This is a genomic window from Tistrella mobilis KA081020-065 (assembly GCF_000264455.2).
Classification (GTDB): domain Bacteria; phylum Pseudomonadota; class Alphaproteobacteria; order Tistrellales; family Tistrellaceae; genus Tistrella; species Tistrella mobilis.
In genome coordinates this window covers 1,442,938-1,500,608 of record NC_017956.1, presented here as the reverse complement: position 1 = coordinate 1,500,608, position 57,671 = coordinate 1,442,938, and the positions used below count along the sequence as shown (strand labels likewise).

At 67.7% G+C, this 57,671-nt stretch carries 45 protein-coding genes (2 of these 45 only partly in view); 22 read left to right on the top strand and 23 right to left on the bottom strand.

The genetic code is table 11. The features are described 5' to 3' along the window. Both TMO_RS06820 and TMO_RS06815 read left to right on the top strand, forming a co-directional pair. A protein-coding gene (locus TMO_RS06820) for a glycosyl hydrolase family 17 protein (RefSeq protein WP_014744873.1) crosses the window boundary here: on the top strand, positions 1–491 show its end. 1,186 nt of this gene lie to the left of the window's left edge; the window shows 491 of its 1,677 coding nt (coding positions 1,187–1,677); its start codon lies beyond the left edge, outside the window; the stop codon is at positions 489–491. 204 nt (positions 492–695) lie between these two features. After that, the gene (locus TMO_RS06815; protein ID WP_014744872.1) at positions 696–1,604 is read left to right on the top strand and encodes a cation diffusion facilitator family transporter; all 909 of its coding nucleotides are present in this window, start codon (positions 696–698) and stop codon (positions 1,602–1,604) included. Here TMO_RS06815 and TMO_RS06810 read toward each other — a convergent pair. Further along, positions 1,594–2,598 carry an AraC family transcriptional regulator gene (locus TMO_RS06810; protein WP_014744871.1) on the bottom strand — a complete coding sequence of 335 codons (1,005 nt, stop codon included), beginning with the start codon at positions 2,596–2,598 and terminating at the stop codon, positions 1,594–1,596. The two genes, TMO_RS06815 and TMO_RS06810, sit on opposite strands and share 11 nt — an antisense overlap. A gap of 181 nt (positions 2,599–2,779) precedes the next feature. On the opposite strand from TMO_RS06810, the gene TMO_RS06805 reads away from it, so the two are divergent. The 3 genes from TMO_RS06805 to TMO_RS06795 all read left to right on the top strand — a co-directional run bounded on the left by TMO_RS06805 (position 2,780) and on the right by TMO_RS06795 (position 6,330). Continuing rightward, positions 2,780–4,084, top strand: coding sequence for a spinster family MFS transporter (locus tag TMO_RS06805; RefSeq protein WP_014744870.1), 1,305 nt, complete (start codon positions 2,780–2,782; stop codon positions 4,082–4,084). A gap of 8 nt (positions 4,085–4,092) precedes the next feature. Further along, the gene (locus TMO_RS06800) at positions 4,093–5,289 is read left to right on the top strand and encodes a M24 family metallopeptidase (protein WP_014744869.1); all 1,197 of its coding nucleotides are present in this window, start codon (positions 4,093–4,095) and stop codon (positions 5,287–5,289) included. 144 nt (positions 5,290–5,433) lie between these two features. Further along, the gene (locus tag TMO_RS06795) at positions 5,434–6,330 is read left to right on the top strand and encodes a pirin family protein (protein ID WP_014744868.1); all 897 of its coding nucleotides are present in this window, start codon (positions 5,434–5,436) and stop codon (positions 6,328–6,330) included. 4 nt (positions 6,331–6,334) lie between these two features. Here the strand turns inward: TMO_RS06795 and aguA are convergent, their stop codons facing one another. Next, the gene (aguA, locus tag TMO_RS06790; RefSeq protein ID WP_014744867.1) at positions 6,335–7,465 is read right to left on the bottom strand and encodes an agmatine deiminase; all 1,131 of its coding nucleotides are present in this window, start codon (positions 7,463–7,465) and stop codon (positions 6,335–6,337) included. A 44-nt stretch (positions 7,466–7,509) separates the two neighbouring features. After that, on the bottom strand, positions 7,510–8,604 hold the full coding sequence (locus TMO_RS06785; RefSeq protein ID WP_014744866.1) for a glucokinase: 1,095 nt from the start codon (positions 8,602–8,604) through the stop codon (positions 7,510–7,512). Between the two features lie 198 nt (positions 8,605–8,802). Between TMO_RS06785 and TMO_RS06780 the strand changes: the two genes are divergently transcribed. Further along, on the top strand, positions 8,803–10,608 hold the full coding sequence (locus tag TMO_RS06780) for a calcium-binding protein (RefSeq protein ID WP_014744865.1): 1,806 nt from the start codon (positions 8,803–8,805) through the stop codon (positions 10,606–10,608). A 4-nt stretch (positions 10,609–10,612) separates the two neighbouring features. Here TMO_RS06780 and TMO_RS29185 read toward each other — a convergent pair whose 3' ends face one another. After that, the gene (locus tag TMO_RS29185) at positions 10,613–10,987 is read right to left on the bottom strand and encodes a hypothetical protein (protein ID WP_051045319.1); all 375 of its coding nucleotides are present in this window, start codon (positions 10,985–10,987) and stop codon (positions 10,613–10,615) included. 338 nt (positions 10,988–11,325) lie between these two features. Between TMO_RS29185 and TMO_RS06765 the strand changes: the two genes are divergently transcribed. Beyond that, entirely contained in the window at positions 11,326–13,992 is a 2,667-nt protein-coding gene (locus TMO_RS06765) for a glycosyltransferase (protein WP_145978083.1), read from the top strand. A gap of 133 nt (positions 13,993–14,125) precedes the next feature. On the opposite strand, the gene TMO_RS31620 is transcribed toward TMO_RS06765, so the two are convergent. From TMO_RS31620 to TMO_RS29180, 6 genes are all read right to left on the bottom strand, one after another. Then, entirely contained in the window at positions 14,126–15,238 is a 1,113-nt protein-coding gene (locus TMO_RS31620) for an energy transducer TonB (RefSeq protein ID WP_014744862.1), read from the bottom strand. Continuing rightward, positions 15,235–15,663 (bottom strand): ExbD/TolR family protein, encoded by a 429-nt coding sequence (locus tag TMO_RS06755; RefSeq protein WP_014744861.1) that lies wholly within the window; start codon positions 15,661–15,663, stop codon positions 15,235–15,237. Before TMO_RS06755 ends, TMO_RS31620 begins: the two co-directional genes overlap by 4 nt. Continuing rightward, positions 15,660–16,073, bottom strand: coding sequence for an ExbD/TolR family protein (locus TMO_RS06750; protein WP_014744860.1), 414 nt, complete (start codon positions 16,071–16,073; stop codon positions 15,660–15,662). The genes TMO_RS06755 and TMO_RS06750 overlap by 4 nt, the downstream gene beginning before the upstream one ends. Before the next feature lie 25 nt (positions 16,074–16,098). After that, positions 16,099–16,974 carry a MotA/TolQ/ExbB proton channel family protein gene (locus TMO_RS30300; RefSeq protein WP_014744859.1) on the bottom strand — a complete coding sequence of 292 codons (876 nt, stop codon included), beginning with the start codon at positions 16,972–16,974 and terminating at the stop codon, positions 16,099–16,101. A 531-nt stretch (positions 16,975–17,505) separates the two neighbouring features. Further along, complete coding sequence (locus tag TMO_RS06740) at positions 17,506–18,033, bottom strand: CC0125/CC1285 family lipoprotein (protein ID WP_014744858.1); 528 nt, start codon at positions 18,031–18,033, stop codon at positions 17,506–17,508. A 265-nt stretch (positions 18,034–18,298) separates the two neighbouring features. Further along, the gene (locus TMO_RS29180; protein ID WP_014744857.1) at positions 18,299–19,009 is read right to left on the bottom strand and encodes an outer membrane protein; all 711 of its coding nucleotides are present in this window, start codon (positions 19,007–19,009) and stop codon (positions 18,299–18,301) included. 557 nt (positions 19,010–19,566) lie between these two features. On the opposite strand from TMO_RS29180, the gene TMO_RS06730 reads away from it, so the two are divergent. Next, positions 19,567–21,102 (top strand): hypothetical protein, encoded by a 1,536-nt coding sequence (locus TMO_RS06730; protein WP_014744856.1) that lies wholly within the window; start codon positions 19,567–19,569, stop codon positions 21,100–21,102. Positions 21,103–21,124: 22 nt separating this feature from the next. Here TMO_RS06730 and mscL read toward each other — a convergent pair whose 3' ends face one another. Further along, positions 21,125–21,565 carry a large conductance mechanosensitive channel protein MscL gene (gene mscL, locus TMO_RS06725; RefSeq protein ID WP_014744855.1) on the bottom strand — a complete coding sequence of 147 codons (441 nt, stop codon included), beginning with the start codon at positions 21,563–21,565 and terminating at the stop codon, positions 21,125–21,127. A 255-nt stretch (positions 21,566–21,820) separates the two neighbouring features. On the opposite strand from mscL, the gene TMO_RS06720 reads away from it, so the two are divergent. Continuing rightward, positions 21,821–23,077 (top strand): cytochrome P450, encoded by a 1,257-nt coding sequence (locus TMO_RS06720; RefSeq protein ID WP_014744854.1) that lies wholly within the window; start codon positions 21,821–21,823, stop codon positions 23,075–23,077. A 13-nt stretch (positions 23,078–23,090) separates the two neighbouring features. Here TMO_RS06720 and TMO_RS06715 read toward each other — a convergent pair whose 3' ends face one another. Genes TMO_RS06715 through TMO_RS06690 form a run of 6 tightly spaced genes read right to left on the bottom strand, consistent with a single transcriptional unit; the run spans position 23,091 to position 29,332 of the window. Next, positions 23,091–23,879, bottom strand: a complete 789-nt coding sequence (locus TMO_RS06715) for an ATP-binding cassette domain-containing protein (protein WP_014744853.1) — start codon at positions 23,877–23,879, stop codon at positions 23,091–23,093. Positions 23,880–23,896: 17 nt separating this feature from the next. Further along, entirely contained in the window at positions 23,897–25,045 is a 1,149-nt protein-coding gene (locus TMO_RS06710) for a FecCD family ABC transporter permease (protein ID WP_014744852.1), read from the bottom strand. A 4-nt stretch (positions 25,046–25,049) separates the two neighbouring features. Continuing rightward, the gene (locus TMO_RS06705; protein WP_014744851.1) at positions 25,050–25,946 is read right to left on the bottom strand and encodes a heme/hemin ABC transporter substrate-binding protein; all 897 of its coding nucleotides are present in this window, start codon (positions 25,944–25,946) and stop codon (positions 25,050–25,052) included. After that, entirely contained in the window at positions 25,946–27,007 is a 1,062-nt protein-coding gene (locus tag TMO_RS06700; RefSeq protein WP_014744850.1) for a hemin-degrading factor, read from the bottom strand. The genes TMO_RS06705 and TMO_RS06700 overlap by 1 nt, the downstream gene beginning before the upstream one ends. A 10-nt stretch (positions 27,008–27,017) precedes the next feature. Next, complete coding sequence (gene hemP / locus TMO_RS06695) at positions 27,018–27,215, bottom strand: hemin uptake protein HemP (protein WP_014744849.1); 198 nt, start codon at positions 27,213–27,215, stop codon at positions 27,018–27,020. Positions 27,216–27,262: 47 nt separating this feature from the next. Further along, positions 27,263–29,332 carry a TonB-dependent hemoglobin/transferrin/lactoferrin family receptor gene (locus TMO_RS06690; protein ID WP_014744848.1) on the bottom strand — a complete coding sequence of 690 codons (2,070 nt, stop codon included), beginning with the start codon at positions 29,330–29,332 and terminating at the stop codon, positions 27,263–27,265. Positions 29,333–29,719: 387 nt separating this feature from the next. Here TMO_RS06690 and TMO_RS06685 point away from each other — a divergent pair, with 387 nt between their 5' ends. Then, positions 29,720–30,211: an Lrp/AsnC family transcriptional regulator gene (locus TMO_RS06685; RefSeq protein WP_014744847.1), complete on the top strand. Its 492-nt coding sequence runs from the start codon at positions 29,720–29,722 to the stop codon at positions 30,209–30,211. Next, entirely contained in the window at positions 30,208–30,849 is a 642-nt protein-coding gene (locus TMO_RS06680) for a LysE family translocator (RefSeq protein ID WP_014744846.1), read from the top strand. Before TMO_RS06685 ends, TMO_RS06680 begins: the two co-directional genes overlap by 4 nt. A gap of 61 nt (positions 30,850–30,910) precedes the next feature. On the opposite strand, the gene TMO_RS31615 is transcribed toward TMO_RS06680, so the two are convergent. Beyond that, positions 30,911–31,048: a hypothetical protein gene (locus TMO_RS31615; protein WP_014744845.1), complete on the bottom strand. Its 138-nt coding sequence runs from the start codon at positions 31,046–31,048 to the stop codon at positions 30,911–30,913. Between the two features lie 8 nt (positions 31,049–31,056). Continuing rightward, the gene (locus TMO_RS06675; RefSeq protein WP_014744844.1) at positions 31,057–31,824 is read right to left on the bottom strand and encodes a hypothetical protein; all 768 of its coding nucleotides are present in this window, start codon (positions 31,822–31,824) and stop codon (positions 31,057–31,059) included. Positions 31,825–32,087: 263 nt separating this feature from the next. Between TMO_RS06675 and TMO_RS06670 the strand changes: the two genes are divergently transcribed. Together TMO_RS06670 and TMO_RS06665 are read left to right on the top strand one after the other, a co-directional pair. Then, positions 32,088–33,143 carry a CobW family GTP-binding protein gene (locus TMO_RS06670; RefSeq protein WP_014744843.1) on the top strand — a complete coding sequence of 352 codons (1,056 nt, stop codon included), beginning with the start codon at positions 32,088–32,090 and terminating at the stop codon, positions 33,141–33,143. Next, on the top strand, positions 33,127–34,197 hold the full coding sequence (locus TMO_RS06665; protein WP_014744842.1) for a WD40 repeat domain-containing protein: 1,071 nt from the start codon (positions 33,127–33,129) through the stop codon (positions 34,195–34,197). The genes TMO_RS06670 and TMO_RS06665 overlap by 17 nt, the downstream gene beginning before the upstream one ends. Positions 34,198–34,284: 87 nt before the next feature. Here TMO_RS06665 and TMO_RS29175 read toward each other — a convergent pair whose 3' ends face one another. Further along, positions 34,285–36,693: an autotransporter domain-containing protein gene (locus TMO_RS29175; protein WP_014744841.1), complete on the bottom strand. Its 2,409-nt coding sequence runs from the start codon at positions 36,691–36,693 to the stop codon at positions 34,285–34,287. 208 nt (positions 36,694–36,901) lie between these two features. Then, positions 36,902–37,444: a GNAT family N-acetyltransferase gene (locus TMO_RS06655; RefSeq protein WP_081598798.1), complete on the bottom strand. Its 543-nt coding sequence runs from the start codon at positions 37,442–37,444 to the stop codon at positions 36,902–36,904. Positions 37,445–37,772: 328 nt separating this feature from the next. Here TMO_RS06655 and TMO_RS06650 point away from each other — a divergent pair, with 328 nt between their 5' ends. The 9 genes from TMO_RS06650 (at position 37,773) to TMO_RS32550 (ending at position 53,357) form a co-directional block, all read left to right on the top strand. Beyond that, positions 37,773–38,540 (top strand): DeoR/GlpR family DNA-binding transcription regulator, encoded by a 768-nt coding sequence (locus tag TMO_RS06650; protein ID WP_014744839.1) that lies wholly within the window; start codon positions 37,773–37,775, stop codon positions 38,538–38,540. Next, positions 38,537–39,637, top strand: a complete 1,101-nt coding sequence (locus TMO_RS06645; protein ID WP_014744838.1) for an ABC transporter ATP-binding protein — start codon at positions 38,537–38,539, stop codon at positions 39,635–39,637. The genes TMO_RS06650 and TMO_RS06645 overlap by 4 nt, the downstream gene beginning before the upstream one ends. A 29-nt stretch (positions 39,638–39,666) precedes the next feature. Further along, positions 39,667–40,959, top strand: coding sequence for an ABC transporter substrate-binding protein (locus TMO_RS06640; RefSeq protein ID WP_014744837.1), 1,293 nt, complete (start codon positions 39,667–39,669; stop codon positions 40,957–40,959). A gap of 91 nt (positions 40,960–41,050) precedes the next feature. Then, positions 41,051–41,929, top strand: a complete 879-nt coding sequence (locus TMO_RS06635) for a carbohydrate ABC transporter permease (RefSeq protein WP_014744836.1) — start codon at positions 41,051–41,053, stop codon at positions 41,927–41,929. Then, the gene (locus TMO_RS06630) at positions 41,926–42,801 is read left to right on the top strand and encodes a carbohydrate ABC transporter permease (protein ID WP_014744835.1); all 876 of its coding nucleotides are present in this window, start codon (positions 41,926–41,928) and stop codon (positions 42,799–42,801) included. The genes TMO_RS06635 and TMO_RS06630 overlap by 4 nt, the downstream gene beginning before the upstream one ends. Before the next feature lie 230 nt (positions 42,802–43,031). Continuing rightward, positions 43,032–45,968 carry a calcium-binding protein gene (locus tag TMO_RS32760; RefSeq protein WP_014744834.1) on the top strand — a complete coding sequence of 979 codons (2,937 nt, stop codon included), beginning with the start codon at positions 43,032–43,034 and terminating at the stop codon, positions 45,966–45,968. A gap of 290 nt (positions 45,969–46,258) precedes the next feature. After that, positions 46,259–47,644, top strand: coding sequence for a calcium-binding protein (locus TMO_RS06620; protein ID WP_014744833.1), 1,386 nt, complete (start codon positions 46,259–46,261; stop codon positions 47,642–47,644). Between the two features lie 376 nt (positions 47,645–48,020). Then, a complete protein-coding gene (locus TMO_RS06615) occupies positions 48,021–51,605 on the top strand; it encodes a calcium-binding protein (RefSeq protein WP_014744832.1) in 3,585 nt (1,194 codons plus the stop codon). Between the two features lie 177 nt (positions 51,606–51,782). Further along, positions 51,783–53,357 carry a calcium-binding protein gene (locus TMO_RS32550; RefSeq protein ID WP_014744831.1) on the top strand — a complete coding sequence of 525 codons (1,575 nt, stop codon included), beginning with the start codon at positions 51,783–51,785 and terminating at the stop codon, positions 53,355–53,357. Between the two features lie 83 nt (positions 53,358–53,440). Here the strand turns inward: TMO_RS32550 and TMO_RS06605 are convergent, their stop codons facing one another. Then, complete coding sequence (locus TMO_RS06605; RefSeq protein ID WP_014744830.1) at positions 53,441–55,648, bottom strand: TonB-dependent receptor; 2,208 nt, start codon at positions 55,646–55,648, stop codon at positions 53,441–53,443. A 569-nt stretch (positions 55,649–56,217) separates the two neighbouring features. Further along, positions 56,218–57,671, bottom strand: partial view of a GDL motif peptide-associated radical SAM/SPASM maturase gene (locus TMO_RS06600; protein ID WP_014744829.1) — the 3' portion only. Its footprint extends 61 nt past the window's final position; only the last 1,454 of its 1,515 coding nucleotides appear in the window; the start codon falls outside the window, past its right edge; its stop codon occupies positions 56,218–56,220.

The following is a 57,671-nucleotide window of genomic DNA, read 5'->3' as shown; positions in this document are numbered from 1 at the left end:
TCACCGCCGTGGTGCTGGCGCGCCGCTGGGCCGGGCCGGCCGAAGCCCGGATCCAGCCGGCCCCGGTGATCGAGGTGCTGCGCGCACTGCGCCGCCCGCTCGGCATCGACTGGCTAGGCGCGGGTGACGGCCCCCGCGGGCTGCGTCTCGGCCTGCTCAAGGGTCTTGCGGCGGTGGCGGTGGCCATCGCCATGATCGGTCTCGCCCTCGACCCGCGCTATCGGGACTTCCCCATCGTCACCTTCCTGATCCCGGCGATCGGCTGGGCGGTGGACGCGCTGATGCCCGTGGCCGGCCGGGCGCGCACGCCGCGGTTGCGGCTGAAAATCGAAGAGGCACTGCTGGCGCTGATGATCGGCGGCGGCGCGCTCGCGGTCGCCATCGGCGAGGGGCCCGAGAATGGTGAGGCGCATCTCTGGGCATTGATCGGCCTGGTTTTTGCCGCGGCAGTTGCCGTGGCGCCGCGCCGCAGCCAGTCCGACAGCGTCTGAACCGCACCCGCCGGGCGGGAAACAGTCATCAACCCGTCGCACTTCGCGCTTTCGCCCACCGCGCCTTTTGACGCATCATCGGTCCGGATGGCAGGGGGGCCATCCGCCGGGGCCGGTTCGCCGGCACCGCAGGGGCCTGCCGGTGGGGATCGGCATCTCCCGGCGGCCGGAAGAACAACGACCCGTTCACCGGGAGACGTCAGTATGTCCAACATGTCGCCAGCCGAGCGGGCACGCGAACGCGCGGTTGCGATCGCAGTTCTGGCAGACCTTGCCCTTTGCGGGCCGTTCGTGGCGGTCGCAATCTGGTCGGGCTCGCTCACCATGATCGCCGACGGCGTGCGCGGCACGCTGCTGATCTGCGTGGGGTTGGTGTCCTATGCCACGCTGCGCAACATCAACCGCCGCCGCACCGGCAATTTCGAATACGGCACCGCCAAGCTGGAACAGGCGGTCTCCATCCTGATCGCGATGATGCTGGTCGTGGCGGCCTGTTTCATCATCTACAAGATCGCGACCAAGGTGCCGGCAGCATCGGAAACCGGCAGTGCCGCCTATCTCGCCACCTTCTTCGTGACCTTCAACCTGTTTCTGAACATCGGTCAGATGTTGTCGCTGCGCCGCGCAGCCCGCGACGGCGCCTCGATCATCGTGGCCTCGCAATATCGCGCCCGCATCGCCAAGACCATCGGCTCGGTGGTCGTGGTCGGCTGCGTGGCGCTGGACCAGCTGGCCGGCAATGTCATGCTGTCCTTTTGGGCCGATATCGTGGGCTCGACGGTGGTCGCCTTCATCATGCTCGCCACCACCTACGGCATGCTCAAGGAAGCCATGCCGGACCTGCTCGATCGCTCGCTGGCGGAGCCGATGCAGATGGAGATCAACAAGGTCCTGGCGCAGTTCTTCGACGAATATGACGATATCATCCGGGTCCGCAGCCGCCGGCTCGGCAATGGTGCCGAGGTCGAGATCACGCTGACCTTCGAAGGCGACCGCCCCTTCTCGCAGATCGCCGGCATCCTGGACCGGATGCGCGCCGCCCTCACCCAGGCCCTGCCGGGCGCGCAGATCGTTCTGGTGCCGCAGCCGGCCGGCCATCACGTCATGGCCTGATCGCACGCCCCCGCCTGTCCACGCCCGCTCGCCTGTCCACGCCCGGCGGATGGCCGAAAAAGGCGGTATAGGCCCGGCCGAACGCCGCCTGGCCTGAGAATCCGACCAGGGCCGCCACGTCGACCAGACCATGGCGGCCCTCGCGGATCATCCGCCGGGCCGCCTGCATGCGATGGCGCTTGCCATAGTCGTGGGGTGTGCAGCCGAAACGTGTCACGAACCCCGCCGCCAGCCGGTTGTGGCTGATGCCCACCCGTCGCGCCAGGTCGCGAAAACCCGGCGGGTCGGCCAGTTCCCGCCGCAGGATGTCCGCCGCCCGTTCGATCTGCATCTCGTGGCGGGTCCGGGCGGGCACGCCGTCGGCGGCGCGGCGTGGCCCCGCCGCGGCCGCCATCACGCCCGCCGCCTCGATCATCAGTTCCTGCAGTTTCAGGCTCTCATAGGCCCGGGCCAGCGCCTGAGGCCGGGGCGGGCCGTCGATCAGCGCGTCCATCACCGCATGCATGGCGGGCGTCATCGTCACCGACAGGCCGAAGGGCGCCTCCAGACCCCCGTTCAGCAGATCGGTGAAAGCCGGCAGCCGGCCGGTGCGGTCGGGGAACAGCACCGCCGCCGCATGGGCGGGCGGAACCCAGAAGGCGGCATAGCGGATCGGCCGCCCTGCCCGCCAGCGCCGGATCTGGCGGCTGCCGGCCGGAAACAGCCCGATATAGAGCGTGCCGCCGCCATGGCGCTCAGTGCCATGGGCGGTGATCCGGCGGCGCCCGCCGCCGGTCTGGACGAACTGGATGCTGACGGTGTCGTCCATCACATGGCGCAGGGTCAGATCCGCGGTCAGCCGTCCGTCCAGCCACCAGCCGACGATGTCGCCCGGCATGATCTCGAACCGGCTCCGCCCCTCGAAAGGCGCCGCCTCCATCAGCGGCGTGCCGGCCTCCAGCGCCGCCACCACCGCCCGCTGATCGGTCCAGGGCGTGCCCATACCCGCCGCCATCCACCTTCTCCCGATGACCATCCACCTTCTTCCGAAGAATTTTGCATCCGGTCTCGTATCAGCGCATGCGGAGGGACGAAATGCAAAATCTCCGTGCATCCCTGGAAAGACGCCGGGCCAGCCCGCGCGCCACACTTCCCTCAACCCGCCATCAAGGCGGCAGACAGGGAGCACAACGACAATGACGGCATCAGACGGAGTTGCGACCGACAGGTCCGAGGGTGGGCCGACGATTGCACAGGGGGCCGGGCTCGCGCTTGCGCTGCTCGGCCTGATCAATCTTTTCAACTACATGGACCGGGTTCTGTTCTCGGTCCTGCTGGAGCCGATCAAGGCCGAGCTGGGCTTCAGCGACGCCCGGATGGGCCTGCTCGGCGGCTTCGCCTTTGCGCTGTTCTATGCCGTGTTCGGCCTCGCCATGGGCCGGCTCGCCGACCGGACCAACCGGGTGCGGGTGATCGCGGTATCGCTCGCCCTCTGGAGCCTCGCCACCGCCGCCTGCGGCCTGGCCCGCAGCTTCATCGGCCTTTTCGCCGCCCGCATGACGGTGGGCGTGGGGGAGGCCGGCTGCGTGCCCTCGGCACATTCGCTGATCGGCGACCTGTTTCCGCCCGAACGTCGCGCCTGGGCGGTCTCCGTCTTCACCGGCATCGGTTCGCTCGGCAGCATGATCGGCCTGGTGGTCGCGGCCGCGCTGGTCGCGGAACATGGCTGGCGGATGGTCTTCTTCTATTTCGGCCTGCCGGGCCTGGCCCTCGCCCTGGTCATCCCCCTGGTCCTCAGGGAGCCCCCGCGCGGCCGCTTCGATCGGGGCGGCGCCACACGACCGCCGGCGCTGAAGCCTGCGCTCGCAGATCTGCTCGGCTCGGCCGCCGTCATACATCTGCTGATCGCCATTCCCTTCTATTACGTCACTGTCGGCCTCGCCACCTGGATCCCGGCCTTTTTCCAGCGCGTCCACGGCGTCGGCATCGCAGACTTCGGCCGCAGCGGCGGGCTTGCCCTCGGGCTTGGCGTGCTGATCGGCACCTTCGCCGGCGGCTGGCTCGCCAACCGGCTGATCCGCCGCGCCCGGTCGTGGGAGTTTCGCCTGCCGGCACTGGCGGGCCTGGTCTCGGCCCCGCTCTTCGCCGCCACTTTCCTGGTGGGCGATACCGGCCTCGCCTATGGCCTGCTCTTCCTGGCCTTCCTGGTCTCGGGCCTCGGCATGGGCCCGTCGATGTCGTGCATGCAGGTCGTGGCCGGCCCGCATGTCCGCGCCACCGCTATCGCCTTCATGGTCTTCGCCACCTCGATCATCAGCTATGGCGGCGCGCCCGCCCTGGTCGGGCTGATCAGCGATCTGGCCCTCGCCCATGGCCTGGCCGCCGATGGCGGCGCCTCGCTGCGCCTGGCGCTGATCGTCACCCTGCTGCCGCCCCTGATCAGCGGCCTGTTCTTCCAGGCCGCGCTCAACCGCCGCCGCCGCATCGATCCGGAGCTTTGAGCCCCTCAATGACCACAGAAATCCTTCCCACCGACGCCCGCCCCGCCCCCATCACCGGCGCCCCGCCGCTCTCCGAGATCACCGGCCGCGTCGACCGGCTGCGCACCGCCATGGAGCTTGCCGGCATCGACGCCCTGGTCCTCACCAACCCCGACAGCGTCTACTACCTCACCCATTTTGCGAACTTCGTCCACGAACGCCCGTTTATCCTTGTGGTGACAGGCGACGGCCCGCTGCGCTTCATCGTGCCGGCGCTCGAAATCCCCCATGTCCGCATCCGCAGCCTGGGCGCGATCGACTGCATCGCCTATCGCGAATTCCCCGCCCCTGCCGGCCAGGGCTGGGATGACCGGCTGACCGGGCTGCTCGCCCCCGGCCTCAGGCTCGCGGTCGAACCCGACTGCCCGCTCTTCGTCGCCGGGCGGCTGGCGGCCGCCGGCCATGATCCGGTACCGGCCGCCCTGGTCGAGGATCTGCGGATGGTGAAATCCCCCTGGGAGATCGGCCGGCTGCGCCATGCCGCCGATCTGGTCTCCGACGCCCATGCCGCCCTTCTCGCCATGGCGCAGCCGGGGTTGAAGGTGATCGAGATCCACGGCGCGCTATCCCGCCGGATGACCGGCGCAGCCCTTGCCGGCAATCCGCATCTGAACCTGCTCGCCTGCAATTTCGCCGCGGTGGCCCAGCCGCCCGAGGTCTCGCACGATCCGCACAACTTCACCGACCTGTTCATGGCCCTGGGCCGGGGCGGCCCGCATGTCAGCGTCATCGCCTGCCGGGCCGACGGCTATGCGGCGGAGCTGGAGCGGACCTTCTTCCTGGGGGAGATACCGGCCGCCGCCAGGCCCGCTTTCGACGCGATGGCAGAGGCCCGGGCGCTGGCCTTCGACCTGTTGAAGCCCGGTGCATCGATGGCCGCGATCGACGAGGCGGTCAATGCATCGCTGATCTGCGCCGGCCATGGCGACCACCTGCTGCATCGCACCGGCCATGCCTTCGGCGTCACCGGCCACGAGGCGCCCTTTCTGGCCGAGGGCTATGACCGGCTCGTCGAGGCCGGCCAGGTGTTCAGCATCGAGCCCGGCATCTATATCGAGGGGCTGGGTGGCTTCCGCCATTCCGACACCGTGCTGGTGACCGAAACCGGCTGCCTGTCGCTGACCAGCGCCCCGGACCGGCTGGAAGATCTGGTGGTCCCGGTGTAAGCCGCCCGTCGCATCGTTTCCATCTGCGCGACGGAGCGTTGCAATTCTACGGTCTTCGGAAACAGTCTCCGACACCCTATCTTGGATCGGGAAAACAGGGCGGCGCCGGTGCGCCGCCCGCAGCCATTCGAAAGGGTGTGCCCGATGACCGCCACCACCACCCTCACCTCCTCGCCCCGGCCCGCGGATGCCACGACCGGTCGCCACGTCACGCAGGTGGTGGTCGGCCGTGCCGTCTCCGATGGTGACGGGGTCAAGCTCAAGCGGGTGATCGGTCAGCCGTCGCTCGACATGCTCGACCCGTTCCTGATGCTGGATGAATTCGGCTCCGACGATCCCGGCGCCTATATCGGCGGTTTTCCCGCCCATCCGCATCGCGGCTTCGAGACTGTGACCTATATGCTCGCCGGCCGCATGCGCCATGCCGACAATGCCGGGCACAAGGGCGTGCTGGTGCCGGGCGGCGTGCAGTGGATGTCCGCCGGCCGCGGCATCATCCATGAAGAGATGCCCGAGCAGACCGAAGGGCTGATGCGCGGCTTTCAGCTGTGGGTGAACCTGCCCGCGGCCGAAAAGATGGCGCGCCCCGCCTATCGCGAATTCGGGCCCGAGAGCATCCCCGCCGCCGCCCTGCCCGGCGATGCCGGCACGGTCAAGGTGATCGCGGGCGAGGTGTTCGGCACCACCGGCCCGGTGGCCGGCGTCGCCAGCGACCCGCTCTATGTCGATATCGAGCTGGTGCCGGGCGGTGAGGTGGAACTGCCGGTCCCTGCCGGCCACACCGCCTTCCTCTATGTCTATGACGGCGCGCTGATCGCCGGCACGGGAGAGGCGGCGCGGCCGCTCGGCACCGCACGCCTGGCGGTTCTGGGCGGGGATGGCGGGCTCGGCCTCGCCAATGCCTCGGACCAGCCCGCCCGGGCGATCCTGGTCGCCGGCCGGCCGATCGGCGAGCCGGTCGCCCGCTACGGCCCCTTCGTCATGAACACCGAAGCAGAGATCATCCAGGCGATCGACGACTACCGTCGCGGCCGCTTCTGATCGGTTACGACTGGCGCCCCCGGCGCGCCGGCACCTGCTGGGTAATGCAATGAATATTGCCGCCGCCCAGCAGGATTTCGCGCCCGGGCACGCCCAGGATCTCCCATCCCGGACAGGCGGTGGCGATTGCATCGGCCGCCGCCTGATCGCGTGCGGGATCCAGCAGCGGCATCACGATCCGCCGCCGGCCCGATGCCGCCCCGTGGGCCATCAGAAAATTGACGTAAGACCCGGCCAGGCGGTCGCCGGCGCGGCGCGGCTGGCTGCCGGGCACGACATCCACCCCCGCCGCTTCTTCTGCGGTCAGGGCAAGGGGGCCCGGCTGATGCACCCGGTGCACGGTCAGCCGCCGGCCGCGTGCGTCGCGTGCTTCGGCCAGCAGCGCCTCAGCCTCGGCCGAGCGTTCCCATTGCGGATCGCCGCGATCATCGGTCCAGGTCAGGCACACCACGCCCGGCGCCACCACATGGATCAGGTTGTCGACGTGGCCGGTGGTTTCGTCCAGGAACACCCCACGCGGCAGCCAGATCACCTGCTCGGCGCCCAGCGCCTGCCCCAGCGCCGCCTCGACCGCCGCCCGCCCGTCGGGGCCGTTGCGGCCGGGGGAGAGCAGGCATTCGGCGGTGGTGAAGACGGTGCCCTCGCCATCGCTGTGGATGGCGCCGCCCTCCAGCACCACGGGTGCCCGCCAGCTGCCATCGGCATCGATCTCCGACACCTTGGCCGCCACCAGATCGTCCTGGTCCCAGGGGAAGTACAGCCCGTCATGAAAGCCGCCCCAGGCGTTGAACCGCCAGTCGATGCCGAGCCGGCCGCCGGCGCCGTCGGTCACGAAACTGGGGCCGACATCGCGCATCCAGGCGTCGTTGGTGCTCATCTCCACCAGCCGCGCCTGGTGCGGCAGCCGGGATCGGGCATTCGACCACTGCCGGGCCGAGACCGCCACCGTCACCGGCACGACGTCGGCAATCGCCGTTGCGACCGCGGTAAAGGCCGCCTGGGCCGGCTTGGCGCCCAGCCGCCAGTTGTCCGGCCGCTCCGGCCAGATCATCCAGCAGCCATCCTGCGGTGCGAATTCGCCGGGCATGCGAAAACCGCGCGCCGCCGGCGTCGGACTTGTCTGGTCGCCGGTCATGGCGTCCCCCTTCCGCTTCTGGTCCCCTCGGTCAGACGGCCCGGTCAGTCGAAGACCGGCCCCGCCTCCCGCGCCGCCACCGCATCGGCGATGCCGGTCAGCCCCGCAAAGGCCAGATCGTCCCCGGCCGGCGCCAGTTCCAGCGGCACATTCGCGAGATAGGCCGAAAACCTGCCCTTGGCCCTGAACCGCGCCGCCGCCCGCCGCCGGTCGAACAGCCCGCCCAGCCGATGCAGCAGATCGCCCGAAAGCACCACGCCGCCGCGCGCGCCGGTCGCGATCGCCAGATCGCCGGCCACCGCCCCCGCCCAGCCGGAGAACAGTTCGAACGCCTCCCGTGCCCCGGCATCGCCGGCAAGGGCCGCCTCTGTCACCGCCTCAGCTTCACCCTGGACAGGGGCCAGCCCGCGCACCGCGGCAACCGCCGCCGCCAGCCGCGGCAGGCCGTGGCCGGAAACGAGATCTTCGGCCGAGACGTGATCATTCACCCCGGCCGTGCCGGGCAGCGGCCGCGCCGCCTCGATCACCGCCCATTCGGCGGCAGTTTCCGCCGCCAGCGTCACATGCCCGCCTTCGGCCGGCACCACCTGCGGCAGCCCGCCACGCCCGGGCAGGATCAGCGCGGTGCCGAAGCCGGTGCCAAGCCCGATCAGCAGCCGGGGTGCCTCGTCATCGGGCGTGCCCGGCGCCACCATCTCGCGCGTGCCGCCCGCCCCCAGTGCCAGCCCCATCGCCTGGGCCGCCAGATCATTGACCATCGCAATGCCGCGCAGGCCCAGCGCCCGTGCAATGGCGGCGGAGGAGATCGCCAGCGCCGGATGATTGGTCAACCGCGCCTGCCCGGCCCCATGATCGATCGGGCCCGCCACGGCGATGGCCAGCGCCGCCGGCACCCGGCCGGCCGCCTTCAGCCAGACCCGGCGCAGCAGATCGGGCAGATCCTCGATCTCGTGGCTGGCGAAGCGGCCGAGCAGGACAGTCCGGCCGCGGCCGTCGCGCCGGGCGATGCGCAGATTGGTACCGCCCAGATCCGCGATCAGCAGATCGGGCTGCGGCCGCGGTGCCGCTGGCCGCTCCGTCTTCGAACCGCCCCGCTGCGGGCGCCCCGGCTGCGAGGGGCTGCCGTCGGGAAAGCGCATCGCATCAGATCCTTCTTGAAAGCGCCGCCACCCGGCCCTTCATACCCTGCCACCCCGGCACTGCCTAGCCCGGAAGGCCGTGGGCCGGGTGATTAACGTTTACGTAAACGTCATTGACCGCGCCGAGACCCCGCCCCTAACATAACCTTTGGTTGATAAAAAGACGCCGGACCCCCTGGTCACGGCTGAGGAGGGGAAATGCCGATCTTCACCTATAAGGGCGAGGACGCCCGCGCCGATATCGAGACCGCCTTCGGTCTTGCCCGCAATGCCCAGTTCGCCGCCTTCAATGCCCTCGCCGGCGTCATCGGCGTGGTGGCCGAAGCCGGCGGCGGTGATCCAGATCTGCCCGCCGGCTGGCGTGCGGTCACCGCCGCCGAACTCGGGCTTTCCGCCGATCGGGTCGATGCTTACGGCAATTTCATCGGTCAGACCTCCAGCAGCCCGCAGGCTTGCATCCTGGCCGAGACGGCGGCTGACGGCAGCATCACCCGGCTGGCGGTCGCCTTCGCCGGCACCAGCGATGCGGGGGATGTGGTCGACTATCTGGATCTGGTCGATGCCGCCTATGTCGATGAATTCGCCTATCTTCTGGAGGCCACGGCCGGTTTCGCAGCCGATATCGGCCTGACGGGCGCCGACGTGCTGGTTACCGGCTACAGCCTGGGTGGCGCGGCCGTGAACAATCTGGCCGAACGCCGCGGGGAACTGGCCGATGGCTTCTATGCCGATGCCGATTATTTCGGCTTCTCCTCGCCGACGATCTATGACGACCCGGATGTGGTGCTCAATTTCGGCGCCGAGAACGACGTGGTCTACCGCATCATCGGCACCTCCGACGGCTCGGTCGGCGAAGGCCTGCTCGAAGCGCTGATCAACGAGGATCAGAGCTTCGCAAGTTCGGCCGACAACATCGTGCTGTTCAACGATTTTTACGCCAACCCGCTGTCGCCCTACGGCCCCTTCGGCATCCTGAACATCGCGGGCGGCTGGAACGCCCATGTCACCGGCATCCTGTCGGAACCGGCGGTGAGCGTGATCGGCCGGTCGAGCTTCTATGATCAGATCACGACCGACAGCGTGGTGGTGATCTCGCAATTGAGCGACCTGCTCCGCGGCACCGTCTGGGTGGAGGATGCGCCGCGCGCCACCTCGGATCACCACGGCGCGCCCGCCTTCATCCTGGGCACCGATCAGGCCGATCGCCTGCGGGACGGCCGGGGTGGCGACTTCCTCGACGGCTTCGGCGGCGATGATCTGGTGGCACTGTCCACCGGCAACGACACGGTCGCGGGCGGGGCCGGGACCGACCGGGTGGAGATCGCGGGCGACGCATCGGACATCACCGCGCTGCGCCTCGGCGACGGCACCGTCTTCCTCTATGACGAAACCGGGACGCTCGGGCTCAAAGAGCTGCGCTCGGTCGAGCGGGTGGATTTCGACGGCTGGTTCCAGTCCTTCGACCTGGGCGCGGACGGGCTCGACAACCGGTCGTGGTTCGGGGCGGATATCGCCTGGGCCGGCCATAGCGAGGGCAGCGGCGCCGCCGACACCCTGGCAGGCACGGCCGGCACCGACCGGATCTTTGGCCTGGCCGGCGACGATGTCCTGGCGGGGCTCGGCGGCCGGGATCTGCTCCATGGCGGGGCCGGCGGCGACCGGCTCGACGGTGGCGCGGGCGATGACGCCCTGTTCGGTGCCGCGGGCGACGACCTGCTGATCGCAGGCACCGGCAATGACCGGCTGTCGGGCGGCACGGGCAGTGACCGTTTCGACTTTTCGGCCGGCATCGCGGGCGTGAACCGGATCACCGATTTCAACGCCCATGCCGACGATCACGATCTGATCGTGCTCGACGCCGATCTCTTCGCCTCGGCCGGGGCCGCCCGCGCGGCCTTCATGCGCCTCGGCGGTGATGCCGTCCTCGTCACTGCCGCCGGCAGCATCATCCTTGACGGCGTGCAGCCGGGCGGGCTGACCGCGGCGGACTTCCTGCTGGCATAAGGGGTTATCCCCGGCTGCGGAACAGCCGCAACAGGGCGAAGACCGCGGCCGGGGCGGCCGCGCCGGCATTGTAGAGCGCGAAGGCGAAGATCGAGAGCACCAGCCCCGCCAGCGCCAGTTTCTGCCCCAGCGGATGGGCGATGATCAGGGCTGCGATCGAAACCACAAGGGCGGCGCCGCCGATCACGCCCATGTTGAAGGCTTCCAGCAGCAGCTGCCGGGGGCCGCACCAGAGCGGGCGCGCCTCGGCGGCGCAGGCCCACGTCAATGCCTCGGGCTGGACCACTTCCACCCTCAACCACAGGGCCAGAAGGATGGTTGCGGCGATCCCAAGACCAGCGAGGGGCAGAAACAGGGCGGAGGGATGTTCGCGGGACATATCTTGACACATGGCTATGCACGTTCCGCTGTTGTGTGGCCCGGGGCGGAGCATATATAACTCGTAACCGACGCGGGGCTGCGTCGGAACTAAAAAAGAAACGAGGACAGGTCGGGCGTGGCGAAGCCCGGTTTCGTTTGAGGTAAAGCTGGAAGTGGAAGGAACGACACAAGCCGTCTGAAAAGACGCATGTCGTTCAGTCCGGTGATCGAAAGAGATCAGCGGGCGCAGCCTTCAAGTGCACTCAAAAGACAAATGGTTGGCTCGTGGCGCACTCCATTCCGGGGCGCGCCGTTTTTCCGTGGCATCACTTGGGACGCAAGATCGTGCCGAACGACATGCCTGCTGAACCGACCAAGAAGACGCGCGGCAAGACGCGCGGCTGGATCGGCGCCATTGCCGTCACGGCCGTCATCGCGCTTGGCAACGTGGCCTTCTGGGCCCTCCCCAATCAGCACGAGCGGGAATTGCCCGCTGTGACCGAGCCCCTGCTCGGCGCCGCCTATTCACCCTTTCGCCCGGAGAATGATCCGAAGGCCGGCGAGGAGCCGACCGTCGATCAGGTCCGGGAAGATCTGGCGCTGGTCGCCACCCGGTTCCGCGAGATCCGGACCTATTCGGCCCTCGGCATCCAGGGGGCCGTACCGGCCCTGGCGCGCGAGCGCGGCCTGAAGGTCACCATGGGCTCGTGGCTGGACAAGGACGAGGCCAAGAACGATCGCGAGATCGAGGCCCTGGTCCAGGGCGCCCGCCGGAACCCCAACGTCACCCGCGTGCTGGTGGGTAACGAGGCGATCCTGCGCGCCGACCAGACGCCCGAACAGATCATCGCCCGCATCCGCCAGGTGAAGAGTCAGGTCCGCCAGCCGGTGTCGACCGCGGAGCCCTGGCATGTGTGGCTTGAACATCCCGAACTCGGCCGTGCCGCCGATTTCCTCGCCGTCCATATCCTGCCCTATTGGGAAGGTCTGACGGTCGAGCAGTCGATCGACCACACGGTGGCCATGTACAACCGCCTGAAGCGGATGTATCCGGGCAAGCCGATCCTGGTTGCCGAGGCCGGCTGGCCGTCGGATGGCCGCGCTTTCAACAAGGCCGTGCCCTCGATTGCCGAAGAAGCCAAGTTCATCCGCCAGCTGGTCGCGCGCGCTAAGAAGGAAGGCATCAACTTCTACCTGATGGAAGCCTTCGACCAGCCGTGGAAGCGGTATGACGAGGGTGGCGTCGGTGCCTATTGGGGCTATTGGAATGCCGACCGTCAGCCGAAATTCGACCTGACCGGTCCGGTCGATCCGCTGCCGGCCTGGCCCGCCATCGCGCTGGCCGCGGCCCTTATCGCCCTGCCGCTGAACCTCACCTTCCTGGCGCGTCGTCGTGACATGTCGTGGACCGGCCGGCTCTCCTTCGTGGTGCTGGTGCAGGCTGCGGCGGCCCTGGTCGCCTGGGTCGGCTATCGCTTCGCCGTCCAGTACATGGACGTCTCGGGTGCAGTTGCGGGCGGCGTGCTCGCGGTGCTGATGGGCATGCTGGTCATCCTGCTGCTCTCCCAGACGCTGGAATTCGTCGAGGTTCTGTTCGCCCGCGGCCGTCGCCGGCCGAGCGAACCGGTGGAAGCCGCTCCCGAAGGCTACCGCCTGCCCAAGGTCTCGATCCACGTGCCGGCCTATAACGAGCCGCCCGAGATGATGCGCGAGACCCTGGTCGCACTCTCGCGGCTCGACTACCCGGACTTCGAGGTCCTGGTCATCGACAACAACACCAAGGACGAGGCCGTGTGGCGGCCGCTGGAGCGGATCTGCGCCGAACTCGGCCCCCGCTTCCGCTTCTTCCACGTCGCCCCGCTCGAAGGCTTCAAGGCCGGCGCTCTGAACTATGCGCTGCGCCACACGGCCGAGGATTCCGAGGTGATCGCGGTCATCGACGCGGACTACGTGGTCTCGCCCGACTGGCTGCGGAAGATGACGCCGCATTTCGCCGACGAAAAGGTGGGCTTCGTCCAGTCGCCGCAGGATCATCGCGACTGGCAGGAGCATCCCTTCAAGACCGCGACCAACTGGGAATATGCCGGCTTCTTCGACATCGGCATGGTTCAGCGCAACGATCACGATGCGATCGTCCAGCACGGCACCATGACCATGATCCGCCGCAAGGCGCTGGAGAGTGTCGGCGGCTGGTCGGAGTGGTGCATCTGCGAAGACACCGAGCTTGGCCTGCGCCTGATGGAGAACGGCTGGAGCTCGGTCTATTCGAACCACCGCTTCGGCTGGGGTGTCACGCCCGACAGCTTCATGGCCTACAAGAAGCAGCGCTTCCGCTGGGCCTATGGCGGCATGCAGATCATGCGCGGCCATCTGGGCTATATCCTGGGCCGCAAGCGCTCGGCGCTGAAGCCGATGCAGAAGTATCACTTCCTGGCCGGCTGGGCCGGCTGGGCGGCTGATGCCCTGGGTCTGATCATCGCCGTGCTGTCGGTTCTGTGGGGTGCGCTGGCCATCGCTTTCCCGGCGATCGTGGAACTGCCCTCCTCGCTGTTCGTGGTTCCGGCACTCGCCGGCTTCGCGATCCGCACCATGCACATCATCGGCCTCTATCAGGGCCGCGTGAACTGCACCATCGGCCAGCGGCTGGGCGCCTGCCTTGCCGGTCTCAGCCTCAGCTTCACCATCGGCACGGCCGTGCTCTACGGTCTGATCACCAAACACCTGCCCTTCTTCCGCACGCCCAAGGCGGAGAATCAGCCGGCGGTGATGCAGGCCTTCCAGATGGCCCGCGCCGAAACCATCCTGGCGGTGGCCCTGGTGGGCGTGGCGATCGGCATCTCGATCGTCTACGCACCCTTCGTCGAAAGCCGGTTCTGGGTGGCGCTGATGCTGCTGCAGGCCGCGAATTACGGCTCCAGTCTGGTGATGGCGCTGATTGCCGCCCTGCCCGCGCGCAAGACCCGTGCGGCCCGCAAGGCGGCCAAGGCCCAGCTCCTGGCGGCCAAGACCGGCCAGCATGCCTGACATCTGACCACCATCCCGGATCCCGTCCCCGCCGTCGCCGGCTCTCCCCGGCGGCCGGGGCCGGAGGCAGGAAACCCCCGGCAGAGCCCGTGCTGCCGGGGGTTTCGCATGTCTGATCGGATGTGACGGGCGGTCAGCGCAGCCGGAAGACGATCGGGATCACGAAGGTCTTGGTGCCGCCATCCAGCATCTCGGGCGGTGGTGCCGGCACGGGGGAGGCCGCCTCGATCATCCGCTCGGTCTCCCGGTCCAGCGATGAGATGCCAGAGCGCTGCACGATCCGCCACGACACCACCTGACCCGTGCCATCAATCGTGAATTCCAGCTGCACCGTGCCCTGCTGGTTGCGCAACTGGGCCGATCGCGGATAGCGCCGGTGCCGTTCCAGCCAGGCCATGATCCGGGCGTTGTAGAGGTCGACCTCTTTCGGATCGGCAATGCCACTGGACCCGCCCTGCCCGCCGCCAGGCAGACCCGCTGCCCCGGCGACACCGGCCGCACCTGCCAGGCGACCGGGTATGCCGGCCGCCTGCGTGCCCGCAGGGCCCGTCTTCGGTGCCTCGGCCTCGGCCCCTGCCGCCGGCTTCGGTGCCTCGGTCGGCTGGGGCGCCGGCCGTGGTGCCGGACGCGCGGGCTTCACCGGCGCCGGCGGCGGGGTCGGCTTGGCGCGCGGCATCACCGCCGCCATCTGCCGCACCTCTTGCGGGGTTGGCTTCGGTTCGGGTTCGGGCTCCGGCTCGGGTTCGGGCTCCGGCTCGGGTTCGGGCTCCGGCTCGGGCTCTGGTTCGGGTTCGGACTCCGGTTCCTGAACAGGCTCAGGCTCGGGCTCCGGAACCGGTTCCGGCTCGAGTGGCGGGGTGACCGGCATCTCTTCGACCGGCGGCATCTCTGGCTCCGGTTCGGGTTCCGGCGCCTGCACGACCTCAGGCTCGGACTCCGGTTCCTCCAGTGGCGGCTCTTCGACCACGGCTTCAGGCGCAGCAGCAGCAGCCGGCTCGTCCATGGGCGCGGCATCGGGGGCATCGGGTGTGGCCACGCCACCGCCCTCGCCGCCCTGGCCGCCATCGCCACCGGCACCGCCGAAGCCGATCACGATCGCGACCTCACCGGGGATGCCAACCGGCTCCACCGGCTGGTTCAGCAGCCAGATCGCGCCCGCGCCATGCAGGGCGAGCGCCGCCATCACCGCGGCGGTGACCGCCCGTCCGCCGGGCGCCTCTGCCGACTGCCGTTTGCGCTGCGTCATTTCGGCACCCGCTGCACCAGCAGCACCACGCCCGGGAATCCCGCCAGCCTTGCCGCTTCGGTTGCGGCGATCGCCGCCCCTGCCGGTGCCGCGGCATCGGTCTTCACCGCCAGCGGCTGCAAAGCCTGGCCACGATCGGCGGCAGCCTGCACCGCACGCGCCAGATGTTCGGCCAGCGCCTCGCGGTCGAAGGTCTCACCATCGAAGGCATAGCGGCCATCGGCGCCGACCAGCAGCACACGCCGCCCCTCGGCGGCTTCCTTGCGCGCCTCGGCCGCGATCCGCGCCGGCTCGACCCGGAAGGCATCACCCGCGGTGATGGTGCCGGCGACCATGAAGAAAACCAGCAGCAGAAACACGACGTTGATCAGCGGGATCAGCGCGTCGTCGCTGTTATAGGGAGCGCGTTGCCGGCGCAGTCTCATCGCGGCCGCACCTCCACCGAGGCCGCACCCGACTGTCCGGCCGCTTCAAGCGCCGAGACGACCGCCTGCATGGGGGCAGCCTCCACCGGCCGCACATGCACCCGAAGGGTGGGATCGGCCGCGGCACGGGCGGTCAGGCGCTGGGCAAGGCTTTCAGGGGTGACCGCCTCGTCGTCGATCGACAAGGCGCCATCGGCGGCCACGGCGACCACCACAAGATTGCGGACGGTCGACGAAGGCGGCGGCGGGGTCGCCTGAGGCCGGGCCTCGGGCATCACCACCTCCAGCACCCGCCAGTCGGCCAGCGACGAAGCGAGCATGAAGAACAGCAGCAGAATGAAGACCACGTCGATCAGCGGCGTCAGGCCGATGGCCAGGCCATGACGACGGCGGCTGCGGGTCAGGCGCATGAGATGTGCTTCCCGTGCCGGCCGATCAGGCGGAAGGGCCGGCCGCGCGGGCGGTCCGGAGATCGGGGGCCATGCCGCCGCCATGGATGGCAGCAGGCCGCCGGACGTCGCCCGCCTGGCGGATCATGTCGCGCGAGACGAACAGCCGCGTGGCGGAATCCTCGATCACATGGGCCGCACGCTCCACCCGCCGGTCCAGCCAGGCATGGGCGACGACACAGGGGATGGCGACGATCAGGCCGACCGCCGTGGTCAGCAGCGCCTCCCAGATGCCACCCGACAGCTGCGAGGGGTCGACCGCCGAACCGGCGGTCTCCAGCGTCTGGAACACGGTGATCATGCCAAGCACGGTGCCGAGCAGGCCCAGCAGCGGCGCGATGCCGCCCATCAGTTCAAGTGCGCGCAGATGGCTGCGCAGGCTTTCCACCCGCTCCAGGCCGATCCGCTCGGCCTCTTCACGCAGGGCCGGCTCGGGCACGCCATGCAGGCGGCCGTCGAGCACAGTGCGGATCACGTCGGTGCCGGGATGGGTCACCCCGTCCAGCGCCGCGCGCCCGGCCTCGGGCCCCTCGCGCACCGCGCGGTCGACCGCCCGGGCCAGCTTGCGGCCATTGCCGAGGCCGGCGCTCAAAAAATGCCAGATCTTGAGCAGGATGATCGCGGTCGCGATCACCGACAGCACCCCCAGCACGCCCACGATCGGGCCGCCGGCGATCAGCAGATCCAGCGTCGACGACCCGGTGCCGCCATCGGCTTCGGTGGTGGCGACGGTATCGCCGGGCTGGGTCATGCCCGGCAGCGCGGTGATCGCGTCGGCGGCGACCGTGCCGTCAATCGCACCCGACGCCGCACCATCCGCCGTGGTTGTACCATTGGTCCCGGCGGCATCAGCGGCCGGCATTGCAGCACCGGCAGGCGCGCCAGGGCCCGGTGCAGCCGGAGTCTGAGAGGTGGGGGCCTGAGGGGTGGAAGTCTGAGGGGTGGAAGCCTGAGACGCGGGAGCCTGAGACGCGGGAGCCTGGGCTGCCTGTGTCTGAGTGACCTGCACCGGGACCACCTGAACCGGCGCGACCGGTGGCGGCGCAGCCGGGGCTCCCGTGCCGGCATCGGTGGCCGGCGCAGAAACCGGGGCCGCCGCCGGTGCGGCATCAGGCACCGCATCGGTCGTCGCGGATCCAGGAGCAGCGCTGTGCATCGCCCCCGGCGCACCGCTTCCGGGTTCGGATCCGGCCACGGGCGCAGGCGCGGCCGTCATGGCCGCCGGCGCAGTGCCGGGTGCAGCGGTATCAGGGGTGATGGGTTCGCCGGTCATCGCACGGAGATCCTCCGGTCGTCAGGACATCGCGTGCGACGCTACACCGAGATTTAAGCGATTGCAAATCATTCGCGGAATGATCCTGCCGCAGCGCACAACCGGTCTGCCCTGCCGGCCTCAACTCCGGGCCGGGCGCCGCAATTCCGGCCCGATGGCACCCATCACCTCGCGCGCGTCATAGGCATTGGGATCGGCGGGCCGGGGGCCCGAGAAGACCAGGATCTCAAGCCAGGCGGTATAGCGGGTATCGGGCTCGGCCGTGCCGGTCGACAGGCCCACGCCGTAGCCGCTGCCACGCCCGCCCCAGCCATACCCATAGCCCCAGACCGGGGGCGCGTCATAGGTATAGCGATTGCGCGGTTCCACATCGCGGTTCACGACCAGGAAATAGTCGTTGCCGGTGGTGGTCGTGATCTCGGCGGCGCGATAAAGCAGATAGTCCTCGACCACCGAACGCGGCGTGGCCGAATTGCCGGCAAAGCTGACCCGGAAGCGGTTGGCTTCCAGCCGCTGATTGGCATAGCCCTGCCCGTGAAGCAGCGGCTGGTAGGGCGTGGGCCCGGCGCAGGCGGCCAGCGCCAGACTAAGGCCGGCGATCACGATAAGCGGCCGGACAAGGTGCCGGCGGCGGGTCTGCGGCATCATGGGATCGGTCATCCGCTGTACCTGTCGCCCCGGCATAACGGGCCGGGGCCGGACCGGGCGGGGTCGCGCCGGGTGCGGGCCGCACCCCCTCCGCCATCGCTGCATATATGGCACCCCGCCTGCCGGCTCACCAGTGGCAGAGATATGTCATGGTGCCGCAGCCGGCCCTTCAAACGACGAAACCGCCCGTGCAAGAGACACGGGCGGTTCCGAAGCAGGTCTGGCCGGCCGGGACCGGACAAGCCGTCGCGACAGAGGGCGCGGATCAGAAGTTGACGCGCAGACCGACCATCACGTTGTGCGAGCCATAGCTGTCGCTGCTGGTGCGCGCGCCGTCGGCGGCGGTCGTGGTCAGCTCCACGCCCTGGGTGCCGAAGTAGCGGTATTCGCCGATCAGCGACATCGACGGGCTGAGGGCATAGGACGCACCCAGCATCGCCTGATAGGCGAAGACGGTGTCGTCATCGTCCAGCAGGGTGGGCGAGCCGTCGGCCGAATAGCCATCTGCCTCGACATAGGCCGCACCGACGCCCAGACCCAGATACGGGGTCAGGCGCGAAGCCGGCAGGTAGAAGTCGTGATAGACGTTCAGCATGCCCGACCAGACTTTGGACTTGCCGTTGCTCTCCGGCTGGTCCACGCCACCGACGGTGTGGTTGTCGATGTTGTTCTGGCGATAGCCGATTTCGAGTTCGGTGCGGAAGCCGCCCCACTGGGCGACGCGACCGAAATCGTAACCGACGGCGCCAAGCACGCCGAAGCCGGTCTTGTACTCCTGCTCGATCTTGCCACCGGCAAGGCCCGAGGTGAAGCTCGTGTCGGTTTCCATATTGGCGCCGCCGAGCAGCGAGCCGTACCAGCCCGGCTCCCCACCGCGCCGGAGCGCGATCTCACTGGCGACATCCTGCGCATATGCGAAGGCAGGGAGGGCGCAGAATGCGACGGCCATCGCGGCCACCGTCAGCTTGCGGGTCATCGCTCGTCGATCTCCTGTAGACGGATCTTCGTCTTGGTGGAACCGATGCAGTCCGGTTTCCGCCGGCCATTCACCGCCGTCGGCCACGTTCCACCCCCAACCGCGCCACCCGCAAAAGTGGCACCACCGGTTCAGGGGGGTCTGCAACCGTCATAGCGGCCGAAACGTCATACGGCAAGTGTCCACCGTATGGATCAGTCCGCGTCAGCGCAGTTGATTCAGCCAGCACCGCCGTTGGGACAGATGCCGGACATGCATCTTCCGTCCCCTTTACTATGGGGGTTGACGGGGCGCCTGTCATCAGCTCGGACGCCAGCTTCCGACAGAACTGCCACAGTTGTGCACTTCATGCAACATATCATGTGGTAACTTTATTGTAGAAATCGACCACCTTGCGCTGAAAAGCTGCACAACCATGTCTTCCGGATGACGAAAAGGTTTAACATGGTCCGGTCGCCCCCATCCGACATCTACCCTTCCGCTCTCCCCCTGGCCTTCCGCTCTTCCCCTGGCATTCTGACCTTGCCGTCGGACTCTCCCGCGTCCTGCGAGGCATCATGGATCTGCTGCACTGGGTTCGAGATCTTCTGACCAGCGATACCGCCGCGCCGGCCCGATCGAGCGCGGCCGTCGCAGAAGCCGACGACGACCGGCAGAACCTCAAACGGCTGGAACAGGTCCGCCGTCAGGTGGAAGCAGAGGTCAGCCGCCTGCTCAAGGCCCGCCCGGCGGCGATGGCCGGCCGGGTGGTCCGGCTGTCGCTGGAGCCGATCGCCGACCGGCTGGGCGACCGGTGGCCGGCGGCGGCCGCCAGGGTGCGCACCGCGGCATCTGCGATCCTGGGCAGGCGGCTGGGCCAGACGGCGGTGATCCTGCCCCATGGCCCGCTGGCACTGATCGCCGTGGCGCCCGACCGGACGCCCGACATGGTGCTGGCCGCCGCCGCCGGAGCCGCCGCCGAGATCACCCGGTTTGCCTTCGGCGGAGACGATGCAGGCCCCTGGCCCGCCATATCGGTCGCAGACGGGCTGAAGGGGGAGGAGCCAAAATTTACCGGCGTGCAGATTGACGATCTCGTGGCCTCACTGTCCGCGCCCGATCGGGCACGGTCTCCGGCAGATCCGCCGTCGAGCCGGATTCCGGTCCCGCCATCATCGCCGCCACTGGCACCGATCCATGCTCCCCTGCCAGACCTGCGCGCCATAGCTGCCGAAACGGCACGAGCGGCGCTCGGGCCGCTCTGGCAGCCCATGCGTGAGCTCGATCAGCCAACGCCCCCACCCACCGAGATGCCCGCAGAGGATGGACCAAAGCTTGACGAGAGCGTGCAGGCCCAGCTGGATTGCGATTATCGGCCCGTGGTCTCTCTGGTTCACGGCCGGGTCGCGGCCGGGATGCTCCGCCCAAAGCTGAAGCGCAGCAATGCCGTCCTGCGGGGATATGCCGTTCTGGGACCGCAGGCCGATGCTGTGGATATCGCCCAGCTCGATCTCTATTGCCTGCAGCGGGCGACCGCCGACCTCACGGAGGCGCAGCGCCAGGGGCGGGGAACGTTCGTGACCCTGTCGGTGCATTTCGAGACCCTGGCCCCCACGGCGCGACGGATGGTCTATGCGGGCAGGCTGGCCGCCGCCGCCGATCAGAGCGGCGCGCGGATCGCGCCCGAGATCGTCGGCTGTCCGCCGGATGTGGCACCGTCGATGCTGGAAGCGATGGTCGCGCCGATCCGCCCGCATTGCCGCATGGTGCTGATGCGCATCAAACTGGATCACCGGCGCTTCGAGGCGGCGACCGCCGCCGGCATCCGCCGCACCGGCATCCATCTTGGCCGCCACGCCGATGCGGCCGCCCGGCAGGCTGCCAGTCTGGTGACCGGCAGCCTCACACCGGAGGTGCGCATGTCCCCGCAGGCGCTGAAAGCCCTGGGGCTGAGCGTGCAGCGCGCGGGTCTGCGCCTCTACACGCTCGGCGTCGACGACGACGAGCGGCTCGACATGGCGGCCGCGGCCGGCGCCGATCTGGTCGCAGGCGAGGCGATCGGCGCCGTCACCGCCACCCCGCCTCTGGTCGGCGTGCTCAAGGCGCCGGGCTGACCCGGCGCCGGGACCGGCCCGCTCAGGGTTTCGGCTGACCGCGCTCTGCCGCCAGCAGATCGCGGATCTCCTGCAGGACCACCAGTTCCGGCGCCGGGGCCGCCGGGGCGGTGGGGGCCGCTTCCTCCTTCCGCTTCAGACGGTTCATCTGCCGGACCAGCAGGAACAGGACCCAGGCGACGATCAGGAAGCTGATCACCCGGTTCAGGAAGACGCCGACATTGATCGTAGCGGCGCCCGCCTCCTTGGCGGCTGCCAGGCTTGGATAGTCGCCGCCGGACAGATTGATGAAGATGTCGGTGAAATCGATACCGCCGGTGACATAGCCGATCGGCGGCATGATCACGTCATTGACCAGCGAGGTGACGATGGCGCCGAAGGCGGCACCGATGATGACGCCCACCGCCAGGTCGAAGGCATTGCCTTTGACCGCGAAGATGCGGAATTCGTCGATCAGCTTCATAGGCAGGACCCCTTTTCTATTGCAGGCCGCGGATGGAAAGAAACGCCACCACCCTGACATCCCGAACCCCGATTAGGCCGCGACGACGTGACAACGGCAAGTCCCGGAGGCAGCGCCCGCTCCGCGACGTCACGTCCACTGGTCCGGGAAACCCGGCTCCCCATATGATGCCGCAGAGGCCTTTCGTATTGCGATGCGGCAGATCATGCTATCGTTAATCATGGGTCGGGGTGAAGGATCCGTGCGGGGGCACCGATGACAGTGATCGGACAGGGCAACAAGGCCGGAAACGGTGGCCAGGCCGAGCCGATCGATTTCGGCAGCGCGGCTTTCCGCACCGATCCCTGGCCGGCCTATGCCAGCGCCCGCCGCGATCGGCCGGTCTGGTGGTCGGACCGGCTGGGCCAGCTTTGCGTCGTGCGCCATGCCGATGTCATGCGGGTGCTGACCGACCCGGTCTTCACCGTCGAATACCCGTTCAAACGTACCCGCCAGGCCTTCGGGGAAACCCTGCTCGACATCGATGGCGCCCGCCATCTTGCCCAGCGCCGCGCCGCCCAGCATCTGCTGGGCTTCGAGGGCGTGGCCGCGGCGGTGGCCGGGCTTGCCCCGGGCATCATCGGCGCCACGATATCGGGCCTGCCGGCGGGCCGGCCGGTCGATGCGGTCGCAGCTCTGGCCGAGCCGATTGCCCGCGGCGTGATCCGCGGCCTGTTCGGCATCGATGCCGAAACCGGCGACCGTCTTGCCCGGCATCTGTCGCGGGTCAGCCGCTATATCGAAACCGCCGATGTCGATCTGGGCGATGTGGTCGAAGACCGCCGGGCTCTCGAAGCCGAAATCGGCCGGCTGATCGACGAGGGGCTGTCACCGCGCCCCGCCGCGCTGGCCCTCAGGGTGCAGCGCATGGCCTCGGAACTGGAACGCACCCAGCTGATGCGGCTGATGCTGCTGATGATGGCGGCCGGTGTCGAAACCCCGCTTTCAGCCATCGCCAATGCGCTGGCGGTGCTGCTGGATCATCGCCATCTGATCGACCGCCTGGCGGTGGAGCCCAGTCTGGCCGACAGTTTCGCGCTGGAGGTGATGCGCTTCCAGCCGCCCCAGCACGACACCACCCGCTTCGTGCGCGGCCACACCATGCTGGGCGGCATCGAGGTCCGGCGCGGCACCTCGGTCCGGGTTTTCCTGGCCAGTGCCAATCGCGATGAAAGTGTCTTCCGGGCGGCCGATCGTTTCGACCCGGAGCGTTTCCTGCCCGGGCGGCCGCCGGTGCCGGTACTCTCCTTCGGGGCCGGGCGCCATGCCTGTCCGGGCCGGCCGCTCGCCTCGGCGATCATCGCCGAAGCCCTGCGCCGCCTGGCCGGCGGGTTTCAGGACATCCGACCCGCCGAGGACTGCGACCCCACCATCACCGGCGAAGGTTTCCGCCGGCCGCAGCGCCTGACCCTGGTGCTGGACCCGCGCCGGCGCCCGGCCACCGCCAGCCTGCCCGGTGCCGCCGTCGCCTGACGGGCGGCCCGGCTCAAAGCCAGCTGAAGCCGATCCGCGGCCTGCCGGTGGTGCCGTCCAGCACCACATGGGCGGTCACGTCATAGACGGCATCCAGCGCCGCCGCCGTCAGCACCCGGGCGGGGGCGCCGCGGTCCAGAATCCGCCCGGCCCGCATCAGCACCACCTCGTCGGCGACCGCCGCCGCCAGATCCGGATCGTGCAGAACCGCCGCCACCGCCAGCCCGCCATCGGCCGCCTGACGCATCACCCGCGCCAGATCGCGCTGGCGGGCGATGTCGAGCGCGGCATTGGGCTCGTCCAGCAGCAGGGCGCGGGTACCCGGCTCGGCCCGGCAGCCCGCCGCCTGGGCCAGCGTTCGGGCCAGCTGCACCCGGCGGCGTTCGCCGCCCGACAGCCGGGTGACGATACGATCGGCCAGCGGCCCGATGCCGGTATCCGCCATCGCCTGACGGATCGCCACCGCATCCTCGTCCGGCGTCGCGATACCGCGGAAGGGCGCCCGCCCCAGCGCCACCACCTCGGCCGCGGTGAAGGCGAAGCCCAGCATATCGGCCTGCCCCATCACCGCCCGCCTCAGGGCAAGCTTCCCGGCCGGGATCCGCTCCAGCGACACCCCGTCCAGCGCCACCCGCCCGCCATCGGGTCGGATTGCACCGGTGGCAAGGCCGAGCAGCGTGGATTTGCCCGCGCCATTGCAACCCAGGATCGCGACCAGGCGCCCCGGCTGAATGTCCAGATCGGCTTCATCGACCAGGGTCCGGCCGCCACGGCGGCAGGTGACGCGGGTCAGGCTCAGCATCGGGGCCCTCCGGTGGATCAGATGCCGCCACCGCGAATGCGGGCGCGCAGCAGATGAATGAAATACGGCCCGCCGATCAGGGCGGTGACGATGCCGATCGGCAGTTCGGCGGGTGCCGCCACCAGCCGCGCCGGCAGATCGGCGCCGACCAGCAGCACGGCACCGGCCAGCACCGACAGCGGCAGCACGCCGCGATGGGCAGGGCCCACGGCCAGCCGCACCAGATGCGGCACCACCAGCCCCACGAAGCTGATCGTGCCCGACACGGCAACCGCGGCACCAACCCCCAGTGCGGCACCGATCACCGCCCGGCGCCGCAGCCTTGTGCCGTCGATACCCAGATGATAGGCGTCCTGGTCGCCCAGCGCATGGGCGTCCAGCGGCCGGGCCAGCGGCAGCAGCAGCCAGGCCGCAATGGCGATGGCGATGGCCGGCGCCCAGATCAGCCCCCAGCGCGCCCCGCCCAGGCCGCCCATGGCCCAGAAGGTCAGTTCCCGCAGCTGCTGGTCGTCGCCGATATACGAAAACAGTCCGACGCCGGCCGCCGCGATCGCGCTGATCGCCACACCAGCCAGCAGCAGCAGCGACATGTCCTGCCCTGCCGCTGCCCCGTCCACCGCAGCCCCGCCGGCCAGCCGCCAGACCAGCATGGTGGCGGCAATCGCCCCACAGAAGGCGGCGACCGGCACGATCGCCGCCGCCGCCCAGCCGGGCAGCGCCGGTACCAGCGCATGGCCGAGCACGATGGCGGCCACTGCGAAGAGTGCGGCACCCGACGACACGCCGATCAGCCCCGGATCGGCCAGCGGGTTGCGGAACAGCCCCTGGAGCACGGCGCCGGACAGGCCGAGCACGCCGCCCACCATCAGCCCCAGGATCAGGCGTGGCAGGCGGATATCCATCAGCACCGCCGCCTTGACCTGATCGGCCCGGGCGATATCGACCGCGGCCGGATCGATCCAGCCAAAGCGGACCATCAGCGCCTGCGCCACCGCCGGATAATCGGCCGGCGCGATGGCGAGCGGCCCGGTCGCGAGTGCCGCGACCGCCACCGCCAGAAGCGCGATCACCAGTGCCGTGCCCATGCGCCGCCGGGCACGCGCCCGGGCGTCGACGATACCGGCCATGCCCGGGGACGAAGAGGCCTCGTCGGTCACGACCGCCACGGCCTCAGACCCCTGCCCTGTCGAGTTCGGCGGCGAAGCCGGCAGCGATCCGGGCGGTGGAGGGGCCGAGCCCGGCGAGCGCCCGGCCGTCGATCGAAAGCAGCCGGCCAGCCTGCGCGGCCGGTGTCAGCCTGAGCTGCGGCAGGTTCACGATGGCATCGTGGCCACCCATGCGGGCGATGGCATGTTCAGGCATCACCAGCACCTCGGGTGCCGCAGCAGCAGCCGCCTCGGCGGAGACCGGGGCATAGTCGGCGACCTCGTCAAAGGCGTTACGGCCGCCGGCCAGCCGGATCACGGCTGCCGCCGCGGTGTCGCGGCCGGCAGCCATCAGCCCGGAATTGCCGACGCCGATCACGCACATCACCGACGGGTGATGCGCGCGGGTCTCCGCCGCCGCGGCCAGGCTTGCGAGTTCAGCGGTGACCGTCCGGCCGAGTTCGGCAGCCGAACCTTCCAGCCCGACAGCCTTCCCCACGGCCATGATCGCCGCCTCGACCTCGTCGATCCGGGTTGCGGAATGGATCATCCGCACATCGATGCCGGCCGCACGCACCTGATCGAGCGTCGAGGCCGGGCCCGCGCCGTCATCGGCGATCACACGGGTCGCACCGGTGGCGATCAGCCCTTCTGCGGCCAGCGTGCGCATATAGCCGACCTTGGGCAGTTTCATCACATCGGCCGGACTCTGGCTGGTGGTGTCGACCGCGACGATGTGATCCCCCGCCCCCAGCGCCCAGACGGTTTCGGTGACGGCGGCACCGATGGTCACAAGCCGGTCCGATGCGGCGGCATCTGCTGCTAAGGCGGCCCGGCCGACCAGGCCGGAGACGGTGCCGCCAAGCCCCAGCGCGGCCAGGCCCGCCAGGAACCGCCGCCGGTTCAGGTCGGCCGGGCGCATCAGCCGGTTACCCCCGGCAGGGCATGAACCAGGGCGCGCCATTCGGGCAGCTCCGGCACGCCGGTCTCGCGCACGCCGACCATGATCAGGAACAGCTCCCCCGCCGCGTCGTACAGCTCGACCGCGGTCACGGTGCCGTCCACGGTCGGCTTGTCGACCTGCCAGGCGGCGGCGATGTGGTCCTCGCGGACATGCAGGTTGAAGCCCGGATCCAGGATGTTGATCCAGGGACCGCGCGGCTCCACCCGGTTGATGGTTCCGCCCGAGATCTGGATGCAGCCCGGATTGGGCACGAAGATCATGATCTTCACCTGATCGCGCGCCGCAGCCTCCAGCGCCGCGCGGAAGGCCCCCTGCGAAAGCCTGCGGGCGAAACGTCCTTCGGCCAGCTTCAGCGCCGCAGGGCGTGACACGCCATGGCGCTTCAGCATCGGCAGGAAGTCGTGGGTATCGGCCAGATGCTCCCAATCCGACAGGAAGGAGCCGGCATCGAAACCGGCCGGCGCCTCCGCCGGAATCTCGTCGGCCTCGGACGCCGGTTCAAAGGCCGGCGGCGCCTGCACGGCGGCACGCTTCGCCTCGATCAGCGCCGCCCAGGCGGCGCGGTCGCTTTCCGGGCGCAGATAGATCTTGTGCATGGCGACGCCATGGCGGTCGAAGAACTGCAGGCTGGACAGCTTCGTGTCGCCACGGGCTTCCTCGACCACCAGGCTCGCGAACCAGCGGTTCAGGAACAGGCGCAGATCGATCGGCTTGTTGATCACCAGGCCGGCATGGGCGCCGAGCGAGACATTGCCATAGGTGCCGACGATCTCGTGCACCGCATGCTCGTTGCGGGTCAGCGCCATCACCGGGCCCAGGCTTTCTACCGCCCGGATCAGGTCACCCGGCTCGGCATCCAGCAGGATGACGTTGCTGCCGATGCCGGAGGCCACGAGTTCGCCTTCCGACACGCCGAGACGCGCCGCCTGGTCGCGGACGCGCAGCCCCGGCTCGGCCGCGGCAAGGGCCGCGCGGCGGGCGGCAAGGTCGGCGCTCTGATCGATGGAGGGCATGGTCATCTCATTCGCCTCACTTGGTCAAAATCAGCTTGTTCTGTCTTGTCCGGCGCAGACGGTAGGTCTCGCCGCAATGCGCGATCAGCACCTCCCCCGCGGCGCCGAGCAGCGCATGGCTGTCCAGGCTGGCCGGCCCGCCCGGGCCGGTACGCTGTTGCGAGCGCTGGCCGGTTTCGGCTTCGATACGGACGTCCGCAGGGTCGGTGTGCATGATCGGCGGTCCTTGTCGGGTCGTTCCGCTAAGAACGGCGGGTCGGATCAGAAGCGATAGGCAGCGGTCAGCTTGACGGTCCGTCCCGGATCGTCCAGTTCCGACAGCGCCTGGCGATAGGTCTTGTCGAAGACATTGTCGACGGCCAGGTCGAAACGCGCCCCGCGCAACCCGCCATCCGACGGCTGGAAGCTGATCCAGGCGTCATGGACGGCATAGCCCGGGGTCACGGTCTCGCCATTGGCGATCCGGTCCTGGCGGTCATGGGCGACCATGCGCCAGCCGGTCACCACGTCGCCGCCCATGAACTTCAGGCCGCCGCCCAGCGACACCTTGTCGCCCGGCAGCCCGCCCAGCGGATCACCCTCGGTCCGGTCGTCGCCGCGGATGCGGGCGGCGCCGAAGGTCGCGAACCACAGCGGGGCATCATAGGCGAGTTCGAATTCCACACCCTCCAGCCGGGCGTCCTGGACGTTGCTCCGGGTGGTGGTTCCCGGCCAGCTGTCGAACCGGACCTGCATCTCGATGAAGTCTTCCACATCATTGCGGAAGGCGGCAACCCGGCCGGTCAGCCGGTCGCCCGAGGTCAGGACATCCGCCTCCGACAGGGTCAGGCCGATTTCCTTGTTCTTCGCCGTCTCGGGCCGCAGATCCGGGTTGGCCACGAAGTTGTTGCCCGGGAAGTGTTCGCCGGTGGCATAGAGTTCGGTCAGCGAGGGCGCGCGGAAGGCCTCGGCATAGCTGGCATAGGCCTTCAGCCAGGGCGTGACCGCATAGGCGACCGAGATCGACGGGCTGACGGCGTCGTCGGACTTGCCCTCCAGGCCATCGGCTTCGCGGTCGAAGCGGTCGAAGCGCACGCCGGGCGTGAAGGTCAGGCGTTCGAAGAACACGATCTCGTCCTGAATGAACAGGCCGAAAATGTCCTGCTGCGCATCCGGATATTGCGGCCGGGCATCGCCGTCACGCTTGCCGTCCTGCTCGTCGCGATAGGCCTCCACACCATAGGTCACGGCATGGCTGCCGAAGCCGCCGAGCTGGAAGCGGCTGGTATTGGCGATGTCGATGCCGGTGGTCGCAAGATCGGTCTCGTCGAAGCGGCCGGTATCGGTCCGGCGCTCTTCCAGGGCGGTCTCTGTCCGGTAGACCTTCGCATCCAGGTCGAACCAGGGGTTGCCGTTGCCGTCGAAGCGCCAGCCGAGCGTCATGGTCTTCTGGTCGGTCTTGCGGTCGACGATGATGCTGTTGGTGTTGGTATTGGCCGCCGACGGGATGATGTGGTCGTCGCGGAACTGCAGATAGGACGCGGTCAGCTCGTGGCCTTCGGCCGGCCGGAAGACCAGCTTGGCCAGGCCGCTGCGGACCTCGTCGGCGGTATAGGGGATGGCCTCGCCCGAGCCGTTCTCAAGATCGTCGGCATCGAAGCCGGTGATGCCGACCAGGGCTTCGGCATTGGCACCCAGCCGGGTCGCACCGATCGCATGGGCGCCGAAGCCGTCGCCATTGCTTTCCCAGCTGACACCGACCTCGCCGCCCCAGGGCTCACCGTCTTCCAGGAACCGGCCGGGGCTGAGCGTGTCGACCTCCATCACGCCGCCGATGGCGCCGCTGCCATAGAGCGAGGAGGCGGGGCCGCGCCGCACTTCCACCCGCTCCAGCAGCGAGGGGTCGATGAAGATCCGGCCGCGATGGCCGCTTTCGAAATTCTGCCGCGCACCATCGACGCGCAGCACCACCCGCTCCCCGGTCAGGCCGCGGATCACCGGCTGCATGGCGGTGCGGCGCGGGCCGCCCGACATTTCGACACCGGGCATGTCGTCGACCAGATCGCCCAGATCATCGGCCTGGCGGATCTTGATCTCTTCCTGTCCGACCACGCCGATCGAGGCCGGCACCTCGCTCGCCGTCTTCTCGGTACGGGTGCCGAGCACGGTTACCGGATCGAGTTCGATCGGCGCCCGGCCGGCGGCAAGCTGAAGCTCCTGCGCCGCGTCGGCGGCAGCGGCGGCATGGGGCACGGTGCCGGCGGCAAGGGCCGTACCGGCTGCAAGCATAAGGCCGAGCGCCGACAGGCGGCGGCGGGCGATGCCCTGATTGGTTAGAACGTAGAACGACACGGGGCCAAGCCTTCTCACGGCGGTTCTTATGACCGGACGGGCGCAGTGCCGCTCCCGAACGGGGCGCGGCGCCACGCCCGGGAGCGGGCACTGGCTGCCTGGCATGGGGGCCACCCCGGCCGCAGCGCGACCAAACGGCGGAACGGCCCCCATGCTGGGTGGCTGGCTCTAAGGGGGAGCGATCGCGACGTCATGTCGCAACCGCCTCACACGCCGAAACCTAAACGGAGTCTCACGCAATTGCAACTCATTCTCATTACCAGAGAACCGATCACCTGACTCCGGATGGCATTCATCGTGCGTGGTAATTTTCAGGACGCCATCTTTCCATACCCCATTAAAGCGGATAAAATCCCGATTAATATGAATTTCTCGGGATTTTGTCCGATGCTAGACGACGCCGACCGGAAAATCATCGCCCGGCTTCAGGCCGATGCCCGCACGCCGATGGCCGAGCTGGGGCAGGCCGCGGGCCTCTCCGCCTCCGCCGCCCACGATCGCGTGCGCCGGTTGACCGAACGCGGGGTGATCCGTGGCATGACGCTGCGCGCCGATCCCGCGGCCATCGGCCGGGGGGTGCTGGGCTTCGTGTTCGTGGCGCTGGGTGGCCCTGCAGTCGAAGCGGCCTTTGTCGAGACGCTTCGTGCCGATCCGGCGGTGCTGGAATGCCACCACGTCACCGGTGACTGGTCCTATCTGCTGAAAGTGAGGGTCGCGGACATCGCCGGGCTCGAAGCCCTGCTCGGCCGGCTGAAAGCGACCGGCGCGCTCGTCCGCAGCCACAGCATGATCGCACTCTCGTCGCCGAAGGATGACGGCGCCCCCTCCCCCTTCCCCGACATGCCCCTCTCCGATCTGCCGCCCGAGGTGACGCCATGACCCCGCTCGATGCACTCTTACGCGGCATGGCCCTCGGCCTTGCGGTCGCAGCCCCGGTGGGGCCGGTCGGCCTGCTCTGCCTCAGACGCGCCGTGACCGGCGGCTTTACAGCCGGGCTCGCCTCGGGCTTCGGGGTCGCAGCCGCCGATCTCGTCTATGCGGTGATTGCGGCCTTCGGCCTCGGCGCGGCGCTGGGGGTGGCAGCCGTCGATCCGCTCTGGCCGCGGCTGGCCGGGGCTGCGCTGATCCTCTGGATCGGCCTGGGGGCGGTCCGCCGCGGCTGGGCCGTGCTCGCCAGTGGCGATGCCGGCCCTGCGGCCAGCACCGGCCGGGCGGGGCGCGACGTGCTCGGCGCCTTCCTGCTCACCCTCTCCAACCCGATGACCATCGCGAGTTTCGCGGGCCTCTTCGCCGGGCTCGGCCTCGGTGCCACACCGGCGGGTGCCGGCCCCCTGGTGCCGGCCGCCCTGGCGACGGGGGTCTTCCTCGGCTCGCTCGGCTGGTGGGTGATGCTGTCGGCGGCCGGCAGCCGCTTCGGCCGCAGGCTCGGCGCCCGCAGCCTGGCCCGCATCGATATCGGGGCGGGGCTGGCGCTCATGGCCGGCGGGATCTGGCTGGCGGCCGAAGCCGCCGGCTGACCGGCTCAGGCTGCCCGGCTCAGGCTGCCCGGCTCAGGTTGCCCGGCTCAGGCTGATCGACTCAGGGCAGGCCGCGGACCAGTGCCAGCACCGCCGCAGCCACCAGCGGCACCAGAATGGCGGCAAGCGCCAGCCAGGGGCGCCGTTTCGGTCGTCGGCGGGCCCTGGGCCGGCCATCGTCGCGATGGGCGGTCTTCATCCGGGCCCTCAGAACCCGTCGAGTGCCAGGCGCAGGCGCGAGGTCAGCGCATCGACCTCGCCGGCCTGCAGTACCGGATCAGCCGGCGGCACCAGCGACGGCCAGGCCCGGGCCAGCTGGCGCAGATCGCCCGCCACCGCCTTCCAGCGGTCGGGATCGGCTTCCTGGAAGCGCGGCTGGGCCTGGCGCAGGATGCCGATCACCACCTGCATAAAGCCCAGACTATCCTGATAGCCGGCAGCATTGGTGATCCGCCCGCCGCTGATCGCCTGGCCATATTCGGCGGCGATGGTGTCCAGCATCAGGCTCGCCACCTTGAGCCCGGTATGAATGTCACGACGCTCCGCCACGGGCACGGAACTGGCCGCCGCCTTCAGCTTCGCCATCACCGCATCAATCGCGGCCGACACCTCGGCCGCAGGCTTGCCGGCCTCGGCCGCCTTCTGCACGGCATCGAGTTCGGCCTCGAACCCCGCCAGGCCCCGCGCCGCCACCGATGGCGCGATCAACGGGTAGATATGGGCAGCAGGATGGCGGAAATGGACCAGAGCCTCTTCCCGCCGGCCATCGGCGTAGAGCGCGCCACCGACCCGCAGATGCCCTTCGACATAACCCAGCTGGGCCACGAATTCCGGGGTCTGAAGCACGGCTGCCGCCGGCGCCGATGTCGTGGCTGCCGCTGCCGCCGATGCCGGCGCCGGCACCCCCGCCAGCGTGGCGCCAAGAACCAGAGCGGCACCAAGGCCGGTCCAGAGCGTGCTGCGGGTGTCGGTCATCCTGATGCTCCCGAAATGGCAGTCCCTCCCCGTCACCTGAAGGTGGCGGATCAGGGGAAACATACGCTGCACGGCAGGGTTTCGTCGATGTCGGGTTTCGTCGCAACCGGTTTCCCGGCAGCCTGTGTCTCCACACAAGGCGGGTGATGCCGTACCCGCACGGGTGCTATGCTTTTGCCCCCGGCGGACAGCCCGGCCTTGGCGCGACGTGCCGGACCTGCCATATCCGACGCCTGAACCATTCCCTCCCGTCCGAGGACCTCATGGAAAAGATTCCCGTCACCGTGCTCACCGGTTACCTGGGTGCCGGCAAGACCACGCTGCTCAACCGCATCCTGACCGAACAGCACGGCCGCAAATATGCCGTCATCGTCAACGAGTTCGGTGAGATCGGCATCGACGGCGACCTCGTCGTGGACGCGGACGAGGAAGTCTTCACCATGAACAATGGCTGCCTGTGCTGCACGGTGCGCGGCGATCTGATCCGGATCGTCGGCGCTCTGCTCAAGCGCTCGGGCAATCTGGACGGCATCCTGATCGAGACCACGGGCCTTGCCGAACCCGCACCGGTCGCCCAGACCTTCTTCCTGGACCGCGACATCGCCAGCCGCACCCAGCTGGATGGCGTGGTGACGGTGGTCGATGCCCTGAACCTTGAAAAGCGCCTGGTCGACGCGCCGGAAGCCGCCCAGCAGGTCGCCTTCGCCGACATCATCGTGCTGAACAAGACCGATCTGGTCGATGCCGACATGCTGGCACGGGTGGAAGCCACCATCCGCCGGCTGAACCCCCTGGCGCAGATCCATCGCACCGAGCGCAGCAATGTGGCCCTGGATGCGATCCTGGGTCGCGGCGCCTTCGACCTGAAGCGGGCGCTGGCGCTGGAGCCGGAATTCCTGACCGAGGGTGACGGCCACCATCACCACGATCATGATCATGGGCACGATCACGGGCATGGCCACCACGATCACGACCATGATCATACCCCCGCGACGCCCGGCGTGCTGGCCCATGACCACGACCTGTCGATCTCCAGCCTGTCGCTGACCACCGACCAGCCGCTCGACAAGACGCTGTTCGAAAGCTGGCTCAGCATGCTGCTGATGACCAAGGGCCAGGACATCCTGCGCTTCAAGGGCATTCTGAACTTCGCCGGCCAGAACCGGCGCTTCGTGCTGCAGGGCGTGCACATGATCTCAGAAGGCACGCTCGACCGCCCCTGGGCGGAAGGGGAGACCCGGCGCAGCCGTCTGGTGATGATCGGCCGCGACCTGGATGCCGCCGAGCTGAAGCGGGGATTCGATGGCAACGTTGCTTGATAACCCCGCACCCGACAGCTATTTCAACCGCCTGGCCTCGCGCCGGCGCAGCGAGGATCTCGACGCCCCGGCCGTGGGTCTCGCCTTCGATCGCAAGGGCGAGGCCCTGGCCGTGGCGCTGGGCGACGGCAGTGTGCGGATCTTCCGGCGCAATGACGGCTTCACCCTGGGCGCCGCCGTTCAGGCCCACAAGGGCCAGGTTCTGTCCTTCGCCCGCGACATCGGCGCCGGCGCCTTCCTGACCGGCGGCGATGACGGCAAGGTCACCTCGGTTTCGGCCGAGGGCAGCGTCACCGTGCTGGCAGAGCTGGGGCGGCGCTGGGTGGAAGCCGTGGCGACCTCGCCCCAGGGCGGTCTTCGCGCGGCGGCGGCCGGCAAGCGCGTGGTGCTGATCGATCGCCAGGGCCGGATCACCGGCGATGGCGACGATCATCCGCGCACCGTCACCGGACTGGATTTCCACCCCAAGGGCAAGCGGCTGGCCGTTGTCCATGGCGACGGGGTGACGCTGTGGTGGACGGCCTCGTTCGGTAAGTCGCCCAAGCGGCTGCCGGTCGAGGGTCAGTTGATCGGCGGCCGGATCTCGCCCGATGGCGACTGGCTGGTCGCCGCCACGGGCGATTCCACCCTGAATGCCTGGCGCCTGGCCGATGGCCACAAGCTGCGCATGGCCGGCTATGACACCAAGGTGCGCAGCCTCGCCTTCACGCCCAATGGCCGGATGCTGGCGACCAGCGGCTCGTCGAACGTGATCGTCTGGTCCTTTGCCGGCCGCACCGGCCCCGAAGGCAAGGCCCCGACCGAAATCCCCCAGCCCTATGGCACGGGGGTGACGGCGGTGCTCTGGCATCCGAAATCGCCGACCCTGATGATCGGCTATGATCACGGGCTGGTGGTGGCGGTGCCGGGGGCCGGCACCGGTGCGCCGATCACCGAACCCTCGGGCAGCCCGGTCGTCGATATCGCGATCAGCGACGATGGCGACTGGCTGGCCGCGGTCACCGAAAGCGGCCGGCTGACCGTGCTCGACATGCGCGCCCGCCAGACCGCCTGACCGCCTGACCGCCTGCCGCCGGATCGACCAGAACGAAGGGCCGGACGATCGCTCGTCCGGCCCTGTTTTTGGTCATCGCGTCGGCGATCACCAGGTGATACGGACACCCACCGTCCCGGCCTGGTCGGCGACACCGTCGCCGAAGCGGCCACGCCACGAGGCATAGGCGCTGGTCGACCCGTCGACCGCCAGCACCGCCTCGACGACGGGATCGAAGGTCAGCTCGTTCTCGCGCGCCAGATCCAGGTTGTAGGCACCCGCCGCCGTGCCGCCCAGCACGCCGGTCATGCTGTCGTCGCCGGTGGGGCTGCGATAGCCCATGCCCAGCGTCACCGCCGGCATCAGCACCGGGCCGCCCAGGTCGAAGCCGCGGCCGACCGTGACGCCCAGGCCGGTGCCGACCTCGCCCAGCCACAGCTCGTCGACCCGCGCATTCAGGCTGCCGGCGCCGGTTTCGGTATAGCCCTTCTGCTGCAGGCCGGTATAGCCCACCCAGGCCTCGGGGCCGACCGACCAGCCGGAGACGTCATAGGTGGCACCCAGCGCGATCCGGCTCTGCACGGTCAGACCCTCGGTCTCACCCTTCGCGGTCCGCAGCAGGCCCGGCAGGGCGATCACGCGGTCGGTCTCGCTCCAGCCATAGCCGACCGAGAGCGACCCATCCAGATGGTAGCGATCCTTGGTATAGCCGCCATAGACGCCGAGGGTCGCCAGATCCGCCGTGCCCTCGCCCAGGCCGCCATCGGTCTTGGTGCTGCTGCGGCCATAGGCGGTGAAGCCGCCGACCCGCCAGCCCTCGCCGACGATGGTGTCGATACCGGCGATCACGCCGCCGCCGCTCGCCCGATAGCCATAGCGCTCTGCCGTCGCGTCCCGATCCAGCCACTGGCCGAAACCGCGCACCCAGCCGCCGGTCTCACCACCCTCCATGCCCGGCAGGCGGGCGAGCGAGGCCAGGCTGGAGCTGCCCGAGGTGACATCGGCCATCACGGTGGCGGCGGCCGCAAACTGGCGCGGCGCATCCATGGCCGCGGTCACGCCCGCACCGCCCTGGCGCACGGCGCCGAGCCGTGCCGACACCGTCCGGCCGATCTCGCCCAGCAGGGCCAGCGTCGCCTCGGCGGTGGCGGTGTTGCGGTCGGGGCTCAGCTGCGACAGCGCGCCGTCCATGCCCGAGCGGCCGACCACGTCGAGGGCGCGATAGACCGTCAGCGGATCGGTGGCGAAATCCTCGCCCACCAGATTCCGGAAGGTCGTGCCCATCACCCGGCCCCGGTCGGAGGTCGCGGCCAGCGTCATGGCGTCGGCCCGGCTCGCGATCAGCAGGAAGGCGGCCTTGTCGACCTGGATCAGACGGAAGACCAGCTTCTCGGGCAGAGGCTGGCCCTCCCCGTCCACCCGCTCGATCAGGGTCGCCTCGTCATAGGTGACCTCTTTGCCGGTCAGCGCCAGGGCCTGATAGATCTCGTTGACCGAGGCACCGGGAGAGGCCGAGGCCAGAAGCGCGATGGCACCCGCCACATGCGGCGTCGCCATCGAGGTGCCGTCCATCTCGCCATATTCGCCGTTGAACACCGACGAGACGATGCCGACGCCCGGCGCCATCAACTCCACCAGTTCCGACTGGTTCGAGAACACGGCGATGATCTCGTCGCTGTCCACCGCGCCCACCGGGATGGCTCCGGTCAGGCAGGCGGGCGTCGAGACGGTGGTGGTGTGATACTCGTTGCCCGAGGCCACGACATTGGCGATGCCCGAAGCCTGGGCCGCCTGGAAGGCTTCGGAAAGCGCCGCGCCGCCGGGGGTCTGCTCGTCACAGATGCCGGAATATTCACCAGCCCCCAGGCTCATATTCACCGCCACGACCCGGTACTGCTGGGCCAGCTCCATCACGTGCGAATAGGCGCGGGTCAGACTGTCATTCAGGGCGCTGGCGCAATTGGGGTCGCCCTCGCCGCAGTTATCCTCGTCCTCGTCGAAACCGTCAGGGCTCTTGACCAGGATCGCGGCAATCTTCGCGTCCGGCGCCACGCCATAGGCCTCGCCATTGTTGCCGGCGATCGTGCCGGCGACATGGGTTCCATGGTTGGCATCTTCATCGGTGTAATCCGGAGCAGCCGTACCCTCGCCGGTCGCAAAGTCCGCGCCGCCGCCACAATCGCCGGTCCGGCCGCCGACTGAAATGCCGACGCAAGCCTCGTCGATCACCTTGCCGTCCAGGAAGGGATGGCTGGTCTCGACGCCGCTGTCGATCACCACCACCACGGTGCCCTGACCGGTGATGCCGCGCTCCCAAAGCGCGCGGGCGCCGATCATGTCCACCGAATTCATGATGCCGCCCGGCTGGTCGGCGCGGGCGGGCCCTGCGGGCACCAGGGCAGCCAGCCCGCCCGCCAGGGCGGTGCCGGCCACCAGGGCCGCGGTCAGACGGGAAGCAGGCAGACGGGAAGCAGGGCGGCGGCTCCGGCGGCCGCGGATCGATCCGACATTGATCATGGTCAGAGCGTACTCACACTCGCGGGGCGCGCGGGGGGCAGCGCGGCCACCCGGCCCCCGCATTTCGGGGGGTGTCACGCTCTCGTCATAGCCGATCCATGTAAACGGCGTGTAAACGGCGATTAACCGTGGTTTACCCGATACACGCGCAGTCCCCGATGACACATTCTAGCAACAGTCACCCGGTTCGGTCGTCGGGGGCCCAGGCTCAGGCCAGGCGCTTCTCCAGGCGGATCTTGCCGATCATCATGTGAAGATCCCGGTCGCGGACGGTCGACCGGCCGACCGCCTGATAGCCGCGACGACGGCAGAAGCCCAGCCCGCGTTCGTCGCCTTCCAGAACGTCGATCACGATCCGCTTGCGGCCGCGCTCTCCGGCCGCCTGTTCGAAGGCGGCCAGCAGACGGCTCCCAAGCCCCCGCCCCCAGGCGCGCGGATCGACCCAGAGATCGGTCAGCTGCTCCCCCTCGGGATCGCCCACCGCCAGGCCCAGGACATGGCCACCGACATCGGCGACCAGAATCCGCCCCGGCGTCTGGCGCAGCAGCGCATCAAACATCTTGCCGTCGGCCATTGGTGCACGGGCCGACGACGGCAGCACGCTGCCGGGCCCCTTTTCCCAGGCGGCGACCCCCACACGGGTCACCGCGGCGGCATCGGCCAGCCGGCCTTCGCGGATGGCCACCGGCAGCTCGCGCTGGGGCGGACGCGCTGCCCCGCTCGTGTCGGATGAACCGGCTCGTCTGTCCATGGATAAGATCGCCTTCGTCCCTGTCTCGTTCCTGGCCCGTATCCAACCGGGCCTGACCCGTTTTCCATCGGGCGGCCCATGCCCGTCGGGCGTCGCGGCATGCGGGGAAGCCGGCCGCCTCAGTGTCGCAGATTGCCTGCCCGTGGATCAAATGAAGCTTCTATCCCCAACCCCGTTCGACGGCCAGTGTCGATTTGCCTGAGCCAACGACCGTTCATTCGAAAAGCACCTTTTGCGCGAACGAACGGTTTTCTGTCGCCGAACCGTCATCAAACGAAAACCGAACCTTCCTTTGAACCGATGACGCGGTACGGACAGGATCGGGCCCATGAACACGACCCGCCGCCGCACCGAAATCCTGTCGCTTGTCCGCGAGACCGGCTATGCCGGCATCGACGCGCTGGCCGCCCGTTTCCGGGTGACGCCCCAGACCATCCGCCGCGACGTCAACGCGCTGTCCGATGACGGCCGGCTGAAGCGCATGCATGGCGGGGCAGCCTGGCCCGACCGCAATATCGCCTACGGCACCCGCCAGGTGCTGAACCTGGAGGCCAAGCGCCGGATCGGGCGGGCGGCCGCAGCCCTCATTCCCGACGGCGCCTCGGTCTCGCTCGGCATCGGCACCACGCCCGAACAGGTCGCCCGCGCGCTGGCGGAGCGGGAGACCGCCTTCACCGTCATCACCAACAATGTCGCCATTGCCGCCCTGCTGTCGGAAACGCCCCGGATCGATGTGACCATTGCAGGCGGCCGGCTCAGCGATCGCGGCGTCACCGGAGAGGCGGCCGCACGGGTCTTCGCCGCCTATCGGGTCGATTTCGGCATCGCCGGTGCGGGCGGCATCGATCCCGACGGCACCCTGCTCGACTTCACCCCTGACGAGGTGATCGCGCGTCAGGCAATCATGGCCCATTGCCGTCAGCGGGTGCTGATCGCCGATGCCACCAAATTCGGCCGCCCCGCCAGCGCCAGCGGCGGACGGATCGAGGACGCCCATCTTCTGGTCACCGATGCGGCCCCGCCGCCGGCGCTCGCCCGGCTGCTCGACACTGCCGGCACCCGCGTGATCGTCACCGCCGCGGAGACCGCCGCATGAGAGCGCCTCAGCCCTCCCCCACCGGTATCGGCCTCGATCTCGACGGCATCACCCGCCGCTGGGCGGGGGTGACCGCACTCGACGGCGTGTCGGTCCGGGCAGAGCCGGGCGAGATGCTGGTGCTCCTCGGCCCCTCGGGCTGCGGCAAGTCGACCACGCTGCGGCTCATCGCCGGCCTGGATCAGCCCGACGAGGGCCGGGTGCTGATCGGCGGCCGCGACGTCACCCGCGACGGGCCGGCGGCCCGTGGCCTCGCCATGGTGTTCCAGTCCTACGCCCTGTTCCCGCATCTGGATGTCGCCCGCAACATCCTGTTCGGGCTGGAGGTGCGCGGGGTTCCGGCCACGGAACGTCGCAGCCGCCTGGCCGAAGCAGCCGATCTTCTGGGCCTCGGCCAGCTGCTCGACCGCAGGCCCTCTCAGCTGTCGGGCGGGCAGCAGCAGCGCGTGGCGCTGGCCCGCGCCCTGGTCGCCCGGGCACCGCTCTGCCTGATGGACGAGCCGCTCTCCAATCTCGATGCCCGGCTTCGCGCGGAAATGCGGCGCGAAATCCGCGCCCTGCAGCAGCGCCTGGGGCTGACCATGGTCTATGTCACCCATGATCAGGCCGAAGCCATGAGCATGGCCGATCAGGTGGTGTTGATGAATGGCGGCCGGATCGAACAGGCCGCCCGCCCCGACCGGCTCTACGACTGCCCAGAGACCGTCTTCGCCGCCCGCTTCATCGGCCAGCCGCCGATCGGGCTGGTCGAGCCCGCGCGGGCGCCCGGCCTGCTGGCCGGGGCACGGGCCGAAGACATCCGACCCACACCGCTCGGCGACCCGGTTCTGACGCCAGACGCCACCGGCTCCCCCCTGAAGGGCATCGTGGCCGAGCGCGAATATCTGGGGGCGGATGCCGTCCTCGGCATTGATCTCGACGGCTATGCACCGGGCGCCGGCCGTCTCACCGCCCGGGTTCCGGGCCACCATGCCATCGCGCCCGGCACCGCCGTGGCGCTCTCCATCGCCCCCGGCCGGCTGCACGTCTTCGACGCTGCCACCGGCCGGCGCGTCGACCCGCCGGCCGGAACCGCGGCCGACCTGCTCAGACCTTGATCCTGCCTGCTCACCGGAGAACCGCACCCATGTTCCGCACCGTCACCGGCACGCTGGCTGCCGCCCTGCTGGCCTCGACCATGGTCGCCGGCAGCGCCTTTGCCGCAGACAAGACCACGCTCGACTTCTACTATCCGGTCGCCGTCGGCGGGCCGATCACCAAGATCATCGACGGCTATGTCGCGGCCTTCGAAGCCGAACATCCCGAGATCGACGTCAACCCGATCTATTCGGGCAGCTATCAGGACACGGTCACCAAGGCGCTGACCGCCTTCAAGGGCGGCGATGCGCCCGAGGTCGCGGTGATGCTGTCGACCGACATGTACACGCTGATCGACGAGGGCGCGATCGTCGCCTTCGACGACATCGCCGCCACCGATGACCAAAAGGCCCTGCCGTCGAAATTCTACCCGGCCTTCATGGCCAACAGCCAGGCCGGCGGCAAGACCTGGGGCATTCCCTTCCAGCGCTCCACCATCGTCGCCTACTGGAACAAGGAGGCCTTCCGCGAGGCCGGCCTCGATCCGGAGAAGGGTCCCGACAGCTGGGACGAATACGTGGCCATGGGCCACAAGCTGACCCGCACCGACGCCTCGGGCAATGTCATCCGCTGGGGCGTGCAGATCCCGTCCTCGGGCTTCCCCTACTGGCTGTTCCAGGCGCTGACCACCCAGAACGACGTCGAACTGGCCAGCGATGACGGCACCGTCACCCATTACGACGACCCGAAGGTGGTCGAGGCGCTGACCTTCTGGCGCGACCTGTCGGCCAAGGAGAAGATCCACGCCCCCGGCATCGTGGAATGGGGCACCACGCCGCGCGACTTCTTCGAAGGCAAGGCGGCGATGATCTGGACCACCACCGGCAACCTGACCAACATCCGCAAGAATGCGCCCTTCGAGTTCGGCGTCGGCATGCTGCCGGCCAAGGCGCGGCGCGGCTCGCCCACCGGCGGCGGCAATTTCTACGTCTTCTCCAGCGCGACCGACGCCCAGAAGGCGGCCGCCGCGACCTTCGTCACCTGGATGAGCACGCCCGAGCGCGCCGCCCAGTGGGGCATCGACACGGGCTATGTGGCGGTGCGCCCCGATGCCTGGCAGACCCCGGCGATGCAGGATTATGTGAAGGGCTTCCCGGCCGCCGCGGTCGCCCGTGACCAGCTGGACTATGCGGTCGCCGAGCTGTCGACGCATGAAAACCAGCGCGTGACCACCGCCCTCAACAACGCGCTGCAGGCGGTGCTGACCGGTGCCGCCGAGCCGAAGCCGGCGCTGGAGGCGGCCCAGGCCGAGGCCACCCGCATCCTCCGCCCCTATCGCTGAGGCGCCGTCCCCCCCCCGGCCCGGCCCGGCCCCTGCCTGCGCGCAGGGGGCGGGCCGGCTCCGTCTTTCGACCACCACCGGATCGCCGCCGATGACCTTCCGCCGCACCCATCTTCTGCCCGCCAGCCTGATGTTGCTGCCGGCGGTCGTGCTGCTCGCCGCATTCACCCATGTGCCGGCGGTGCAGACCTTCGTCACGGCGCTCTATTCCACGGCCAAGGGGGCGCGGCCGTCGAAATTCATCGGCCTCGACCATTATCTCTGGCTGCTCGACGATCCGGCCTTTCTCAAGGCGCTCTGGAACAATCTGATCTTCGCCCTCTGCACCGTGCCCGCCACCATCCTGATTTCGCTCGGCATGGCGATGCTGGTGTCGTCGAAGATCCGCGGTCGCGGCCTCGCCCGGCTCGCCTTCTTCACCCCCACCGTGCTGCCGATGATCGCGGTCGCGAATATCTGGCTGTTCTTCTACACCCCCTCCTACGGTCTGCTCGATCAGTTGACCGGACTGTTCGGTTTCGGCGCCACCAACTGGCTCGGCCAGCAGGAAACGGCGCTCGGCGCCGTGATCGTGGTCGCGATCTGGAAGGAGGCCGGCTTCTTCATGATCTTCTACCTGGCTGCCCTCACCCAGATCCCGCCCCAGCTGATCGAGGCGGCGACGCTGGAAGGCGCCGGTCCCTGGTCGCGGTTCCGGCGGGTGATCTGGCCGCTGGTCGCGCCCACCACGCTGTTCGTGCTGGTCAACGCCATCATCAATGCCTGCCGCATGGTCGACCATGTGATGATCATGACCCGCGGCGGCCCCGACAACGCCACCATGCTGCTGCTGCTCTATGTCTATGAAACCGGCTTCCGCTTCTGGGACACGGGCTATGCGGCGGCAATCTCGGTGGTGCTGCTGATCATCCTGGCGCTGGTGGGGATCGGCCAGTTCGTGCTGCTCGACCGGAAGGTGCATTATCGATGACCGTGATTACGCCCCCGCTCTCGCCCGCCGGTCCGACCGGGCTGCGTCACCGCCTGCCCCGGCTGGTCGCCCGCCTTCCCCGGCTGGTCGATCTGGGCGCCTGGCTGCTCGCCTTCATCTGGGCGGCGCCCCTGCTCTATGCGGTCTGGACCGCCTTCCATCCCGGCGCCTATGCCACCCGCTTCGACCTGACGGCGCCGCTCACCCTCGACAATTTCCGTGCAGCCTGGGAGGCGGCGCCCTTCCCGCGCTACATGCTGAACACCATGATGCTGGTCACCGGCACGCTGGCCGGCCAGCTGGTGATCGGCACCCTTGCTGCCTTCGCCTTCGCGCGGCTGCAGTTCCCGGGCCGCAACCTGCTGTTCCTGGGCGTGCTGGTTCAGCTGACGATCATGCCCGACGTGCTGATCGTGCAGAACTACGCCACGCTCGAAAAGCTGGTCCTGGTCGACACCATCACCGGCATCGCCATTCCCTATGTCGCCTCGGCCTTCGGCATCTTCCTGCTCCGCCAGACCTTCATGACCATCCCGAAAGAGCTGGACGACGCCGCGCGGCTTGAGGGCTGCAGCCTCGCCGGCCTGCTCCGCAGGGTCTATATCCCGCTGGCAAAGCCGGTCTATGTCGCCTATGGCCTGGTTTCGATCAGCCACCACTGGAACAATTTCCTCTGGCCGCTGGTCGTGGCGCGTTCGGTCGAAACCCGGCCGCTGACCGTGGGGCTCGCCGTCTTCGCCTCCACCGACCAGGGCATCGACTGGTCGATCATCACCGCCGCCACCCTGCTGTCGGCCGCCCCTCTGCTGATCGCCTTCCTGATCTTTCAGCGGGCTTTCGTGCAGTCGTTCATGCGGGCGGGGATCAAGTGACGAGATGAGGTAAACGGGCGCCCGGCATTCATCACGTCTTTACGATAAAAATCGCAGCCGGCTGATTTCACGTCAGAATTCCATTACATACGATAGCGTCATCCGATCTTGATCATCGCATGATTGACCAACGCCTCGATCGCATACCAAGATCTGCCCATTGACCGCACGGGAAGGACGGCCGCCGGGCCCTGGCGCCGTGCTTCGGAGATGGGATGGGGAGATCGACCTTGACCGATATCATCGGCACGGCAGGCAATGACACGCTGACCGGTACCACCGCGAACGAAACCTTCTACGGCCTTGAGGGTGAAGACGTGATCACCGGCGGTGGCGGCAACGACACCTTCGACGGCGGCGCCGGCAATGACACGATTACCGCCGGCAGCGGCACCGACATCCTCGATGGTGGCGATGGCGACGACCTCCTCATGGGCGGCGCCGGTGCCGATGTGATCGACGGCGGCACCGGCTACGACCGGGTCAGCTATGCCGATTATACGACCGGCCTGACCATCGACCTCGCCGCCGGCACGGCCTCCGACGGCGACCAGTTCACCAATGTCGAAGGTGCCATCGGCGGCAGCGGCAACGACACCATCACCGGTGATGACGGCGCCAACATCATCGATGGCGGATTGGGTGCGGATGCGATCGATGGTGGCCTCGGCTTCGACACCCTCACCTTCGCCGGGCGGACAACCTCGGTCACCGTCAACCTCGCCACCGGCACGACCAGCGACGGTGACACGCTGACCTCGATCGAAGCGGCGACCGGCGGTGAGGCCGATGACAGCCTCACCGGCGATATCTGGAACAATGTCCTGGATGGTGGCCTGGGCGCCGACACCCTCGACGGCGGCGACGGCAACGACTATGTCAGCTATGCCTATCGCCTCACCTCGGTCACTGCCAATCTCGCGACCGGCGCCAATACCGATGGCGACGGCTTCACCTCGATCGAGAACCTGATCGGCGGCTGGGGCGATGACATGCTGACCGGCGATGCCGGCGCCAACATCCTCCAGGGTGGCGGGGGTGACGATACCCTCCTCGGTGGTCTGGGCGATGACACCCTGGACGGTGGCGACGGCGCCGACACCATTGACGGCGGGGATGGCTTCGACACCGTGAGCTATGCCGGTGCCGGTACCGGTATGCGTATCGATCTCGCCAACGGGAACGCCGGCGAGGGAAATTATCTGGGCTTCACGACCGGCACGCCCATCGATCAGCTCCAGAATGTCGAAGCCGTCCTCGGCAGCGACCACAACGACGTCATCTTCTCGATCGCCAGCGCCAGGATCGATGGTGGCCGCGGCAACGACATCCTCATCAGTTCAGCCGGCAGCGACACGCTCATCGGCAATGAGGGCACGGACGGGGTCGCCTATCTGGAGGCTGCAAGTGGCGTGACGGCTAATCTTGCCACGGGCACGGGCACGGCCGGTGAGGCGAACGGCGACATCTATACCGGCATCGAAAACCTCTACGGCAGCCAGTTCGACGACGTGATCACGGGCAACGACGGCGCGAACACGCTTCTCGGTTACGCCGGTGACGATGCGATCGACGGTGGGCTTGGCGACGACATCATCTATGGTGGCGCCGGCATCGATCAGATTGACGGCGGCGACGGCATCGATACCTTCGTGGCAACAGATGCCACTGCCGGCATGACCATCGACCTCGCCAGCGGCACTACCTCGGACCAGGACACCCTCACCTCCATCGAAAACGTCACCGGCACCACCTTCAACGACACCATCATCGGCGATGCCGGCGAAAATCGCCTGAGCGGCAGCAGCGGCGACGACATCCTGATCGGTGGTCTGGGTGAAGATGCCCTCTTTGGCGGTGACGGCTTCGACTATGCGAGCTACGAGGATCGTACCACCGGGATCACGGTCAATCTCGGCACCGCGGAGGGCAATGAAGACCGCTTTTCGTCGATCGAAGGTTTGATCGGTGGCAGCGGCGATGATGTACTCAACGGTACCAGCCTCGACAATATCTTCTCGGGTGGTGACGGCAATGATCGTCTGGCCGGCGGCAATGGCGACGACGTTCTCATCGGCGGCAATGGCGACGATCTGCTGCGCGGCGGCAGCGGCGCCGATCGTCTGGAAGGCGGGGCCGGCATCGATACCGCGAGCTATGTCGAACAGGTCGTCGGACGGACGATCGATCTGGTGGCGGGCACAAGCAGTGAAGGCGATCAGCTGATCGACATTGAAAACGTCATTGGTGGTCAGTCGGGAGACCTGATCATCAGTGCCGTCGGCGCCAACGTCATCGATGGCCACTATGGTAGTGATACCGTCAGCTATGAGGTATTCACCACCGATCTCACCATCGATATCGATGGCGTCAACTCGGATGGAGACACGCTGATCTCGATTGAGAACCTGATTGGTGGCAGCGGCAACGACACCTTGAGTGGCGGCGAATTCGCCAATACACTCAACGGCGGAGCAGGCAATGATGTTCTCGCCGGTGGCAATGGTGATGACACACTGATCGGCGGTACAGGCGACGATCTGCTGCGCGGCGGCAACGGTATCGATGTCATGGATGGCGGCGACGGCTTCGACATCGCCAGCTATCTGAACCAGTGGACCGGCCAGACCATCGATCTTTCGACCGGCGACAACACCCATGGCGACACGCTGATCTCGATCGAAGGCGTCATCGGTGGCACCGCCGGCGACACCATCACCGGCGATGCAGGCAACAATTGGATCGATGGTCATTCGGGCAATGACACGCTGTCGGGCGGCGACGGCGATGATGTCCTGATCGGCAATACCGGCCGTGACATCATGACCGGCGGCGACGGCGCCGACCGGTTCGTGTTCCAGTCACTCAGCGACAGCAGCGCCGGCACCAGTTCGCGTGACCGGATCATGGATCTCGACATCGCCGCCGGCGACCGGATCGACCTCTCGACCTTCGATATCGATCCCTCGACCAGCGCACACGAGACCATGACCTATATCGGCAGCGGTGCCTATACCGGCACGGCCGGCGAGGTGCGGATCGCGGCCTCCGTCAATGCCGGCTATACCAGCGTCGGCATTGACACCGACGGTGATGGGACGAGCAACTTCCTCTTCGAGGTCGCCCTGCCCGTGGCGGACTTCTCGGCCGACGCCTTCCTGCTCTGACGTCCGGCAGGCAGCGCAGACCCGGCGGCCCGCGGTTGTCATCAGCCGCGGGCCGTCTTCCTGTCTGCGCACCATCAGAACCGGGCGTGCGAGCTGCCGCCTCCCATCCCACGCAAAAAGTTTATTAAAACCTCGTTAACCATGACATGGTCACCTGTTTGATCTGTCAGCGCATTTTTAACACCATTGATATTAACGTAAAATTGTCTGATTTCCTTGTAGTTGACTGACCATTCAGACACGCATCAACATGCCCGCATCATGTGACCCGCAGGCGAGGGAACCGCGGCATGGCGACCTACACCGGTACCGATGCGAACAACATCATCAACGGCACGTCCGGCGACGACACCCTTCTGGGCCTGGGTGGCGACGACACGCTCAGGGGCCGCGCGGGTAACGACATCATCGATGGTGGTGCAGGCGATGATCGCCTCCTCGGGGAAGCCGGAGACGATACGATTTGCGGCGACGGCGGGGACGACGAGATCGAAGGAGGCGCCGGCCAGGACATGATCCATGGCGGCGACGGCGCCGACATAATCGAGGCCGGTGACGGCAACGACACCGTCTACGGCGACCAGGGTGACGACAGCATCCTCGGCGGCGAAGGCGACGACATCATCGATGCCTGCGCGGGTGCAGATTTCCTTGAAGGCGGCCTGGGCAACGATACCCTCACCGGCGGCGCCGGTGCGGATCTCATCGCCGGCGGCGAACTGACCCTGCCCGCCGACACCACCGATCTCTACGACCCTGCCGAGGATGCCGACACGGCCTCTTACGCCGGCTCGGCAGCGGGGGTGACGGTCGATCTGGCCAACCGCCAGACGATCGAGGGCAGCTGGGCCGGCTTTGCCGGCGGCGCGACGGTCACCGTCGCCGATGCCGTCATCGGTGCGGGGGGCGATGCCGAAGGCGATGTGCTGGTCGGTATCGAGAACCTGGAAGGCTCCGCGTATGACGACGTGCTGGGCGGCGATGACGGCGTCAACACGCTCTTGGGCGGCGACGGCGACGACCTGCTCCGCGGTGGCGCTGGCGATGACGTGCTGTCTGGCGGTGGTGGTGCCGACATCATGGATGGTGGGGACGGCTATGACATCGGCGACTGGAGCATCGCCACGACCAACGCAACCTTCGATCTCGCACAGGGTACCAGCAGCGGCAATGACACGCTGATCTCCATTGAAGGGGTCATCGGAGGCAGCGGCAACGATACGATCATCGGCAATGCTGGGGACAATCTGCTCGAGGGTCGTTCCGGCAATGACACCCTGCTGGGCGGTGAGGGCGATGACGTCCTGATCGGCGGTAACGGCCGCGACATCATGACCGGCGGCGATGGTGCCGATCGCTTCGTGTTTCAATCTCTCTCCGACAGCGGCACTGCCCTCGCATCCCGCGACCGGATCATGGGTCTCGACATCGCCGCAGGCGACCGGATCGATTTTTCAACCCTCGACATCGATCCCTCGACCACCGCGCGCGAAGGTCTGACCTTTATCGGCACCGGCGCCTATAGCGGGACTGCCGGCGAGATGCGCATCACCGCATCCTCCAACCCCGGCTATACCGCCATTACCATCGACGGCGACGGTGACCGCATCAGCGACGTCATCATCGAAGTCGCCCTGCCCCTGGCCGATTTCACCGCAGACGCCTTCCTGCTCTGAGTCGGCGGACACCTCCATGCGGCATGATCTGCAGGTGGCATTCCACATTCTCCCATATGGGAGAATATCATACCCAGGGAGGCATAGCTGACGTCGCATCGCGACGCATGAAGTTCTTAGTAGATCATTAACCACATCATAGTGATCCCACCGACATTTCAGTAAAATATTGATAGACAATGCATTTTTCTAAAAGCAGCGCATTTCATATGGTTGACTGAACATGAACTCACATATCAAAAACGCTTCATCATGTAACCTGCAGGCGCGCATACTTCTGTACGAGCACATGACTGCGACATCCGCGGCTTGCAGCGGTGCTGTTCCCCTCGCGCCCGCTGCCCGCCTGCCCTGAACGATAGATGGAGAGATACACATGATCACCGGAACGGAGACTGCGGACATCCTCGTCGGCACTGATGACGACGACATCATCGATGGTCTGGCCGGCAACGACGCGCTCTCGGGCAGCGCCGGCGACGATGTTCTGATCGGCGGGACCGGCAACGACGTCCTGAATGGTGGTGACGGCTTCGATACAGCCGACTACTCTGATTATAGCAGCGGCATTTATTATCGATCTGACCAGAATTACTATGACGTAGAGGGACTCGAGTCCATTCTGGATCAACTCATAAGCATCGAGCGCATTGTCGGGACAGCATTCGCCGATCGCCTGTATGGTGATGCCTCAAACCAGATCTTCGAGGGGGGCGACGGCAATGACATACTCACGGGTCTCGGGGGCAATGATATCCTCTACGGTGGCGCGGGGAATGATAGTCTCTACGGCGCCGACGGTGACGACATCGTATATGGCGGCGCCGGCTCGGACTTCATCTGGGATGATTTGGGTAATGACATCATCTACGGAGAGACAGACGACGCCTACCTGGTCGGAAGTTCGGGAGACGATACCATCCATATCAGCCAGGCGACGAAGATCAACGCCTCTATGGATGTGAGAGGCGATATCGGCTACGACGCCCTCAACCTCACCGGCATGACCTCGGGCGTCAACCTGACCCTCGGGACAAGTTCCGCTTATGCGCGCGGAACCTTTCGTGCCAGCGGGTTCGAGCACATCATCGCCACAAACCAAAACGACATCATCCGCGGGAGCACCACCAGCGAGGTCATCGAGGGTCGCGACGGCGACGACCAACTGATGGGTCAGGACGGCGACGACATTCTGCTTGGTGGCAATGGTGCCGACACACTTGCAGGTGGCAGCGGGTTCGATCTTGCGAGCTATGCCGAACGAACCACAAGCATCACCATCCATCTTGGCAATGGCACGAATCCCGATGGCGACACGTACAGCTCCATCGAAGGCATTATCGGCGGCAGCAGCGATGACCTGCTCAGCGGCGACGATGGCGCGAATCGTCTGTTGGGCGGCGACGGCGACGACGTGCTCGACGGCGGCGATGGCGACGACATCCTTCTCGGTAACGCAGGGAGCGACGACCTTCGCGGCGGAGACGGCTTCGACATCGCCAGCTATGAAGACAGCACATCCCCCGTGGTCGTCGACCTCGCATCGGGCCAGGGTGAAGACGATCATTTTACCTCGATTGAGGGGGCCATCGGTGGCGAGGGCGACGATCACCTGACCGGATCTGCCGGTCACAACCAACTCGAGGGCCGTGCGGGCGACGACCACCTGGCTGGAGGTGATGGCGACGACCTGCTTGTGGGGGGCCTCGGAGCGGACCGGCTCGAAGGCGGCGCAGGAACCGACGTTGCGAGCTACTCCAATGCGACCGCAGGTGTCATGGTCAGCCTGGCCACCGGAGGAGTCGGCGCCGCCCCCGATAACGAGGCTGTCGGCGACGTTCTGATCGGCATTGAGGATCTTTTGGGCAGCGCCTATGACGACCTGCTGATCGGCGACAGCGCCGGAAACCGGCTCACCGGCGGCGCCGGTGATGACCTGCTGCGGGGCGGCTTCGGCGTGGACGTACTTGAAGGCGGCGATGGCGTCGATCTGGCCGATTACCTCGATCGCTACGGGCCTGTGACAGTGAACCTCGCCACTGGCGTCAATCCGGACAACGATACCTTCATCTCGATCGAAGGGGTTCGCACCGGCTCTGGTAACGACACGCTCATCGGCGATGACGGGGACAACCGGCTGGAAAGCGGTGACGGGGCCGACAGCCTGACCGGCGGCGCGGGCGATGACGTACTGGCAGGCGGTGGCGGCGCCGACCTCATGGATGGCGGCGACGGCTATGACATCGGCGACTGGAGCGTCGCCACCACCAATGCAACCATTGATCTCGCAAATGGCACCAGCAGCGGCAATGACACGCTGATCTCCATTGAAGGCGTCATCGGGGGCAGCGGCAAGGACACCATCATCGGCAATAGCGGAGACAATCTGCTGGATGGACAGTCCGGCGACGACACAGTGTCAGGCGGCGCCGGCGATGACACCCTGGGCGGCGCGGCAGGCGATGATGTCCTCAATGGAGAAGATGGCAATGACCGTGTCATCGGTGGCGCTGGTGATGACATTCTGAATGGCGGAAACGGCGACGATATTCTTATCGGCAACGCTGGCGCTGATGTAATGAATGGTGGCGAGGGTATAGATACGGCGGATTACAGCAGCTCTACCGTTTTTATCTCTGTCGATCTCCTTCAAGGTCGTGGTGCCGGTGATGCGAAAGATGACACATACTCGGGCATCGAGAAGGTCATCGGCGGCAAATCCTATGACCGCATCTATGGCGATGATCAGGCCAACATCCTTGATGGCGGTCAGGAAATGGACACCCTGATGGGCCGGGGTGGCGATGACATCCTGCTCGGAGGTGATAGCCAGGATACCCTCATCGGCGGTCTCGGTGCCGACCGGCTGGACGGTGGTGAAGGAATAGACACCGCAAGCTACGCTTATGCGACCGCTGCTGTCGTCGTCAGTCTGGTCCATGGCGGTATCGGCACAAGTCCCGACGACGAAGCGGTCGGCGACGTACTGATCAGCATCGAGACCCTCGTCGGCAGCGACCACAATGACTTGCTGATCGGCGGCGACAACGCAGATCGTCTGACGGGCGGTGCCGGTGATGACCTGCTGCAGGGCAGTCTGGGCACCGACTGGCTTAATGGCGGCAACGGCCTGGATCTGGTCGACTATTCTGATCGGGGAGTAGATATTACCGTCAACCTTACCACGGGCGAAAATCCGGACAATGACAGCTTGACCTCAATCGAAGGCGTTCGCAGCGGCAGCGGCAATGACACGCTGATCGGCAATGCTGGCAACAATAAGTTCGAGGCAGGCGATGGCAACGACACGCTTCGCGGCAGCGCCGGCGATGACGTGCTGTCCGGCGGTGGTGGTGCCGACATCATGGATGGTGGGGACGGCTATGACATCGGCGACTGGAACATCGCCACGACCAACGCAACCTTCGATCTCGCGCAGGGTACCAGCAGCGGCAATGACACGCTGATCTCCATTGAAGGGGTCATCGGAGGCAGCGGCAACGATACGATCATCGGCAATGCTGGGGACAATCTGCTCGAGGGTCGTTCCGGCAATGACACCCTACTGGGCGGTGAGGGCGATGACGTCCTGATCGGCGGTAACGGCCGCGACATCATGACCGGCGGCGATGGTGCCGATCGCTTCGTGTTTCAGTCCATCTCCGACAGCGACACTGGCCTCGCATCCCGCGACCGGATCATGGATCTCGATATCGCCGCAAGCGACCGGATCGATTTCTCAACCCTCGACATCGATCCCTCGACCACCGCGCGCGAAGGTCTGACCTTTATCGGCACCGGCGCCTATAGCGGGACTGCCGGCGAGATGCGCATCACCGCATCCTCCAACCCCGGCTATACCGCCATCACCATCGACAGCGACGGTGATGGCAGCAGCAATGCCATCATCGAAGTTGCCCTCCCCGTGGCCGATTTCACCGCAGACGCCTTCCTGCTCTGACCCTGATCCCTCCACGAAAGAAGGCGGCGGTGCCCCTTGGCATCCGCCGCCTTCTGCGTTTCAACGCATGAATCTAAAACAGCAATTCTTCAACATATTGATCGCGCAATGGTATTGCGATAGGTAATCTTTCACCGGACAGCTCCAGACCGGTTCATCCATGACGGGAGAATGATCTTGACCGACATCATCGGCACGCCCGGCGACGATATGCTCGGCGGCTCCCCCGGCAACGACGTCTATCGCGGGCTGGAGGGCGACGACGTCATCACCGGCGGCGGTGGCAGTGATACCTTCTATGGCGGGGACGGCAACGACATCATCACCGGCGGCACCGGCAATGACCGCTTTGACGGCGGGGCCGGTGACGACACCCTTTACGGCATCGGCGGCAGCGACATCTTCGATGGCGGGTCCGGCGCCGACCTGATCATCGCCGGGGACGGGAATGACCGGATCGATGGCGGCGATGGTGCCGACGACATTCGCGGCAATGGCGGTGATGACCTGATCACCGGCGGCGCCGGTGCCGATCTCATCGACGGCGGCGCAGGATACGACATCGCCAGCTATGCCGGGAACACCACCGGCATCACGGTCGATCTGGTCGCCGGCACTGCTTCCGATGGCGACCAGTTTACCGGAATCGAAGGCCTGATCGGCGGCAGCGGCGATGATCACCTGATCGGTAATGCCGGTGGCAACATCCTGGACGGCGGTGCCGGCGCCGACCTCGTCGATGGCGGCGCCGGCTATGACACGGTCAGCTTCGCCAGCCACACCACTGCCGTCACGGTCGATCTCGGCCTCGGCACCACCAGCGACGGCGACACCCTGATCTCGATCGAAGCCGCCACCGGCGGCGCGGGCGACGATCATCTGATCGGCGATGCCGGCAGCAATGTGCTGGATGGTGGCGCAGGTGCCGATCTGATCGATGGCGGAGGCGGCAACGACTATGTCAGCTTCGCCTATCGTCTGAGTCCGGTCAGCGCCAGCCTGTCGACCGGCACCAGTTCGGATGGCGACAGCTTCATCTCGATCGAGAATCTGATCGGCGGCTGGGCCGATGATCAGTTGACCGGTGACGACACCGCCAATCACCTCTCAGGCGGCGCCGGCGACGATCTTCTGGCCGGCCTCGGCGGGGCCGATGTGCTGGATGGCGGCGACGGCTTCGACACGGTGATCTATCTGAGTGCCTCTGCCGGCATGACCGTAAACCTTGCTGCCGGCAACGACAGCGATGGGGATCAGCTGATCTCGATCGAGGCCGTCATCGGCTCCCGTTTCAACGACGTGCTGATCGCCGGCCATGATGGCGCAACCCTGAGCGGCAGCAATGGCGATGACGTTCTGATCGGCGGTGACGGCAATGACGTCCTGCGCGGCGGCGCCGGTGCCGACACGATGACCGGAGGCGCCGGTGCCGACCACTTCGTCTACGGCTTCATCTCCGACAGCGGCACCGCTGGCGGCACCCGGGACCGGATCTCCGATTTCAGCCGCAGCGACGGCGATCTCATCGACATGTCGGCGATCGATGCCGACGCCGGTACGGCCGGGCATCAGCCACTCACTTTTCTCGGCACGGGGGTCTTCACCCATACGGCGGGTGAGATGCGGGTCGTGGGGCTGGGCAGCGGCGTCTCGATCATCGCCGTCGATCTGGATGGCGATGCGAACAGCGATCTGGTCATCGATATCGACGCCGATGTCACCGATCTGACCGCGGCGGCCTTCCTGCTCTGACCACCAGACAGCCTCACAAGACAACGGCGGCGGAGGTCACCCTCCGCCGCCGTTGTCTTTTCGTCTCCGACGTCGAGCCGGGTTCAGAAGCGCAACGTCGCAAAGGCCCGCACCGCACGGCCCGGCGCCAGGACCTCGTCCTTCTTGAACGACACCGCGTTGCGGATGTCCTCGTCCAGCAGATTGGTGCCCTTCACGCCGAAGGTGACGAAGGTCGGTACGCCACCGCTGGTGAAGGCGGTGGTCCAGGTGATCTCGGCATCGACAAGGTCATAGCCGTCGGTTTCGGTCTCGTTGAGCCCGGTGCGGGTCTGGTCGAAGGCGTGCAGCACGCCCACCCGCGCCCACCAGGCGTCATCCGCCCACCAGATGCCGGCACCCAGCCGCTCGGGCGGCAGGCGCGGCACGTTCTCACCACCGCTGAACTCGGCACGCACACTGTCGAAGCGACCGTCCAGGCCCAGCATGCCGCCGGCCAGCGGTGCCACATCCAGCTGGCCCTTCAGCTCGGCGCCATAGAATACGGCGTCGCGCTGGTCATAGGCCACCTGATCGAACTCGCCATCCGTGCCGCCGCAGGAGGCGAAATCCTCGTCGCAGGTCACCCCCGTCAGACGCTTGTAGATGAAGCCGTCGAAGCGGGTGTAGAAGGCCGAGGCATCGAAGCGGAGGCCGCCGGTGGCCCGGCCGATGCCGATCTCGAAGGTGGTCGCGCGTTCCTTGTCGAGGTTCGGATCGCCGATCTCGAAAGTGCCCGAGGCGTGGTGCGAGCCCTTGGAGAACAGTTCGGTCGCGGTTGGCGCCCGTTCCACATACTGCGCGGTCGCCCGCGCGACGATGCCGCCGCCCAGCTCCTGCAGCGCGCCCAGGCTGGCGCTGCCGGCCAGGAAGTCGAGATTGTGGTCGCGCAAGGCCGGATCATCGGCGCCGGGCAGCAGATCGGCCGGGAAATCGGCGCCGGTCCCCTTGACCCGCACCTGTTCCAGACGGCCGGCGGCCTGAAGCCTGAGCCCGCCGCCCAGCTGCAATTCTTCGAACACGAAGCCCGCCACCGCCGTGGTCTCGGCCGGCAGCAGCAGTTCCTCCGCCTCGCCGGTGGTGGAGAGCTTCTGGTGGTTGAGCTGCAGGCCGAAGGCACCGTTCAAGGCGCCGAGGCCGGTATCGATCTGCACATGCTCGGCTTCGATCCGGGCTTCCTGCTCGCGGCTGGCATAGCTGCCATGGACGCCCAGCCCTTCGGCCTCGTCATGATCATGATCATGGTCATCGTCATGATCGTGGTCATGGTCGTGATCGTGATCATGGTCGTCGCCATGCTCGTGCTCATGCGGCAGGGCGATCTCGTCATGGTCATAGCGCGACAGGCCGATCTGGCCGCGCACGGCCTTCAGGAAACCACTGTCCGGCCGGTATTCACCCAGCGCCCGCCACTTGATCTGCTCCATGTCGATCCGGGTTTGCAGCTCGGCCTCTTCGCCGCCCGGGATCTCGTAGACGCTGCCATAGCGGGTCAGCGAGGTGCCGATATGGCCCTGGTCGAAGAACACCGTGGCCCCGATCGACTGGCCGTCGGCTTCCACCCCGCTATTGGGCTGGGCGCCGTCGGGGGTGTCGTAATCGTTGGATTTACGCGCGAAGGCATCGGCATGCAGCGCCACCGATCCGCTGCGGGTCGTCACCGACGCCCCGCCATCGACCCCGCCGCCGATCGATCCGGCGCCGGCCTGAACGCGGCCGCGCGTGATGCCGGGGGCGATGTCGACCGGGATGCGGTCGTTCGACACATCGACCACGCCGCCGATCGCCGTCGATCCCCAACGCAGCGTGCCGGGCCCGCGGATCACCTCCACCCGCTCGGCCGACATCGGATCGATCGGCACGCCGTGGTCTTCACCCAGCGCCGAGACGTCATGGGCGCCGATGCCGTTCTCCTGGATCCGTACCCGCTCGTTGTCCAGGCCGCGGATCACCGGCCGGCTGGCACCGGGGGCGAAGCTGCTGGAGGTGAGGCCCGGCTCGCCGTCCAGCACATCGCCCAGCGTCTGGCCGCGGGACAGGTCCAGCTGGTCGCGATCGACGATGGTGGTGGCGATGAAGCCGCCGGTGGTCACCGGCGACAGCCCCGGCAGGCCGTCATCGGGCGTGCCCTCGCGGGAAATCGGGCTGGCCGCCCCCACCACCAGGTTCGGCAGAACCGTGGCCTCTTCGGCCCCGGCCGCGGCGACCGCACCGAAGAGCGATCCCAGGGCGGTGGTGCAGAGCAGCACCGTCCGGCGCGCGGTTTCGATCATGACAACCCCGTTTGACGTTCTTAAGAATGTTATAACATATCTTTTTCTACGAAGGCGCGCCCCTGAATGCAAGCCCCATCTATCCCATCTCCCCGCGGCCTGCTCTGTTCCGCCGCCGCTGGCAGGATGGCGGCGCCGGAGCGGCAGGGCTGCCGCCCGCCCCGCACCACGCAGCCCATCTTTGATTTACAGATACTTAACTTCATCTACTGCAGTCACTACGGATACTTTATAATCCTCTTCAACGACAGCCGATGACAGGCCATGACCAGGATTGCACGCATCACTCTTCCCGCCCTGCCCATCATGGCACTGGCTTTGCTGATGCTGGCGCTGCTCGGCCTCGCTGCCTGCGCGCCGCATCATCACGATCGCGGCGGCCCCGGTGAGGCCCCCCGCCAGGAGCAGGATTGCCGCCAGGGGCCGTGCCGGGACCAGAATCAGCAGCAGCCGGGTAGAGGTTCGTCAGGGGGTGGGCAACAGGGTCTTGCCCCACGCTGATGTTTCGGGCGGCCGCATGTTGTGCCGACTGAAACGGCGGGTCGCCCGCCGTCAAGCTGGCTGATGCCTCACACCTCCGGTACCGCCTCGTCCAGCCGGGCGCGGATCCGCGCGGCCAGGGCCTGCACCTCCGCCAGCCTTGCGGCATAAGCGGCGGCGGCGGCGGCGATGTCGGCGCCGCAATGCGGGCAGTCGGTCTCGTGCGGCCAGACATATTCATGGCAGGACCGGCAGAGATCCAGATGCGGCGGAATGCGGCCCCGGGCGCCGGCGGCGCGGGCGGGATCGTCGTCGCCTTCGGGCGCGATATGCACCGGCCGGCTGTCGGTGGCGGAAATGGCCGGCAGGCGATCCTGCGGCAGGGCCGCCAGCTCCTCGGGCGGGATCGCCTCTTCGATCAGCGCGAATTCGCCGACCGCGAAGCTTTCGGGCCCGGCCTCGCGGATCTTCACCACCCGTTCGCGGCGGCCCTTTTTCGCCAGATCGCGCACCCGGTAATGGCAATAGGGGTTGTTGCCCCGCCGGCCCAGCAGCGAATCCGAGGTCCAGGTGCAGCCCGCACGGCAGACATCGGCGTAATAGCAGCTGCGGCAATAGCCCCAGAGATCCTTCTCCACCGACCGGGTGCGGCCGAAGGCCATCGCCTCCTGGTTCCGCCAGATGTCGGCGAGCGCGAGATCGCGGATATTGCCGGCGGCATAGCCTTGCGTCGCCAGTGACGGGCAGCCCTTGATGGTGCCGTCGGCCTCGATGCCGATCACGTTCTGGCCGGCGGCGCAGCCGGTCCAGTGCACCGCCTCGTTCCCGAAGCCGCGCCAGAGCGATTCATAGGGGCCGAAATAGCCGATATTGTTGCCGACCACCATGGTCAGCCCGCGCCTTGCCCCCTCGCGATACAGCCGGGCCAGAAGCGGCATCAGTTCGATCAGCCGATAGGGCTGCAGCAGGATGTCGGGGTTGTCGACCGCATTGCCCATGGCGACGGTCATCTGGATCTGCCAATGGGTGGCGCCGGCCGCGATGATCCGGTCCATCAGTTCGGGCAGATCCTCCATGGTCTCGGCGCCGATCTGGGTGTTGACCGAAATGCTGAGCCCGGCCGCCTTCGCGCGGGTCAGCGCCGACATCGCCTGATCGAAGGATCCGGGCACCCCGCGCAGCCGGTCGTGCAATGGCGCCAGCCCGTCGATCGATACGCCGATGCCGTTGATGCCGGCGGCGATCGCCGCCTCCAGCCGCGTGTCGGTCAGGTTGCGGCCGCCGGTCTGGATCAGGCAGAGGATGCCATGGGCGCGCACGCGGGCCAGGATCTCCAGCCAGTCGCGACGCAGATAGGCCTCGCCGCCGATCAGCGTCACCTCACGCGTGCCCAGCCGGGCCATCTGGTCGACCAGATCCAGGCATTCGGCGGTGGAAAGCTCGCCCTTGCGGACATGGCCGGCGCGCGATCCGCAATGCTGGCACTTCAGATTGCAGGCCAGCGTGATCTCCCACACCACATGGACGGGAACCAGATCGACGA

What these genes read in the sequence shown, in the direction of transcription:
- aguA (WP_014744867.1), bottom strand. Translation starts at nt 7,465, where the DNA reads ATGACCGGCGACCAGACAAGTCCGACGCCGGCGGCGCGCGGTTTTCGC.
- TMO_RS31620 (WP_014744862.1), bottom strand. Translation starts at nt 15,238, where the DNA reads ATGACGCAGCGCAAACGGCAGTCGGCAGAGGCGCCCGGCGGACGGGCG.
- TMO_RS06755 (WP_014744861.1), bottom strand. Translation starts at nt 15,663, where the DNA reads ATGAGACTGCGCCGGCAACGCGCTCCCTATAACAGCGACGACGCGCTG.
- TMO_RS06750 (WP_014744860.1), bottom strand. Translation starts at nt 16,073, where the DNA reads ATGCGCCTGACCCGCAGCCGCCGTCGTCATGGCCTGGCCATCGGCCTG.
- TMO_RS06680 (WP_014744846.1), top strand. Translation starts at nt 30,208, where the DNA reads ATGACCCCGCTCGATGCACTCTTACGCGGCATGGCCCTCGGCCTTGCG.
- TMO_RS06700 (WP_014744850.1), bottom strand. Translation starts at nt 27,007, where the DNA reads ATGACCATGCCCTCCATCGATCAGAGCGCCGACCTTGCCGCCCGCCGC.
- TMO_RS06715 (WP_014744853.1), bottom strand. Translation starts at nt 23,879, where the DNA reads ATGCTGAGCCTGACCCGCGTCACCTGCCGCCGTGGCGGCCGGACCCTG.
- TMO_RS06630 (WP_014744835.1), top strand. Translation starts at nt 41,926, where the DNA reads ATGACCGTGATTACGCCCCCGCTCTCGCCCGCCGGTCCGACCGGGCTG.
- TMO_RS06675 (WP_014744844.1), bottom strand. Translation starts at nt 31,824, where the DNA reads ATGACCGACACCCGCAGCACGCTCTGGACCGGCCTTGGTGCCGCTCTG.
- TMO_RS06615 (WP_014744832.1), top strand. Translation starts at nt 48,021, where the DNA reads ATGATCACCGGAACGGAGACTGCGGACATCCTCGTCGGCACTGATGAC.
- TMO_RS06810 (WP_014744871.1), bottom strand. Translation starts at nt 2,598, where the DNA reads ATGGCGGCGGGTATGGGCACGCCCTGGACCGATCAGCGGGCGGTGGTG.
- TMO_RS06705 (WP_014744851.1), bottom strand. Translation starts at nt 25,946, where the DNA reads ATGCGCCCGGCCGACCTGAACCGGCGGCGGTTCCTGGCGGGCCTGGCC.
- TMO_RS06815 (WP_014744872.1), top strand. Translation starts at nt 696, where the DNA reads ATGTCCAACATGTCGCCAGCCGAGCGGGCACGCGAACGCGCGGTTGCG.
- TMO_RS06765 (WP_145978083.1), top strand. Translation starts at nt 11,326, where the DNA reads ATGCCTGCTGAACCGACCAAGAAGACGCGCGGCAAGACGCGCGGCTGG.
- TMO_RS06730 (WP_014744856.1), top strand. Translation starts at nt 19,567, where the DNA reads ATGGATCTGCTGCACTGGGTTCGAGATCTTCTGACCAGCGATACCGCC.
- TMO_RS06720 (WP_014744854.1), top strand. Translation starts at nt 21,821, where the DNA reads ATGACAGTGATCGGACAGGGCAACAAGGCCGGAAACGGTGGCCAGGCC.
- mscL (WP_014744855.1), bottom strand. Translation starts at nt 21,565, where the DNA reads ATGAAGCTGATCGACGAATTCCGCATCTTCGCGGTCAAAGGCAATGCC.
- TMO_RS06640 (WP_014744837.1), top strand. Translation starts at nt 39,667, where the DNA reads ATGTTCCGCACCGTCACCGGCACGCTGGCTGCCGCCCTGCTGGCCTCG.
- TMO_RS06670 (WP_014744843.1), top strand. Translation starts at nt 32,088, where the DNA reads ATGGAAAAGATTCCCGTCACCGTGCTCACCGGTTACCTGGGTGCCGGC.
- TMO_RS06655 (WP_081598798.1), bottom strand. Translation starts at nt 37,444, where the DNA reads ATGGACAGACGAGCCGGTTCATCCGACACGAGCGGGGCAGCGCGTCCG.
- TMO_RS06785 (WP_014744866.1), bottom strand. Translation starts at nt 8,604, where the DNA reads ATGCGCTTTCCCGACGGCAGCCCCTCGCAGCCGGGGCGCCCGCAGCGG.
- TMO_RS06665 (WP_014744842.1), top strand. Translation starts at nt 33,127, where the DNA reads ATGGCAACGTTGCTTGATAACCCCGCACCCGACAGCTATTTCAACCGC.
- TMO_RS29185 (WP_051045319.1), bottom strand. Translation starts at nt 10,987, where the DNA reads ATGTCCCGCGAACATCCCTCCGCCCTGTTTCTGCCCCTCGCTGGTCTT.
- TMO_RS06740 (WP_014744858.1), bottom strand. Translation starts at nt 18,033, where the DNA reads ATGATGCCGCAGACCCGCCGCCGGCACCTTGTCCGGCCGCTTATCGTG.
- TMO_RS06605 (WP_014744830.1), bottom strand. Translation starts at nt 55,648, where the DNA reads ATGATCGAAACCGCGCGCCGGACGGTGCTGCTCTGCACCACCGCCCTG.
- TMO_RS06650 (WP_014744839.1), top strand. Translation starts at nt 37,773, where the DNA reads ATGAACACGACCCGCCGCCGCACCGAAATCCTGTCGCTTGTCCGCGAG.
- TMO_RS29180 (WP_014744857.1), bottom strand. Translation starts at nt 19,009, where the DNA reads ATGACCCGCAAGCTGACGGTGGCCGCGATGGCCGTCGCATTCTGCGCC.
- TMO_RS06805 (WP_014744870.1), top strand. Translation starts at nt 2,780, where the DNA reads ATGACGGCATCAGACGGAGTTGCGACCGACAGGTCCGAGGGTGGGCCG.
- TMO_RS06620 (WP_014744833.1), top strand. Translation starts at nt 46,259, where the DNA reads ATGGCGACCTACACCGGTACCGATGCGAACAACATCATCAACGGCACG.
- TMO_RS29175 (WP_014744841.1), bottom strand. Translation starts at nt 36,693, where the DNA reads ATGATCAATGTCGGATCGATCCGCGGCCGCCGGAGCCGCCGCCCTGCT.
- TMO_RS31615 (WP_014744845.1), bottom strand. Translation starts at nt 31,048, where the DNA reads ATGAAGACCGCCCATCGCGACGATGGCCGGCCCAGGGCCCGCCGACGA.
- TMO_RS06685 (WP_014744847.1), top strand. Translation starts at nt 29,720, where the DNA reads ATGCTAGACGACGCCGACCGGAAAATCATCGCCCGGCTTCAGGCCGAT.
- TMO_RS06780 (WP_014744865.1), top strand. Translation starts at nt 8,803, where the DNA reads ATGCCGATCTTCACCTATAAGGGCGAGGACGCCCGCGCCGATATCGAG.
- TMO_RS06645 (WP_014744838.1), top strand. Translation starts at nt 38,537, where the DNA reads ATGAGAGCGCCTCAGCCCTCCCCCACCGGTATCGGCCTCGATCTCGAC.
- hemP (WP_014744849.1), bottom strand. Translation starts at nt 27,215, where the DNA reads ATGCACACCGACCCTGCGGACGTCCGTATCGAAGCCGAAACCGGCCAG.
- TMO_RS06800 (WP_014744869.1), top strand. Translation starts at nt 4,093, where the DNA reads ATGACCACAGAAATCCTTCCCACCGACGCCCGCCCCGCCCCCATCACC.
- TMO_RS30300 (WP_014744859.1), bottom strand. Translation starts at nt 16,974, where the DNA reads ATGCCGGCCGCTGATGCCGCCGGGACCAATGGTACAACCACGGCGGAT.
- TMO_RS06635 (WP_014744836.1), top strand. Translation starts at nt 41,051, where the DNA reads ATGACCTTCCGCCGCACCCATCTTCTGCCCGCCAGCCTGATGTTGCTG.
- TMO_RS06795 (WP_014744868.1), top strand. Translation starts at nt 5,434, where the DNA reads ATGACCGCCACCACCACCCTCACCTCCTCGCCCCGGCCCGCGGATGCC.